The organism is Streptomyces sp. NPDC002788 (assembly GCF_053592115.1).
On sequence record NZ_JBSFVB010000005.1, the window covers coordinates 1 to 56742 of the forward strand.

The 56742-nt window shown below is 69.5% G+C and carries 50 protein-coding genes and 2 pseudogenes; 26 read left to right on the top strand and 26 right to left on the bottom strand.

What is annotated here, in order from left to right; all coding sequences use genetic code 11:
- The 4 genes and pseudogenes from ACWD1U_RS11010 to ACWD1U_RS11025 form a co-directional block, all read right to left on the bottom strand.
- Positions 1-1095: pseudogene (locus ACWD1U_RS11010) on the bottom strand (serine/threonine protein phosphatase); the annotation flags it as partial.
- Between the two features lie 298 nt (positions 1096-1393).
- Positions 1394-2086: a cytidylyl-2-hydroxypropylphosphonate hydrolase gene (fomD, locus tag ACWD1U_RS11015; protein ID WP_451106437.1), complete on the bottom strand. Its 693-nt coding sequence runs from the start codon at positions 2084-2086 to the stop codon at positions 1394-1396.
- Positions 2087-2169: 83 nt separating this feature from the next.
- The gene (locus ACWD1U_RS11020; RefSeq protein WP_451106439.1) at positions 2170-3573 is read right to left on the bottom strand and encodes a class II fumarate hydratase; all 1404 of its coding nucleotides are present in this window, start codon (positions 3571-3573) and stop codon (positions 2170-2172) included.
- A 77-nt stretch (positions 3574-3650) separates the two neighbouring features.
- The gene (locus ACWD1U_RS11025) at positions 3651-5321 is read right to left on the bottom strand and encodes a fumarate hydratase (protein ID WP_451106441.1); all 1671 of its coding nucleotides are present in this window, start codon (positions 5319-5321) and stop codon (positions 3651-3653) included.
- 166 nt (positions 5322-5487) lie between these two features.
- Between ACWD1U_RS11025 and ACWD1U_RS11030 the strand changes: the two genes are divergently transcribed.
- Together ACWD1U_RS11030 and ACWD1U_RS11035 are read left to right on the top strand one after the other, a co-directional pair.
- Positions 5488-6174, top strand: a complete 687-nt coding sequence (locus ACWD1U_RS11030; protein WP_451106443.1) for a DUF1707 SHOCT-like domain-containing protein — start codon at positions 5488-5490, stop codon at positions 6172-6174.
- Between the two features lie 114 nt (positions 6175-6288).
- Positions 6289-6666: a WhiB family transcriptional regulator gene (locus ACWD1U_RS11035; RefSeq protein ID WP_451106445.1), complete on the top strand. Its 378-nt coding sequence runs from the start codon at positions 6289-6291 to the stop codon at positions 6664-6666.
- 79 nt (positions 6667-6745) lie between these two features.
- Here ACWD1U_RS11035 and glpX read toward each other — a convergent pair whose 3' ends face one another.
- Complete coding sequence (glpX, locus tag ACWD1U_RS11040; protein ID WP_451106447.1) at positions 6746-7780, bottom strand: class II fructose-bisphosphatase; 1035 nt, start codon at positions 7778-7780, stop codon at positions 6746-6748.
- Between the two features lie 126 nt (positions 7781-7906).
- Here glpX and ACWD1U_RS11045 point away from each other — a divergent pair, with 126 nt between their 5' ends.
- Positions 7907-8431, top strand: a complete 525-nt coding sequence (locus ACWD1U_RS11045) for a DUF4245 domain-containing protein (protein WP_451106449.1) — start codon at positions 7907-7909, stop codon at positions 8429-8431.
- A gap of 62 nt (positions 8432-8493) precedes the next feature.
- Here the strand turns inward: ACWD1U_RS11045 and ACWD1U_RS11050 are convergent, their stop codons facing one another.
- The 3 genes from ACWD1U_RS11050 to xseA all read right to left on the bottom strand — a co-directional run bounded on the left by ACWD1U_RS11050 (position 8494) and on the right by xseA (position 10693).
- On the bottom strand, positions 8494-9084 hold the full coding sequence (locus tag ACWD1U_RS11050; protein WP_451106450.1) for a malonic semialdehyde reductase: 591 nt from the start codon (positions 9082-9084) through the stop codon (positions 8494-8496).
- 145 nt (positions 9085-9229) lie between these two features.
- Positions 9230-9475 (bottom strand): exodeoxyribonuclease VII small subunit, encoded by a 246-nt coding sequence (locus ACWD1U_RS11055; protein WP_451106452.1) that lies wholly within the window; start codon positions 9473-9475, stop codon positions 9230-9232.
- A 9-nt stretch (positions 9476-9484) separates the two neighbouring features.
- A complete protein-coding gene (xseA, locus tag ACWD1U_RS11060) occupies positions 9485-10693 on the bottom strand; it encodes an exodeoxyribonuclease VII large subunit (RefSeq protein WP_451106454.1) in 1209 nt (402 codons plus the stop codon).
- Positions 10694-11185: 492 nt separating this feature from the next.
- Here xseA and ACWD1U_RS11065 point away from each other — a divergent pair, with 492 nt between their 5' ends.
- Positions 11186-12211: a 4-hydroxy-3-methylbut-2-enyl diphosphate reductase gene (locus ACWD1U_RS11065; protein WP_451106456.1), complete on the top strand. Its 1026-nt coding sequence runs from the start codon at positions 11186-11188 to the stop codon at positions 12209-12211.
- Positions 12212-12279: 68 nt separating this feature from the next.
- Positions 12280-13026: a polyphosphate--glucose phosphotransferase gene (gene ppgK, locus ACWD1U_RS11070; protein ID WP_451106458.1), complete on the top strand. Its 747-nt coding sequence runs from the start codon at positions 12280-12282 to the stop codon at positions 13024-13026.
- A 25-nt stretch (positions 13027-13051) separates the two neighbouring features.
- On the opposite strand, the gene ACWD1U_RS11075 is transcribed toward ppgK, so the two are convergent.
- Positions 13052-13630, bottom strand: a complete 579-nt coding sequence (locus tag ACWD1U_RS11075; protein ID WP_451106459.1) for a DUF6542 domain-containing protein — start codon at positions 13628-13630, stop codon at positions 13052-13054.
- 169 nt (positions 13631-13799) lie between these two features.
- Between ACWD1U_RS11075 and ychF the strand changes: the two genes are divergently transcribed.
- Entirely contained in the window at positions 13800-14888 is a 1089-nt protein-coding gene (gene ychF / locus ACWD1U_RS11080) for a redox-regulated ATPase YchF (protein WP_451106461.1), read from the top strand.
- A gap of 532 nt (positions 14889-15420) precedes the next feature.
- Here ychF and ACWD1U_RS11085 read toward each other — a convergent pair.
- Positions 15421-15741 carry a mobilization protein gene (locus ACWD1U_RS11085; protein WP_451106462.1) on the bottom strand — a complete coding sequence of 107 codons (321 nt, stop codon included), beginning with the start codon at positions 15739-15741 and terminating at the stop codon, positions 15421-15423.
- Between the two features lie 1186 nt (positions 15742-16927).
- Between ACWD1U_RS11085 and ACWD1U_RS11090 the strand changes: the two genes are divergently transcribed.
- Both ACWD1U_RS11090 and ACWD1U_RS11095 read left to right on the top strand, forming a co-directional pair.
- Entirely contained in the window at positions 16928-17326 is a 399-nt protein-coding gene (locus ACWD1U_RS11090) for a hypothetical protein (RefSeq protein WP_451106464.1), read from the top strand.
- A 274-nt stretch (positions 17327-17600) separates the two neighbouring features.
- Positions 17601-17847: pseudogene (locus ACWD1U_RS11095) on the top strand (transposase family protein); the annotation flags it as partial.
- Between the two features lie 969 nt (positions 17848-18816).
- Here the strand turns inward: ACWD1U_RS11095 and ACWD1U_RS11100 are convergent.
- From ACWD1U_RS11100 to ACWD1U_RS11115, 4 genes are all read right to left on the bottom strand, one after another.
- Entirely contained in the window at positions 18817-19662 is an 846-nt protein-coding gene (locus ACWD1U_RS11100; RefSeq protein ID WP_451106465.1) for a glutaminyl-peptide cyclotransferase, read from the bottom strand.
- Between the two features lie 133 nt (positions 19663-19795).
- Positions 19796-21346, bottom strand: coding sequence for a polysaccharide biosynthesis tyrosine autokinase (locus tag ACWD1U_RS11105; RefSeq protein WP_451106467.1), 1551 nt, complete (start codon positions 21344-21346; stop codon positions 19796-19798).
- 399 nt (positions 21347-21745) lie between these two features.
- Positions 21746-23590 carry a DUF4012 domain-containing protein gene (locus ACWD1U_RS11110; protein ID WP_451106468.1) on the bottom strand — a complete coding sequence of 615 codons (1845 nt, stop codon included), beginning with the start codon at positions 23588-23590 and terminating at the stop codon, positions 21746-21748.
- Positions 23591-23778: 188 nt separating this feature from the next.
- Positions 23779-24438 carry a sugar transferase gene (locus ACWD1U_RS11115; protein WP_451106469.1) on the bottom strand — a complete coding sequence of 220 codons (660 nt, stop codon included), beginning with the start codon at positions 24436-24438 and terminating at the stop codon, positions 23779-23781.
- 192 nt (positions 24439-24630) lie between these two features.
- On the opposite strand from ACWD1U_RS11115, the gene ACWD1U_RS11120 reads away from it, so the two are divergent.
- The 8 genes from ACWD1U_RS11120 to ACWD1U_RS11155 all read left to right on the top strand — a co-directional run bounded on the left by ACWD1U_RS11120 (position 24631) and on the right by ACWD1U_RS11155 (position 32728).
- A complete protein-coding gene (locus ACWD1U_RS11120; RefSeq protein WP_451106471.1) occupies positions 24631-25632 on the top strand; it encodes a UDP-glucuronic acid decarboxylase family protein in 1002 nt (333 codons plus the stop codon).
- On the top strand, positions 25629-26579 hold the full coding sequence (locus ACWD1U_RS11125; RefSeq protein ID WP_451106472.1) for a WecB/TagA/CpsF family glycosyltransferase: 951 nt from the start codon (positions 25629-25631) through the stop codon (positions 26577-26579). Before ACWD1U_RS11120 ends, ACWD1U_RS11125 begins: the two co-directional genes overlap by 4 nt.
- Positions 26576-27781, top strand: coding sequence for a glycosyltransferase family 4 protein (locus ACWD1U_RS11130; protein WP_451106474.1), 1206 nt, complete (start codon positions 26576-26578; stop codon positions 27779-27781). Before ACWD1U_RS11125 ends, ACWD1U_RS11130 begins: the two co-directional genes overlap by 4 nt.
- Before the next feature lie 156 nt (positions 27782-27937).
- Positions 27938-28594, top strand: a complete 657-nt coding sequence (locus ACWD1U_RS11135) for a hypothetical protein (RefSeq protein WP_451106476.1) — start codon at positions 27938-27940, stop codon at positions 28592-28594.
- A gap of 17 nt (positions 28595-28611) precedes the next feature.
- Positions 28612-29511: a glycosyltransferase family 2 protein gene (locus tag ACWD1U_RS11140; protein ID WP_451106478.1), complete on the top strand. Its 900-nt coding sequence runs from the start codon at positions 28612-28614 to the stop codon at positions 29509-29511.
- Positions 29512-29656: 145 nt separating this feature from the next.
- Positions 29657-30448 (top strand): class I SAM-dependent methyltransferase, encoded by a 792-nt coding sequence (locus ACWD1U_RS11145; RefSeq protein WP_451106480.1) that lies wholly within the window; start codon positions 29657-29659, stop codon positions 30446-30448.
- Complete coding sequence (locus tag ACWD1U_RS11150) at positions 30445-31173, top strand: hypothetical protein (RefSeq protein ID WP_451106482.1); 729 nt, start codon at positions 30445-30447, stop codon at positions 31171-31173. Before ACWD1U_RS11145 ends, ACWD1U_RS11150 begins: the two co-directional genes overlap by 4 nt.
- 79 nt (positions 31174-31252) lie before the next feature.
- The gene (locus tag ACWD1U_RS11155) at positions 31253-32728 is read left to right on the top strand and encodes an oligosaccharide flippase family protein (protein ID WP_451106484.1); all 1476 of its coding nucleotides are present in this window, start codon (positions 31253-31255) and stop codon (positions 32726-32728) included.
- 40 nt (positions 32729-32768) lie between these two features.
- On the opposite strand, the gene ACWD1U_RS11160 is transcribed toward ACWD1U_RS11155, so the two are convergent.
- The 4 genes from ACWD1U_RS11160 to ACWD1U_RS11175 all read right to left on the bottom strand — a co-directional run bounded on the left by ACWD1U_RS11160 (position 32769) and on the right by ACWD1U_RS11175 (position 37399).
- A complete protein-coding gene (locus tag ACWD1U_RS11160) occupies positions 32769-33503 on the bottom strand; it encodes an FkbM family methyltransferase (protein WP_451106486.1) in 735 nt (244 codons plus the stop codon).
- A gap of 16 nt (positions 33504-33519) precedes the next feature.
- Positions 33520-34965 (bottom strand): hypothetical protein, encoded by a 1446-nt coding sequence (locus ACWD1U_RS11165; protein WP_451106488.1) that lies wholly within the window; start codon positions 34963-34965, stop codon positions 33520-33522.
- A 667-nt stretch (positions 34966-35632) separates the two neighbouring features.
- Positions 35633-36676, bottom strand: a complete 1044-nt coding sequence (gene gmd, locus ACWD1U_RS11170) for a GDP-mannose 4,6-dehydratase (RefSeq protein WP_451106489.1) — start codon at positions 36674-36676, stop codon at positions 35633-35635.
- Positions 36677-36745: 69 nt separating this feature from the next.
- A complete protein-coding gene (locus ACWD1U_RS11175; protein ID WP_451106490.1) occupies positions 36746-37399 on the bottom strand; it encodes an SAM-dependent methyltransferase in 654 nt (217 codons plus the stop codon).
- Between the two features lie 292 nt (positions 37400-37691).
- Between ACWD1U_RS11175 and ACWD1U_RS11180 the strand changes: the two genes are divergently transcribed.
- The gene (locus ACWD1U_RS11180) at positions 37692-38732 is read left to right on the top strand and encodes a GDP-L-fucose synthase family protein (protein WP_451106492.1); all 1041 of its coding nucleotides are present in this window, start codon (positions 37692-37694) and stop codon (positions 38730-38732) included.
- A 296-nt stretch (positions 38733-39028) separates the two neighbouring features.
- Here ACWD1U_RS11180 and ACWD1U_RS11185 read toward each other — a convergent pair whose 3' ends face one another.
- Positions 39029-39532 (bottom strand): LPXTG cell wall anchor domain-containing protein, encoded by a 504-nt coding sequence (locus tag ACWD1U_RS11185; RefSeq protein ID WP_451106494.1) that lies wholly within the window; start codon positions 39530-39532, stop codon positions 39029-39031.
- Positions 39533-39901: 369 nt separating this feature from the next.
- On the opposite strand from ACWD1U_RS11185, the gene ACWD1U_RS11190 reads away from it, so the two are divergent.
- On the top strand, positions 39902-40525 hold the full coding sequence (locus ACWD1U_RS11190) for an arsenate reductase/protein-tyrosine-phosphatase family protein (RefSeq protein WP_451106496.1): 624 nt from the start codon (positions 39902-39904) through the stop codon (positions 40523-40525).
- A 127-nt stretch (positions 40526-40652) separates the two neighbouring features.
- Here the strand turns inward: ACWD1U_RS11190 and ACWD1U_RS11195 are convergent, their stop codons facing one another.
- Together ACWD1U_RS11195 and ACWD1U_RS11200 are read right to left on the bottom strand one after the other, a co-directional pair.
- A complete protein-coding gene (locus ACWD1U_RS11195; protein WP_451106498.1) occupies positions 40653-42257 on the bottom strand; it encodes an SDR family oxidoreductase in 1605 nt (534 codons plus the stop codon).
- Positions 42258-42569: 312 nt separating this feature from the next.
- Positions 42570-44150: a S8 family peptidase gene (locus ACWD1U_RS11200; RefSeq protein WP_451106500.1), complete on the bottom strand. Its 1581-nt coding sequence runs from the start codon at positions 44148-44150 to the stop codon at positions 42570-42572.
- A 273-nt stretch (positions 44151-44423) separates the two neighbouring features.
- Between ACWD1U_RS11200 and ACWD1U_RS11205 the strand changes: the two genes are divergently transcribed.
- The gene (locus ACWD1U_RS11205) at positions 44424-44585 is read left to right on the top strand and encodes a hypothetical protein (RefSeq protein ID WP_451106501.1); all 162 of its coding nucleotides are present in this window, start codon (positions 44424-44426) and stop codon (positions 44583-44585) included.
- 36 nt (positions 44586-44621) lie between these two features.
- Here ACWD1U_RS11205 and ACWD1U_RS11210 read toward each other — a convergent pair whose 3' ends face one another.
- The gene (locus ACWD1U_RS11210) at positions 44622-44843 is read right to left on the bottom strand and encodes a DUF2283 domain-containing protein (RefSeq protein WP_451106503.1); all 222 of its coding nucleotides are present in this window, start codon (positions 44841-44843) and stop codon (positions 44622-44624) included.
- 62 nt (positions 44844-44905) lie between these two features.
- On the opposite strand from ACWD1U_RS11210, the gene ACWD1U_RS11215 reads away from it, so the two are divergent.
- The 6 genes from ACWD1U_RS11215 to ACWD1U_RS11240 all read left to right on the top strand — a co-directional run bounded on the left by ACWD1U_RS11215 (position 44906) and on the right by ACWD1U_RS11240 (position 50596).
- On the top strand, positions 44906-45115 hold the full coding sequence (locus tag ACWD1U_RS11215; protein WP_451106505.1) for a hypothetical protein: 210 nt from the start codon (positions 44906-44908) through the stop codon (positions 45113-45115).
- A gap of 252 nt (positions 45116-45367) precedes the next feature.
- Entirely contained in the window at positions 45368-46120 is a 753-nt protein-coding gene (locus ACWD1U_RS11220; RefSeq protein WP_451106507.1) for a GntR family transcriptional regulator, read from the top strand.
- Between the two features lie 341 nt (positions 46121-46461).
- Positions 46462-46653 carry an SPOR domain-containing protein gene (locus ACWD1U_RS11225; protein WP_451106509.1) on the top strand — a complete coding sequence of 64 codons (192 nt, stop codon included), beginning with the start codon at positions 46462-46464 and terminating at the stop codon, positions 46651-46653.
- A gap of 56 nt (positions 46654-46709) precedes the next feature.
- A complete protein-coding gene (locus ACWD1U_RS11230) occupies positions 46710-47138 on the top strand; it encodes a (deoxy)nucleoside triphosphate pyrophosphohydrolase (RefSeq protein WP_451106511.1) in 429 nt (142 codons plus the stop codon).
- Positions 47139-47299: 161 nt separating this feature from the next.
- Positions 47300-47707 carry an ATP-binding protein gene (locus ACWD1U_RS11235; protein ID WP_451106513.1) on the top strand — a complete coding sequence of 136 codons (408 nt, stop codon included), beginning with the start codon at positions 47300-47302 and terminating at the stop codon, positions 47705-47707.
- A gap of 252 nt (positions 47708-47959) precedes the next feature.
- Entirely contained in the window at positions 47960-50596 is a 2637-nt protein-coding gene (locus tag ACWD1U_RS11240) for a SpoIIE family protein phosphatase (protein WP_451106515.1), read from the top strand.
- A gap of 80 nt (positions 50597-50676) precedes the next feature.
- Here ACWD1U_RS11240 and ACWD1U_RS11245 read toward each other — a convergent pair whose 3' ends face one another.
- Entirely contained in the window at positions 50677-51423 is a 747-nt protein-coding gene (locus tag ACWD1U_RS11245; protein WP_451106517.1) for an alpha/beta hydrolase, read from the bottom strand.
- Positions 51424-51860: 437 nt separating this feature from the next.
- On the opposite strand from ACWD1U_RS11245, the gene ACWD1U_RS11250 reads away from it, so the two are divergent.
- Entirely contained in the window at positions 51861-52994 is a 1134-nt protein-coding gene (locus ACWD1U_RS11250) for a hypothetical protein (RefSeq protein WP_451106518.1), read from the top strand.
- 129 nt (positions 52995-53123) lie between these two features.
- On the opposite strand, the gene ACWD1U_RS11255 is transcribed toward ACWD1U_RS11250, so the two are convergent.
- Genes ACWD1U_RS11255 through ACWD1U_RS11265 form a run of 3 tightly spaced genes read right to left on the bottom strand, consistent with a single transcriptional unit; the run spans position 53124 to position 56694 of the window.
- The gene (locus ACWD1U_RS11255; RefSeq protein ID WP_451106520.1) at positions 53124-53900 is read right to left on the bottom strand and encodes a succinate dehydrogenase/fumarate reductase iron-sulfur subunit; all 777 of its coding nucleotides are present in this window, start codon (positions 53898-53900) and stop codon (positions 53124-53126) included.
- Positions 53897-55861, bottom strand: a complete 1965-nt coding sequence (locus ACWD1U_RS11260) for a fumarate reductase/succinate dehydrogenase flavoprotein subunit (protein ID WP_451106521.1) — start codon at positions 55859-55861, stop codon at positions 53897-53899. The genes ACWD1U_RS11255 and ACWD1U_RS11260 overlap by 4 nt, the downstream gene beginning before the upstream one ends.
- Entirely contained in the window at positions 55861-56694 is an 834-nt protein-coding gene (locus tag ACWD1U_RS11265) for a hypothetical protein (protein WP_451106523.1), read from the bottom strand. The genes ACWD1U_RS11260 and ACWD1U_RS11265 overlap by 1 nt, the downstream gene beginning before the upstream one ends.
- Positions 56695-56742: the final 48 nt, after the last annotated feature.

A 56742-nucleotide genomic window follows, 5' to 3' on the forward strand; every position in this document is an offset into this window, starting at 1 on the left:
GGGCAGCGTCTCGGGCAGCATGGTGCGCTGCAACTCGTCCGCGATGTAGGCCTCGCGTCCGTACAGCACGGCCTTGTCGATGCCGAGGGCGCTGTGCGTGGCGAGCTGGGCGGCCACCAGCAGGTCGTCCTGCTCGAAGGCGTTGCGCTCGGGCCGGCGCAGGAACAGCGCGGCACCGATCACCCGGCGCCGGCCGCGCAGCGGCGCGAGGATCGCGCGCTGCCCGTCCGGTACGGCGAACTCGCCGCCCTCACCGAGCAGCTCCGGCAGCGCGGCGCGGGCCGCGGGGGCGTCGGTGAACACCGGGCGCACGCCCCGCAGGACCTCGGCGAGCGCGCTGCCGGGCCGCACCTCGCACAGCTCGGCGCCCACGGTGTCCAGCTCGTTCGGCTCGGGCTGCGCGGCAGGCAGGAAGCCGTTCTCGGTGTCGCGCTCCGCCGGAATCCGGTCGGTGCGGCGCAGCCGCAGCACCAGCGGGCCGGTGGGCCGCTCGTCGCCGACGGGCAGCGGGTCGCGCAGATAGACCAGGATCGCGTCGGAGAAGGTGGGCACGGTGGCCCGGCACAGCCCCATCACGATTTCGTCGAGATCGATACCGCGGGCGATCCGCCGGGTGGCCGCCCCGACGAACCTGAGCCGGTCGCCGTCCCGCCGCATCGGCGTGGGGCGGCCGGGCGGCAGGCTCTGGCCGCCGCGGCGCTCCTGCGCATCGGTGTTCGGCAGTGGCCGGTCCTGTTCGTCGGCCGGCTGGACCGGGATGCCCTCGGGGGCGGGCCGCGGCCGGGGGGCCTCGCGTTCGGCGGTCTGCTCGGCACCCGACTGGGAGTGCTCGGAGGCGGGGTCGCTCACGGTGTCCTTGCCCTTGCCGAACGTCGTGGAGGTGCCCGGCTCCGACGTGCCCGGGGTGGTGTGTGCGGTCGTGACCGGAACGGTGACGTCGCCGCCGGGGCGGCCCTGTGGCGGTAACGTGCCCGCGCCGGGCGAACGCGCCGGTGTCGGGGTGTGCACGAGCGCCCCGCGTGGGTCCGCGGGGTCGACGCCCGGCTGGGGGCGTTCGAAGGAGGTCGGCTGCTCCGTCACGCGTGTCGAATCCATCCGTCCGGGGCTGCGCGCCGCGCGCGCAGTCGGTCCCGCCGAAACTCAGATACCCGGAATACATGCCCCAGGAACGGAATTCCCGCGTGGTCTGAGGTCGTTCCTGTGGCACCGGCGGGCCCGCAGCCCCCGGGGCCTGTGAACCAGGCCCAGCCGGTGTTGCCCTCGTACCCCTCGCTCACGTCCTGCCGCCCCTCGGTGACGATCGGTCAAGCTCAGCGCGTGCTCCGGTAGTTGCCGCCGCGCGCCCTTGCGGAGGACGATCCTACGTTTCTTGCCCGGGGGCGCATCAAGGGTCTCATGAGGACACTTGCGCGGGAGTGCGGTCCCAGTCCTCCGGCAGTGACGGTACCGTCCAGGACGGATCCGGGCGCCAGTGCTGCCAGCCCTCCGAGAACGGCGGCCCCCAGGCGCGGATCACCGCCACCGCGGCCCGCCCCGCCGCCCGTACCCTTTCGGCCTGCTGGTCGTCCATCAGGCCGTCCCGCCGGGCCTGCGCGAACTCGTCCTCGTCGCGCCAGTGCCAACTGCGGTCCGGGTGCACGGAGATGTCCAGAAAATGGTCCTCGGAGTCGACGCCGCCCGCCCAACGGACCAGCGGCTCCTCCAGGTTCACGTACCAGTTCTTGAACTGCCACCCCGGCTCCCAGAACAGCCACACCGACCAGGGCTCCCCGGGCCGGGCCAGTTTCAGCACACCCGTCCCGAACCACCGGTCCCGCTGCACGGTCCGGGGCTTGGTGTAGCGCGATTCCAGCGGCTCCAGGTGCACGGGGGTACCGTCGGCGAGCACAGGCTTCACGCACTCGGTGCCGGGCGCCAGCCACACGGCGAGCAGGTCCGCGTCGTCCCGGACGACGGTGACGGGACGCGCGATGTGAGGGTGTGTGCCGCCGTTCTCCCGGTACCGCCACAGGATCCCGCTCCCGGGCACCCAGAAGCCCGCCGCACCACCCGTTTCCACGCGTCTCATCGCTTCACCGTCCGCCATGCACAGATATTAGGTGCCGTAGGCATACGACGCTGCGGCGCGTGTCACGGTTCACGCGCCGGGCGTACATGTGCGGCGCATCGTCACGGGTGTGTCATCCGCAGGACATCCAGCGCCTCGTCGAGCTGCTCCTGGGTCAGGTCGCCGCGCTCCACGTACCCGCCGTCCAGGACGACCTGACGGATCGTCTTCCGCTCGGCCAGCGCCTTCTTGGCGACCTTCGCGGCCTCCTCGTAGCCGATGTACTTGTTGAGCGGCGTGACGACGGAGGGGGAGGACTCGGCGTACTCCCGCGCCCGCTCGCGGTCGGCGGTGATGCCGTCGACGGTGCGGTCGGCGAGCAGCCGCGAGACGTTCGCGAGCAGCCGGATCGACTCCAGCACGTTCTTCGCGATGACGGGCAGCATCACATTGAGCTCGAAATTCCCGGCGGCGCCCGCGGTCGCGACGGTGGCGTCGTTGCCCACGACCTGCGCGGCGACCATCAGCACGGCCTCGGGAATGACCGGATTCACCTTGCCCGGCATGATCGAGGAGCCGGGCTGGAGGTCGGGCAGGGCGATCTCGGCGAGGCCGGTGCGCGGCCCGGAGGACATCCAGCGCAGGTCGTTGGCGATCTTCGTCAGCCCGACCGCGATGGTCCGCAGCTGCCCGCTGGTCTCGACGATGCCGTCCCGGGCGCCCTGTGCCTCGAAGTGGTTCCGGGCCTCGGTCAGGGGCAGCCCGGTCGTACGGGCGACCTCCTCGATCACGGCGGCCGAGAAGCCGGGCGGGGTGTTGATGCCGGTGCCGACGGCCGTACCGCCGAGGGGCAGTTCGGCAAGGCGGGGGAGGGAGGCCTCCAGCCGCTCGATCCCGTACCGCACCTGGGCGGCGTACCCGCCGAACTCCTGCCCCAGCGTCACGGGAGTGGCGTCCATGAGGTGGGTCCGCCCCGACTTCACGACGTCGGCGAACTCCTCGGCCTTGCGCTCCAGGGAGGCGGCGAGATGGTCCAGGGCCGGGACGAGGTCGCGCGTCACGGCGGCGGTGGCGGCGATGTGGATCGAGGAGGGGAAGACGTCGTTGGACGACTGGGAGGCGTTCACGTGGTCGTTGGGGTGAACGGGCCGCCCGAGCCGCTCACTGGCCAGGGTGGCGACGACCTCGTTGGTGTTCATGTTGGACGAGGTCCCGGACCCGGTCTGGAACACGTCGACCGGGAAGTGCTCGTCCCACTGCCCCTCGGCGACCTCCCCGGCCGCCTCCTGGATCGCCCCCGCGATGTCCTTGTCCAGAACTCCCAGCTCGGCGTTGACCTTGGCCGCCGCCCCCTTGATCCGGGCCAGCGCCTCGATGTGCGCGCGCTCGATGCGCTGCCCGGAGACCGGGAAGTTCTCCACGGCACGCTGGGTCTGGGCACGCCACTTGGCGTGGGCGGGCACCCGCACCTCGCCCATGGAGTCGTGCTCGGTGCGGTACTCGGTCCTGTCCTGCTCGTCGGTCATCGACGATCACCTCCACGTGTCACAGCGTCCGCGCCGCGACCACTGTTCCCCGTGGAGGCGAATCATCACCGCCCTCGTCAGGCGAGTCCGGGACCGCGTACCGGAATGGACGTGAACGTAGGCGCCGGCGCCGGGTCCTGGAAGAAGTCGTTGCCCTTGTCGTCGACCACGATGAACGCCGGGAAGTCCTCGACCTCGATCTTCCAGACGGCCTCCATGCCGAGCTCCTCGTACTCGACGACCTCGACCTTCTTGATGCAGTCCTGGGCGAGGCGGGCGGCCGGGCCGCCGATGGAGCCGAGGTAGAAGCCGCCGTGGGCGTTGCACGCGTCCGTGACCTGCTTGCTGCGGTTGCCCTTGGCCAGCATCACCTTGGAACCGCCCGCGGCCTGGAACTGCTCCACGTAGGAGTCCATCCGGCCGGCCGTGGTCGGGCCGAAGGAGCCGGAAGCGTACCCCTCGGGCGTCTTCGCCGGGCCCGCGTAGTACACCGGGTGGTCCTTCAGGTACTGCGGCATCTCCTCGCCCGCGTCCAGCCGCTCCTTGATCTTGGCGTGCGCGATGTCACGGGCCACGACCAGCGGGCCGGTGAGCGAGAGCCGGGTCTTGACCGGGTACTTCGTCAGCTCGGCGAGGATGTCGTCCATCGGCTGGTTCAGGTCGATCTTCACGACGTCACCGGACTCGTCCAGATGCTCGTCCGTCGTCTCCGGCAGGAACCGCGCCGGGTCCCTCTCCAGCTGCTCCAGGAAGACGCCCTCGGCGGTGATCTTCGCGACGGCCTGGCGGTCGGCGGAGCAGGACACCGCGATGGCGACCGGGCAGGACGCGCCGTGCCGCGGCAACCGCACCACGCGCACGTCGTGGCAGAAGTACTTGCCGCCGAACTGCGCCCCGATCCCGATCCTCTGCGTCAGCTCGAAGACCTTCTGCTCCAGCTCCTGGTCCCGGAAGCCGTGCCCGAGCTGCGACCCCTCGGCCGGGATCTCGTCCAGGTAGTGCGCGGAGGCGTACTTCGCCGTCTTCAGCGCGTACTCGGCGCTCGTACCGCCGACCACGATCGCCAGGTGGTACGGCGGGCAGGCCGCCGTGCCCAGCGAACGGATCTTCTCCTCCAGGAACTTCATCATGGAGGCCTCGTTCAGGACGGCCTTCGTCTCCTGGTAGAGGAACGACTTGTTGGCCGAGCCGCCGCCCTTCGCCATGAACAGGAACTTGTAGGCGCCGCCGTCGGTCGCGTACAGCTCGATCTGCGCGGGGAGGTTGGAACCGGTGTTCTTCTCCTCCCACATGGTGAGCGGAGCCATCTGCGAGTAACGCAGGTTCAGGTTCTTGTACGCGTCGTAGACGCCGCGGCTCAGGGCCTCCTCGTCGCGGCCTTCCGTCAGCACGTTCTGCCCGCGCTTGCCCATCACGATCGCCGTGCCCGTGTCCTGGCACATGGGCAGGACGCCCGCCGCCGCGATGTTCGCGTTCTTCAGCAGGTCCAGCGCCACGAACTTGTCGTTGCTCGACGCTTCGGGGTCGTCGATGATGCGGCGCAGCTGCGCGAGGTGGGCCGGGCGCAGGTAGTGCTGGATGTCGTGGATGGCCTCCTCGGCGAGCCTGCGCAGCGCCTCCGGCTCCACCTGGAGGAAGGTCCGTCCGTCCGGCCCCTCGACCGTGGAGACACCCTCGGAGGTCACCAGTCGGTAGGGGGTGGTGTCCTCTCCCTGGGGGAGCAGATCGGTGTACGCGAACTCAGGCATCTCAGCCCATTCCTCACTCGACGGACGGCGGCCCGCCTCCGTCGGCGAGCGCCCACCAGCGTAGAACCTGCCGCCGACAGCGAGCTTGTGAGGTAAGGCTCAGTTCGTCACAGTCGGAGGCGACCCGGGGGTGTCGCGATCTATCGTGAGTGGGTACGCTGCTGCCGTGGACCTTCAGAAGCAGACCGCGCCCGCCGTCTTCGATCTCCGCGCCTCCGACGCCGAGCGCGACCGCATCGTCGACATCCTGCACGACGCCCTGGCCGAGGGCCGCCTCACCGCGGACGAGCACGCCGAGCGCGTCGAGGGGGTGCTGCGCGCCAAGACGGTCGGCGAACTGGAGGTCTTCATACGGGACCTGCCCGCGGCCCATCGCCGGGGCCCCGGTCACGCGCACGCCCCGGCCCCGCACCGCCCCACGGCCGGCGCCATCCCGATCGACCCCGACGACAACGTGGTCGCGGTCCTCAGCGGCGCCGTACGCAAGGGCCGCTGGCGCGCGGGCCGCCGGATCCACGCCTACGCGATCTTCGGCAGTGTCGAGATCGACCTCAGCGAGGCGCTCTTCGACCACCAGCAGGTCGTCGTCAAGTCGTTCGCGATCTTCGGCAGCGTCGACATCCGCGTCCCGGAGAACGTGTCGCTGCGCGGCATGGGCGGCGGCGTCCTCGGCAGCTTCGAGGTGGACACCCTCGACTCGGGCGATCCGGAGGCCCCCATCGTCTACGTCGACGGCTGGGCTGTCCTGGGCAGCGTCGAGGCCCGGCCCAGGCGCGGCAAACTCGTCGCGGACATCCTGGACCGGGTGCAGCGCAAGGTCGACAAGGGTTTGCGCAAACACCTGGGTCATTGACACTCGCGAATCCACCGAAACCGGCGGTTCGGAACTCAGTGCATAGGCGCGCGCACAGCGGGTAGGCCTTGCTGCATCGTCTCTCGCTCGCGAAGCCGTCGTCAGGAGTAGACCGTGCTGCAACCGCCGCATTCGTCCGTGCAGGTAGCTGCCGTTCCGGCCCCGCGGGTGCCAGCGCGAGACAGGGACCAGGACGCCCCGTGGCACACCGAGGCGGTGTGCCGGCGCGACGAGGCCGGGCTGTTCTTCGCCCCCTCCAAAGAGCCCACCGCCGCCCGGCTGTCCCGGGAGGAGGCGGCGAAGCGGGTCTGTGCCCGCTGCCCGGTCATGGTCGAATGCCGCGAGCACGCCCTGCTCCAGCCCGAGCCCTACGGCGTCTGGGGCGGCCTCACTGCAGCGGAACGCCGCGTGGTCCTGGCCCGGCGCCGCCGTCGCGACATGGAACTGAAGAAGACGGCCCGGGCGACGAACCCCATAGCGGCAGCGGGCTGACCACACGCGGCACGAAAGAGGGCGTCCCCACCGCACCGGGGACGCCCTTTCCGCGAACGGTCTTGCCCGCCGCTGTGCGCTACTTGCCCTTGTCGAAGTCGATCGCGCTGTAGGCCCGCAGCTTGCTCAGGCGGTGCTCGGAGTCGATCCTGCGCACCGTCCCCGACCGCGACCGCATCACGATCGAGTCGGTCGTCGCGGTCTCGGCCCGGTACCGGACCCCCCGCAGCAACTCCCCGTCCGTGATCCCCGTCGCCACGAAGAACACGTTCTCCCCGGTGACCAGGTCCTCGGTCGTCAGAACGCGGTCGAGATCATGCCCCGCGTCGATCGCCCGCTGCCGCTCCTCGTCGTCCTTGGGCCACAGCTTGCCCTGGATCGTGCCGCCCAGGCACTTCACCGCACAGGCCGAGATGATGCCCTCGGGCGTACCCCCGATGCCGAGCAGCAGATCGACCCCGGTGCCCTCCCGCAGGGCCAGGATCGAGCCGGCCACGTCACCGTCGGAGATCAGCTTGATGCGCGCCCCGGTGTCCCGGATCTCGTTGATGATGCCCTCGTGCCGCGGGCGGTCCAGGATCACCACGGTCACGTCCTCCGGCGTGGACCGCTTCGCCTTGGCGACCCGCCGGATGTTCACCGCCACCGGCGCGTCGATGTCGACGTAGTCGGCCGCCTCGGGCCCGGTGACCAGCTTGTCCATGTAGAAGACGGCGGACGGGTCGAACATCGACCCGCGCTCGGCGGCGGCCAGCACCGCGATGGCGTTCGTCATGCCCTTCGCGGTCAGCGTCGTGCCGTCGATCGGGTCGACGGCGATGTCGCACTCGGGCCCGGTCCCGTCGCCCACGCGCTCCCCGTTGAACAGCATCGGGGCTTCGTCCTTCTCGCCCTCGCCGATGACGACGACGCCGTTCATCGAGACGGTGGAGACGAGGGTGCGCATGGCGCGCACCGCGGCACCGTCGGCGCCGTTCTTGTCGCCGCGTCCGACCCAGCGGCCCGCGGCCATCGCCGCCGCCTCGGTCACGCGGACCAGTTCCAGGGCGAGGTTGCGGTCGGGGGCCTCGGAGGGCACATCGAGTTCGGACGGCAAGTGATGATGCTCGGTCATCGGAGCGCACCTTTCTGTACGACGACGGCCGGATGAGGGCTTTGTCGCCGACTCTATCGCCGAGCCAGCAAAATGAGCAGAGGCCCCCACGGATGAGCGCACCGGAGACCTGCGACGATAGAGGGCGTGGCAGGCACGAACGGCAAGCAGAAGACGGTGCGGGACATGATCCTCTCGATGGGGGTCATCGTCCTGGTCGCGGGCGTCATATACCTCTTCATCCCGCACGACGACAGCGCACCCGACGTCAAGCGCGTCGACTACCGGGTCGAACTGCTCACGGCGCGCCGCGCCGCCTCGTACCCCGTCGCCGCGCCCCAGGGCCTGCCCGACACGTGGAAGGCCACCTCCGTCCGCTACCAGGGCGACGACTTCGAGGCCTGGCACCTCGGCTTCCTCGATCCCGAGGGGGAGTACGTGGCGGTCGAGCAGTCCACTCAGCGGCGCCCCGTCTTCCTCGACGAGGCGACGCAGGGCGCGCGGGAGACCGGGAAGACCCAGACGATCGACGGCAAAACCTGGACCCGCTACGAGGGCGGCCGGTACGACGCGCTGGTCCTCGAGGGCACCAAGGGCTCGACGACGGTCGTGACGGGCACGGCGCCGTTCACCCAGCTCACGAAGATGGCGGAGGCGCTGCGGACGAAGTAGAGCGCCCGCGTGCACGGCGAAGGCCCCCGGCGGGTGCCGGGGGCCTTGCTCGTGCGCGGGTGTCAGACCGTCGTGACGACCTGGTCGAACTCCAGACGCGGGGAGCGCGGGTACCACGCGTCCGGGCCCGGACGGCCGATGTTGACGACCATCAGCGGGGTGTGGTCGGCGTCCAGGAATTCCTTGCGCACGCCCTCGAAGTCGAAACCGGTCATCGGGCCGGCGGCGAGACCGGCGGCGCGGACGCCGACGATGAAGTACGCGGCCTGGAGGGCGGCGTTCATGGCGGCGGCGCTCTCACGCGCGGGGCGCTCGGCGAAGAAGACGTCCTTGGCCTGCGGGAACGCCGGGAACAGGTGCGGCAACTCCTCGTGGAACTCGTTGTCCGCGGAGAGGATCGCGACCAGCGGGGCGCTCGCCGTCTTGGCCTGGTTGCCCTCGGCCATGTGCGCGACCAGGCGCTCGCGGGCCTCGGGGGAGCGGACCAGGGTGATGCGCAGGGGGGTCTGGTTGAAGGCGGTCGGGCCGTACTTGACCAGGTCGTAGATCGCCTGCACCTGCTCGTCGGTCACGGGCTCGTCGGTGAAGGCGTTGGCGGTGCGGGCCTCGCGGAAGAGCAGGTCCTGGGCGGCGGGGTCAAGAACGAGAGACATGGAGAAACCTTCTCGGGGTGTACGTCGGGTCCGGGGAGCCGGACCGGCTGACGTCTGGGACGGTACGCGAGTGAAGTTCAACGTTCAACCAAATCTGGGGTGTGGTGATTCACTTCACACCGCGTCTCTCCGCGGACCCGCCCCGCTACTCGGCGTCCTCTTCCTCCGCGGCCTCCTCCGCCAGCGCCGCGTCCAGCCGCGCCCGCGCCCCCTCCAGCCAGCGCCGGCACACCCCGGCCAGCTCCTCGCCCCGCTCCCAGAGCGCCAGGGACTCCTCCAGCGTCGTACCGCCCGCTTCCAGACGGCGGACGACCTCGATCAGCTCGTCCCGCGCCTGCTCGTACCCGAGCGTCTCGGTCACGCCCGGCGTCTCATCAACCTCGCTGGTCATCCACCCACCCTATGTGTCCACTCGTACGGAGAACTCACCCTCGGAGACCCGCGCGCGCAGGGCCTCCCCGGCCTCCACCTCACCGGGGTCGCGGACCGCGTGCCCGTCCGCCCTCTGCAACACGGCGTACCCGCGCTTCAGGGTCGCGGCGGGGGAGAGGGCCACCACGCGCGCGTGCGTGTGCGCCAGCTCCGAGTCCGCCCGGTCGAGCTGGTGCCGCAGACAGCGCCGGACACGGTCGAGCAGGTCCGCGACCTGGTCCGAGCGCTCGTCGATCATCCGGTGCGGGTCCTCCATCGACGGCCGGGCCAGCGCGTGGGCCAGCCCGCGCTCCTCACGCTCGATCAGTGCCGCCACGCACCGCCGCGCCCGGTCCCGCAGCAGGCGCACCCGCTCGTACTCCTCGCCGACGTCCGGCACGACCTTCTTGGCGGCGTCGGTCGGGGTGGAGGCGCGCAGGTCGGCGACGTGGTCCAGCAGTGGGTTGTCCGGCTCGTGGCCGATGGCCGACACCACGGGCGTCCGGCACTGCGCGACCGTCCGGATCAGCTGCTCGTCCGAGAACGGCAGCAGGTCCTCCACGCTGCCGCCGCCCCGGGCGACGATGATCACGTCCACCTCGTCGAGCGCGTCGAGCTCCTTCACGGCCTGCACGACCTGGGGCACGGCGTGCACGCCCTGCACAGGGACGTTGCGCACCTCGAAGCGCACCGCGGGCCAGCGGTGCCGGGCGTTCTCCAGCACGTCCCGCTCGGCGGCCGAGGCCCGCCCGCAGACCAGCCCGATCAGCTGCGGCAGGAAGGGCAGCGGCTTCTTGCGCTCCGGTGCGAACAGGCCCTCCCGCGCGAGGGACTTCTTCAACTGCTCCAGCCGGGCGAGCAGCTCACCGACGCCCACGGGCCGTATCTCGGCGGCCCGCAGCGACAGCTGGCCGCGCGGGGCGTACCACTCGGGCTTCGCGAGGACGACGACCCGGGCGCCCTCGCTCACCACGTCCGCCACGGCGTCGAACACCTGCCGGTAGCAGGTGACACCGACGGAGATGTCGTACGACGGGTCCCGCAGCGTCAGGAACACCACACCGGCGCCCGGCCGCCGCGACAACTGCGTGATCTGCCCCTCGACCCACACCGCCCCGAGCCGGTCGATCCACCCCCCGATGAGCCGCGACACCTCACCGACGGGCAGCGGGGATTCCGGAGTCGTGTTCACAGCCATGCCCGCGAGCGTAGTGGCCCCCACTGACATCGCCGATCAGCCGCCCGGCACACACCGGCGCGGTCATGGCGACGGCGACACGGGCCCCAGCCCCCCGCACCGACGGCACCACCGACCCGAGAGCCGGCCACACCGTCCCCCCTGCGCGGTGTCCGAGGCCTCCACGATGACCGCGACCGTGATCGCCGCTCCCACCACCGGGATCAGCATGGCGCCACCAGCTCGCGGGCCCGCCCCGGCGGCGCACCGCGAACGCGTCGCCCGGCACCGCCATCCGGCCCGCCACGAATCCGGCCCCTCGCCGAGCCCCACACGCGCGTAGGCGAACCCCGAGCCACCTTGGGGGCAACCCGGACCCTCTGGGCGTAGCCGAAGGCGGTGAACGCCGTCGTGGCTCCGTCTCCGCCTTCGTCACTCGCCGGGCCCGTTCGTCCAGTCTTCCCGGGGACTCCACACGGACGCGATCTTCGACCCGCCGAACGCGGCCTTACGATGGGACGCATGTCTGCTTCGCCTGGCCGCCGTGTCCTGCTCGCCGCCCCCCGTGGCTACTGCGCGGGTGTGGACCGCGCCGTGATCGCCGTCGAGAAAGCGCTGGAGCAGTACGGCGCTCCCGTCTACGTCCGGCACGAGATCGTCCACAACAAGTACGTCGTGCAGACCCTGGAGAAGAAGGGCGCGATCTTCGTCGAGCGGACGGAGGAGGTCCCCCCCGGCAACATCGTGATGTTCTCGGCGCACGGCGTGGCCCCCGTCGTCCACCAGGAGGCCGAGCGCGGCCGCCTCGCCACCATCGACGCCACCTGCCCGCTGGTCACCAAGGTCCACAAGGAAGCCGTCCGTTTCGCGGGCGAGGACTACGACATCCTCCTCATCGGCCACGAGGGCCACGAGGAGGTCATCGGCACCTCCGGCGAGGCCCCCGACCACATCCAGCTGGTCGACGGCCCTGGCGATGTCCAGAAGGTCGAGGTCCGCGACCCGTCCAAGGTCGTCTGGCTCTCCCAGACCACGCTGTCCGTCGACGAGACCATGGAGACCGTCGACGCCCTGAAGGAGAAGTTCCCACAGCTCATCTCCCCGCCCAGCGACGACATCTGCTACGCCACGCAGAACCGCCAGCTGGCCGTGAAGCAGATGGGCGCCGAGTCGGACCTGGTCATCGTGGTCGGCTCCCGCAACTCCTCCAACTCCAAGCGCCTCGTCGAGGTCGCCAAGATCGCCGGAGCCCGCGCGGCCTACCTCGTGGACTTCGCCGACGAGATCGACGAGGCCTGGCTGGAGGGCGTCTCCACCGTCGGAGTCACCTCGGGCGCCTCCGTGCCGGAAGTGCTGGTCGAGCAGGTCCTGGAGTGGCTCTCGCAGCGCGGCTTCGAGGACGTCGAGATCGTCAAGGCGGCCGAGGAGTCCATCACCTTCTCCTTGCCCAAGGAGCTGCGCCGCGACCTGCGCGAGGAGGCGGCCGCGCTGGTCGCCGAGCGCGGCGGCGTCGGGGCCGGTGAAAATTCCGGGGAGTGATCGGGAAGGGCCGGGCGGCGACCGCCGTCCGGCCTGTGACCGTCAGTCGTACGTCGTAACGTAGGGCCATGCAGATCTTCGGTGTGGACATCGGCGGATCCGGGATCAAGGGTGCCCCGGTGGACCTGGACAAGGGCGACCTGGCGCAGGAGCGTCACAAGGTGCTCACCCCGCACCCGGCCACGCCCGACTCAGTGGCCGACGGCGTCAAGCAGGTCGTCGACCACTTCGGCTGGAGGGGGCCGGTCGGGGTCACGTTCCCGGGCGTGGTCACCGACGGAGCGACGATCCGTACGGCGGCGAACGTCGACGACAGCTGGATCGACACCGACGCGCGTGCGCTGCTCGGCGAGCGGCTGGGCGGCCTCCCGGTGACGGTGGTGAACGACGCGGACGCGGCGGGCGTCGCCGAGATGAACTTCGGCGCCGGCCGACACCGCCGGGGCACGGTGATCCTGCTGACCCTCGGTACGGGCATCGGCAGCGCGGTGTTCGTCGACGGCGTCCTCGTGCCCAACACCGAGCTGGGCCACCTGGAGCTGGACGGGCACGACGCGGAGAAGCGGGCCTCCAGCAAGGCCCGTGAGGACCACGACATGACGTGGGAGCACTGGGCCGCGCACCGCGTGCGCAAGTACCTCGCCCATGTCGAGATGCTGTTCTCGCCGGAGCTGTTCATCATCGGCGGCGGTGTCAGCCGCAAGGCCCACAAGTTCCTGCCCCACATCGAGGGCATCAAGGCGGAGATCGTCCCGGCGCAACTGCAGAACAACGCGGGGATCGTGGGGGCGGCGATGCGGGCGGCGGGCCGCTAGGCCGACCGGGCCTGGAGGCCGGGTGTCACACCGGCGGACGGGCCCCGGCCGCCCGTCGCCGGCGCACCAGCCGGATCCGCCGGACGATCACGATCAGCCCGGCGATCAGGGTCCCGCCGTACAGCCACCCGGCCTGCGTGGCGAGAGCCGTCACCAGCCCCATCAGCTTGCCGGCGGTCCCGCCGTCGCCGTCGGCCACCGGCAGCAACCCCACGGCGAACGCGATCGGCACGACCACCGGCGCGGTCATCAGGTCCGCCCGGCGCACCCAGAGGGCGGTCAGCGCGCACACCGGCAGGAACAGCACGCCGTACGCCGTCAAGGACGTTCCGAACAGGACCGCGCAGACCATGCCGAGCAGGAACATCACCCCTGCGCAGAACAACCCGCTGCCCAGCCCGGTCAGCCGCGGGTTCGGCATCCGCCCCGGTGCCGGTGCCGGCGCGGGCCGCCGTACCGGCGCCGGACGGCGCTGTGGCCCCGGCGGCCGGGCCATGCGCGCGGGACCGGCGCCCACGCCCCGCTTCACCTGCGGCGGCAGGGGTGGCCTCGGCCGGTCACGTCGCGTTCCGTACTGGGCAGATCGCGTCCTGTATTGCTCCACTGCACCAACTTAGGTCGTTCAATATGCCGAATAGGCCGTCAGACACGCCGTGGATCGAGCTTGGCCAAGCGTTCGATACGTCGCCGGGGCGGTTCCGGGCACGCCGTAGACTGGTGGATCGGCCGGTCCCCTGGCCCCCTGGCCCTCTCCACTCACGGGAAGTCGCAACGTGTCGCTCACGATCGGAATCGTCGGTCTGCCGAATGTCGGCAAGTCGACCCTGTTCAACGCCCTGACCAAGAACGACGTGCTGGCGGCCAACTACCCGTTCGCCACGATCGAGCCCAACGTCGGCGTGGTCGGCGTCCCCGACGCCCGGCTGACGAAGCTGGCGGAGATCTTCAACTCGCAGCGGGTCCTCCCGGCGACCGTCGACTTCGTCGACATCGCGGGCATCGTGCGCGGCGCGAGCGAGGGCGAGGGCCTCGGCAACAAGTTCCTCGCGAACATCCGCGAGTCCGACGCGATCTGCCAGGTCATCCGCGCCTTCAAGGACGAGAACGTCGTGCACGTGGACGGCAAGGTCTCACCCAAGGACGACATCGAGACGATCAACACCGAGCTGATCCTCGCGGACCTCCAGACCATCGAGAAGGTCCTGCCGCGCCTGCAGAAGGAGTCGCGGATCAAGAAGGACATCGCGCCGAAGGTGAAGGCCGTCGAGGAGGCCAAGGAGATCCTCGAGAAGGGCGACACGCTCTTCGCGCACGGCATCGTCCAGGGCAGCGAGCGCGCGGAACTCCTCCACGACCTGCACCTGCTCACGACCAAGCCCTTCCTCTACGTCTTCAACGTCGACGAGGACGAGCTGACCGACGAGGACTTCAAGAACGAGCAGCGGGCCCTGGTCGCCCCCGCCGAGGCGATCTTCCTCAACGCCAAGCTGGAGGCGGACCTCGCCGAACTCGACGAGGACGAGGCCCTGGAACTCCTCCAGTCCGTCGGCCAGGAGGAGCCGGGCCTGGCCACCCTGGCCCACGTCGGCTTCCGCACCCTCGGGCTGCAGACCTACCTCACGGCAGGCCCCAAGGAATCCCGCGCCTGGACCATCAAGAAGGGCGCCACGGCCCCCGAGGCGGCCGGTGTCATCCACACGGACTTCCAGAAGGGCTTCATCAAGGCGGAGGTCATCTCCTTCGACGACCTGGTGGAGACCGGCTCGGTCGCGGAGGCCCGCGCCAAGGGCAAGGCGCGCATGGAGGGCAAGGAGTATGTGATGCAGGACGGGGATGTGGTGGAGTTCCGGTTCAATGTCTAGCGGGTGACGTAGCACCACTTCGCTGATCTGACAAACATTCAGGTCACAAGGGGTCTGACTCTTCGGGGTCAGACCCTTGATTTTTTACCGTGCTGGATGGGTGCTGGATTTTCTGACCTCTCGCCATCTGTCATCACCCCTCATATCTGTACCGTGCTGGATTCGTGCTGATGCCTGCGCATCGCTGGGCACGCAGGGGCGTGTGTGTGCGCGCCGAGGTTCGCTGACCCGGTCGCTCGGCCGGTCAGCACACATTCTTCACAGGCTTGACGGCCGTTACTGAAACAAATCTCGCCCCGCCCGACGTTGTTGATCTTCTATGAGCTGTTTCACGGCCGAGGCCCGGTAAGTAGTCTGCCACTGCCGGGTCAACTGGACATCCGTGCCTTCTTCCCGTCGTACACCGAAACGTGCCGGCGAACGGATCGGCTGCTGTTCAAGCTGCGCGACGATGCATACGTCCGACGGGCGATGAACGGATCGATCGCCGGCAAGTTCACTGCGACCGCCCTGAACGGGTTGACACTGGGGATCATGAGCCGTGGTGCTCGATCAGCTGTGTGGCGGCTTCGTGGGCGGTGTCGGCGGCACGCCGTACGGCGGCGACGGCCGCTTCGAGTTGAGGAACGTCTGCACCGGAGTTGAGCGCCTTGACTGCCTGGTTGAGATTGCTGCCGGCCCAGCCGAGCCGACGTCGGCTGTCGAACAGGGCTGTGATGACTTCGCGTTCGTCGGCGATCTCGGCGCTGGTGCGGTTGAGGTCGCGGGCGGCGGCGAGCGCGGAGCGGGCGAGGAACCCGGCGACGGACAGATCGCACTGGGCGGCCTGCCGCTCGGCCTCGGTCAGGTGCACGTCGCGTCCCTGGAACCTTCGCCCTGCTCCACCAGTCCAAACGCCTCGCCATCCGGTGGGAACGACGCCTCGAACTCCACGACGCCTTCCTCTCGTTGGCCTGCAGTCTGATCTGCTGGAGATACCTCACGAGTGGTCAGCCGAGGAAGAAGCCGCCGCAAGGCGAGCAGAGTCGTTCACCCTCCTCTTCCCAGCATGCGTTCGAAAAATACGATATATAGACCAATCGCAAACGGATTGGTGATAAACCGCATCTTTCGGGGGTTGATTCAATGCCTGTAACACCACAAATGGGCAACTTCGCTGGAAAATGAGGCGAATGCAACCAAGATACCGCACCGAAAGAACGTGACGCGCTTCACATCCCATACGGAGCGTGAGCGGAATCTCTCACTCCGTCACCCGTATTGCCCCCTTAATCCCATTCTTAGATAACCGCGAATACATCAGAGAGTCGCTGCCGGTAAGCGAGGCTTGACCGGCGAAGTGCCGAAAACGCTGGTCGAGAATGAACTCCCGGTATACAGTCCTGATCACCGCCGGGAATTGTCCATCGCATTGCATGTCTGTGCGACGACAGGATTCGCGCGCCACGAATAGGGGATTCCTGCGTATAGCGAGATCCAACGGTTTGGTGTTCCGTGAGATCCGATGACTCAATGACCCAATGGGGAGAAAAATGTTTCGCAAGCTGCGCATGCGCCATCTTGTAACTGTGGCAATTGCCATGCCCACCGCAATGATGCTCGCCTCCGGTAGTGCGCAAGCCGCCGGAAACACGACCGTTGCCTACACAGCCGATGGGGGCAGCATTATTGGAGGAAAGGCGATCTTGTATGGCAACTCGAGCCCGGAAAGACTTCGGGCCTGCGATACAGAGACGGATGGCCACAGCGTCATCGCCATAGTGACGTGGAACGATAACGGCCCTCACGGTGCGGAAATCGTAGACTCTGATGGATCGTCCGATTTCTGCGATAACAAGCCCGGGAATATAAAGGTAGTGCAGATACCGGAGCGAACCGGGTACGTGGTTACGGCGTGCCTTTACGAGTCGGGATCCAAGAAGAAGTGGGCCTGCAACTCTGAGTCAGGTTCGGCGTGATCAAAAGCCTCTCCACTGATGTTAACTCAGATGCGCCCAGCTAAAGCGCGTACTCATCACTGAAACAAGAAAGGAACGGCTATGGTCAAATCGTTCACCCGGATTGCAGTTGTCGGCGCATCCCTCGCCTTGGTCTACGCTGGATCTACGCCAGCCTGGGCCGCGGATGATGTGGAAGTTCAGTGGGACAATAAGGTGATATCCCTTTCCGCTGGGCGAGGCGACATGGCCTTCCACGACGATGGTGACGTTTTCGAGGTCTGTGACACCAAAGCGGATGGCGCGGGTGTCACTGGCTCTGTGTACGAGAGGGACCCCGTAACGATGAATGTCAAGAAGGTCCGGTCCGTCAGTGATGGCGGAGACGCTGGCTGCGGCAAGATCAGCGACTACGACGTCGGCAGATGGCAGGTTTACATGCTCCTTGACAGCCATGCTGCTGGTGTACCCTCCGTAAAATCAGAGTGGTTCACCGAGTAAGCCACAGAGTTAAGGCTATCTTCAAGTGGCCTGGCGGCTCCGCGTCCATCAGGGACATGGATGGGTCCTCGGACTTCTGTGATAACAGGCCGGAAGGCATTGAGCGACAGAATGTGCCGGAAGGCAAGAAGATCGAAATCGCCGTATTCCTGTACGAGAAGTCCATCCGGCACGAATGGGATTGCGGATACGGTTTCAGCGAATCGTAATCTCCTAAGGCTTGCCCCGTAAACGATCTCCGCCTCGGTCGGCCGCCAAGTGGAATGGTCTTGGCGTGACTGGTGTGATCACGGCGTCGGAGCCGTCCTGGACAGCCCCTTTCTCCGGGTTGAGCCCGCGCAATTTCGGGAAGTTGATGACCGCGCTGCGCCGCGAGGGTGCGGATCCGATGCGGCGGGGCCGGCCGTGGGGACTGCCCCTGGAAGACCGGGGGTTGCTGGGCGGCGTACTGGCGCACCAACCTGACACTGCGCCAGCTCGCCCCGTTCGTTGGCATCTCGAAGTCGGCGGCCTACCGGCTAGGTTTGGCGGGTTGGGACTCGGCAACTGTTCCGCAGCATACGGGGCAGGGGGAGATGTGGCTGAAGACCGGGCAGGGGGAGATGTGGCTGAAGACCCAGAGCGTCGACAGAGGTCCGAACGGGCATCGGCCATCGGATGTGTGATGGGGTTCGCAATTCTGGTGGCAGCGGTCGCATGGACGATGATCTTTGGTCGCTAGCGTGTGTTCGGTGAACTCGCTTTGATCTAAACCTGGTGCCGGGGGTGGCCCTTTCGCCCCACCCGTGGCATTCCCCAAGCCTCTGCCTCAATTCTCAAAAACCTCGATAGGTGATCCAGGGATTCCCCTGCGAATACCTGCTGACACTATGAGTCACCGCTGCCGTCGTCTGCATACAGTTGGGCGGTCATCGCCAGGACGCGGTCACCACGGGGCCGGTGCGAAACGGTCGATCAAGACGACTGTGGACATTTACGGCCACCTGGTCCCCGAGGCGTGGGATCGTCGTCGAGACGTCATGCAGAACGCCATGCGGCCGGTGGTGACAGACTTGCAGGGGTCTGCTTCCGCAGCGTGACGTGCTGGATGTGCTGGATGAGTCCCGACGGTGCTGGATCGGTGCTGGATACGGGCAGCCAGATGGACGGTTTCGCCGGTGGGGCGTTGTGCTGAACGTTCCGCTTCAACGTGTGCATTCCACACGTCGACCGCTCGGTGCTGGGTGCCACCGGTCAGCTCGGTCGAGCAGCGCACGCGAGGAGGTGCGGGCGCGAGGCGGGCGTGGCTGACCGACGCGTAAGTGAAGGCCACCGGCAGCAAGCCGGAGAGCGTGTGGGTGACCGTACAGGAGATCGCCACCGACAGCTGGCCGATCGGTGGCGAGACGCTCGCCGCCCGGGGGTCAAGCGCTGATCACCAGGGCGCCGGCAGGACCGCGGCTCGGCACCGGCCCGTCCGCGCGTCCCTGCCGACCGGACCGGGGACCGGATCACCTGGCGACGAAGACCACTCGGAACATCTTCGGCCACCATTTGCCCGTGAGCAGGAACTCATCGGTGCCGGGGACGGCGGCGATGCCGTTCAGCACCTCGGCGTGCTGCTGCTCCTTCGAGGTCAACAGACCTGAGGCATCGATCTGAGCGGTCACCGCGCCGGTGCCGGCGTCGACGCGCACGATCCGGTGGGTGGGCCAGACATTGGCGTACACACTGTCGCCCACGCATTCCAGCTCGTTGAGCCGCGGCACCGGACGGCCGTGGAGGGTGACGAGGAGTTCACCGGTCGGGGCCAGCGTCCGCGGGTCCCGGAAGGTCAGCCGGGCGGAACCGTCACTGGTGACCAGCCGCCCGCGTCCCGGCTGGTGGCATACTCCCCAGCCCTCCTGCGCGTAGGGGAGACGACGCAGCTCGGCCAGGGTTCCGGTGTCCCGTTCGATCGCGATGTGGTTCCGCCAGGTCAACTGCCACAGCGTGGGTCCGACGACGGTGATCCCCTCCCCGAACAGCGGTGCCGGCAGGTCGGCACGGACGGTGGGAGGCCGGCCGGGCGGGCCCAGACGGATCGACGACTCGCCGGCCATGCCGGTCCCCTCGTAGAGTGTCCGCCCGGCCATCTCGAGGCCCTGCGTGTAGGCCTTCGGGTCATGGGGCAGGACCTCGAGGATCCTGACCCCGAGTTGCTCGACCCGCCCCGCGGCGGACCTGGCAGTGGGCCGCGTCGGCGCCGGTGAGCGGCCGTCGGCCTCACACGAGGTCAGCAGTATCGCGCCCGCCAGGGCCGCGGCCGCGAGGGCCCGGAGCGCCAGGAGCGCACGCATCCGCGCGGACCAGGCCATCGGCCGGGAGACGCGAACCGCCGCTCCGAAACCCCGGCGCCAGTGGACGCCGGGGTGGCGGCGAGACCCCTGCCGGACGCCGACACCCGGGTCGGCCGTACGGTCCTCGGCGTCCGTGGCGTTCCCCGTTCGATCAGTGATGCTCGCCGCCGTCCTTGGCAGCCGCCGAGGCGGTGTCCTTCCCCGTCGGCGCGGTCGGCGCGGGGAAGGCACCGATCGTCGCCGGCCTGCCGCGGCGGAGCGGGAGCCGGAGCGGGAGCCGGAGTCGGAGTCGGAGTCGGAGCGGGAGCCGGAGCCAGTCTCGGCGTCCCGAGGTCCTGGGCCGGTACTCGTACCCGTAGCCGTACTGCTCGCTGTCGCGCTTGGCGGGCATCATGTTGAGGACGCTGCCGAGCAGCGTCGTGCCGATGTCTTGCAGGGTGCGCACGGCGTCGGTGAGCTGGCCCCGGGTGCTCTTCGCGTACCGGGCCACCAGCAGGTAGCCGTCGACCGCCGAGGCCATCGCCGGTGTGTCCGCCACCGGGAGTACCGGCGCGGTGTCGATCACCACGTGGTCGAACCTGTCGGCGAGCGAGCGCACCACGGTGCGGAACTGCGCTGAGCCCAGCATCTCCGCCGGGTTCGGCGGCAGCACCCCGCTGGCCATCACCGAGAAGGAGCCCGCCGACTGCATCACGTCCTCGGCGTTCGCCTGGCCGATCATCACGGTGGTCAGTCCCGCGTCCTGTACGAGGCCGAGCGTACGGGCCACGCTGGGGCGCCGCAGGTCCGCGTCGACGAGGCAGACCGAGGAGCCGAACTCGGCCAGGGCGGACGCCAGGTTGACCGAGATGCTCGTCTTCCCCTCGCCGGGCACCGCGCTGGTGACCGCAATGACCTTGGGCGGAGCGTCGATGTCGACGAACCGGAGGCTGGTGCGCAGGCGTCTGAAGTCTTCCGCCCGCCGGCCGAACGGGTCGTCGTCCGTCGCCACCGGTTGCCGGGAAACACTCTGGTCGAGGACGACGCTGCCGAGTACGGCCGGTCCACCGGTGTCGGCGAGACACCGGGTCAGGTCGCTGCGGCTGCGCACCGAGGTGTCCAGCGACTCCCGCGCGACCGCCAGGCCGGTGCCGAGGGTCAGGCCGGCCACGAGCCCGAGCGCGAGGTTGAGCACCGGGTTCGGGGAAGCCGGCGCGTTCGGTCTGTTGGCGGGCTCGGTGATGCTCAGCCGGACGGGAGAGAGCCGGGCGCCGTCCGGTCGCTCGATCTCGGCGATGATCTCGGCGAAGCGGTGGGCGATCGCGTTGCTGATCCGGGCCGCCCGGGACGGATGTGTGTCCGTGACGGTGATCTTGAGAAGTACCGTTTCGAGGGGTACCTCCGTAGTGATCTTTCGGGCCAGTTCTGAGGGCGTCATGTCCAGGCGCAGAACCTTGGTGACCGACTTGGTCACGTAGGGGCTGGTGACCACTTCCGCGTAGGAGCGGACGCGCGCCTGGGCGAAGGAGTTGCCCTGATTGAGCTTGACCGTGTCGTCCCAGTCCTGAAGAGACACGAAGAGCGTCGAGGTGGCCCGGTACTGCGGTGTGGTGGCGTTGGTGACGAAAGCGCCGACCGCTGTTCCCAGCAGGCCCAGCGCCGCGATGGTGCGCCAACGCCTGACCAGGAATCGAAGGTAGTCGGACAGATCCAAGGTATCCATCCCAGGTGTGCAAGTAGGCAGCTATATAGGGCATTCACTAACTTAGTGATCATATCCGCGATATCTGGTAAAAACGTGCAGGAGTGATGGCCTTCCGCTGAGGTGGCCGGAGCCGTGTGCAGCCATCCTTCGCATGCGCGTTCGGTGACCGCTCACCCGTCACCGAACGCACGGGGTTCCGTCGGTCACGTTGTGGCGTGCCGACGGCGACGGGGGGTCGGGCCGGTCCGCACGGGGACGGTCGTACGTCCGCCTCGCGGTGTTCGGTGTTGCTCCCAGTACCGGATGGAGGCGGTCGCGGCCGCCATCGGTCGGCTCCCGTCCGGCCGATTTCACGAAGCGGTACGGGAGCCTGGATGTCCGGCACAGCGTCGGCATCCATGCCGCCGGGGAGGGAGATCAGCCGACGCACGGACCGTTCGGGAGCACCGTGGCCCGCAGGGGATGCACCAGCGGCTGACGCAGCACGAAGGGAGGCCGGTCCCAGGGCCGCTCCAGCAAGTGGAGTACGAGGGTGCGCGTGCCGCGAGCGGGCAGCTCGACATCGAGGGTGAAGACCGGATGCCCCCGCTCGGCGCCGTGGCCGACTTGAGTGGGGCGGCCGTCCAGGGTGGCACCGGACAGGGTGGCCTCCGCACTGGCGTAGTAGGACACCAACAGGCGGTTGTCACCCGGCCGGGTGTCATAGCGGGGGGCGTCCACCCGCTGGACGACGTACGGCGGGAGTCCCCGCACCGGAGCCCGGTTGGTCAGGCGGACGGTCACGGTGACCTCGCGTCGGCCGCCGACGCACCGGCCCGGTGCCCACACGAGTCGGCGGTCGAGGTAGTAGTCGAGCTTCGTACCCGCCGCATTGTTGACGACCAGTCCGGCCAGCGGAGCGGATCCTTCGGGCAGCGCCCCGCCGAACGACCGCGCCAGGAGTTCGCGCTGCTCCGCGGGATGGGCACTCCACACCTTGATCCGTCCCTCGCCCAGCTGCCGGTGCAGTGCCGAGAAGAGGTCGGCTCGGCGCGCGGGGTCGGCCGAGGCGCCGAGCAGCCGGATGGCCACAGCACGCGCCACGTCGAGGAAGTACGCCTTGCGCTGCCTGAAGTTCGGGTGGAGCGCGTAGCTGGAGCGCTCGCTGAGATCCACGACGTTGTGGGCGGCGACGACGCTCCCGTCGGGCAGTCGGGCGGGGCCGGAGGCGGCGAGGAGCCCGGAGACCGCACCGGGGTCCAGGCCGAAGGCACCGTCCACGGTCTGGCCACTGTGCCGCTGCCACGCCGCGGTCCAGATCCGCGCCGCGTACGGGAAGTGCGGGCTCATGTTGGAGTTCACCCAGGTGCGCGTCGGGGCGTTGGGGCCGTAGAGCCCTTCGTACTCCGCCCCCAGGTCGATGTCCGCATACGCCTCGCTCAGCTCCGTGTCGTTCCCGAAGTGCTCGAAGCTCAGTCGGCCCCGGTCCGCCCTGAGCACCGCGAAGGCTCCGGGGAGCCCGCCCGTGCCACGAGCTTCGGCGGTGTTCTCGAACACCGCCAGATACCGCCGCGGTCCGTCCGCTCCGAGCATCGAGGGCATCAACCGGGCGGCCGCGGCGGCATCGTGGGTGAGAGGGGCGATCCGATCGAGCTGTCGGGCGAGTTCGGTGCGCGCCCGGTCGGCGGCCGGCAGCCAGGTGCCGTGCGGGAGGTCGTCGACATCGGCGCGGGCCTGTGACGCGCTGCGCGAGGCCTGTGCGAGAAGGGGAGCCACACGGCGCAGCGCGGCGAGATCCAGGTGTCGGCCGTCGTCCGTCCCGCTGGAACCGAGTTCCGGGACGGTGCGCGCGATCGGGGAGAGCACGTCGTGGGTCAGCCGGTCGGAGGCCTCCGCGATACCGCGTACGGTACGAAAGGGGCCCCCGACAACGGGCAGATGGGCCGCCGGGAACCAGGCGGGTCCGGTCGTGAGCCGATGCGCCCGGGCGGCGTGGCCGGCGGCGCTGCGCACCGCGTCCTGCGCTGTCGCGGCCCGCGTCGTCGGCGGGCCGGCCGCGGTGGCCGGGGCCGCCGCGGGCTGCGCGAGGTGCTGCCGCCGCAGCGTCTCCAGACTGCGCTGGGCGGCCAGCAGCTCATTGCGGGCGAGCACTCCGGTGACCGCGATCCAGACGGCACCGGCCAGGAGCAGTCCGGTCGCGGCGTACAGCGGCATCCTGACACGACGGTCGCGCAGCCGGCGGACGATGGCGACGGGCAGGACCCGCTGCTTCCACCGACGCAAGATCCGTCGCGCCCTCTCCGCACCGGGCGGAGATTCCTGCACACGCGACGCACCCCGACGAGGTTCGGACATCTGGTGTCACTCCCTGGCTGATCTCGGTCGTGGGTCTTGTGGCCCGCCCTTGGGCAACGCCCTCCGGGCGCCGGATGTGGACGTGCGACCCCTGTGTACGACGCGCGGGCCCCGGCTCAGTAGGCGCCGTCACCGCGCAGCACGGCGGGGAGGGTCCGCCAGAGGATCGCCAGGTCCAGCCTGATCGACCAGGTGTCGACGTACTCCAGATCCAGGCGCAGGGCGTCGTCCCAGGCGAGGTCGGACCGTCCGCTCACCTGCCACAGTCCGGTGATGCCGGGTCGGACCAGCAGGCGGCGGCGGGCCTCCCCGGTGAACGCCGAGTCCACGACCGGGAGCGGGCGCGGGCCTACCAGGGACATCTGTCCCCGCAGCACATTGACCAGCTGCGGCAGCTCGTCCAGGGAGTAACGGCGCAACCACCGCCCGACCGCGGTCACCCGCGGGTCCTCGCGGATCTTGAAGAGGTGGCCGTCCGCCTCGTTGCGCACCTCCATGGCCGCGCGCAACCGCTCCGAACCCACGCGCATGGTCCGCAACTTGAGGACGTGGAACTCCTTGCCCCGCCAGCCGGTACGGCGCTGGCGGAACAGCAGCGGGCCCGGAGTGTCGAGCTTCACCGCGACGGCGGCGGCCAGGAGCACCGGAGCCACCAACAGAAGCAGGACGGCGGCGCCCACACAGTCGATGGACCGCTTGGCCGCCCGGACTCCCCAGTGCGCCCGCTCACGCGGAGCCGGCTGGCGATGAGCCGTCTTCGCGGTGGATACCGGCATTCCGCACCCCTTCGCTTCCTGCGGCAGAACGGGTGAAACGTGCCCTGGCTAGGGGAATTTCGACCCGCACGACGTCTCATTCGGTCGATTCCTGACCAATGAATAGAAACACGACATCAATCCGAGCTTCGGCAATGACACCGAAGCTTGCCCTCGTCCACCAGGCTGGGCGGGGCGGCCGAGAGGACCTGCATGCGTGCAGTAGTGACGGGCGGGGCCGGGTTCATCGGCTCCCATCTGTGCGAGCGGCTGCTCCAGGCGGACCACGAAGTGGTCTGCGTGGACAACTTCCTGACTTCCAGCCCCGAGAACATCGAGCACCTGATGGGCGACCGGCACTTCCAGTTCCGCCACTGGGACATCACCCAGGGCATGGACGAGCCGGGGCCGGTGGACGCCGTCTTCCACATGGCTTCACCAGCCTCGCCCGCGGACTACCTGAGACTGCCTCTGGAGACACTCCGAGTGGGCTCGGCCGGTACCTGGCACGCCTTGGACCTGGCCGCCGCCAAGGGCGCCCGCTTCCTGCTGACGTCCACCTCGGAGACGTACGGCGACCCCCTGATCCATCCTCAGCCGGAGAGCTACTGGGGACATGTGAACCCCGTGGGCCCGCGTTCGGTGTACGACGAGGCGAAGCGATTTGCCGAGGCACTGACGATGGCGTACCGCAGGAGCCGCGGTGTGGACGCCAAGATCGTGCGCATCTTCAACACCTTCGGGCCGCGGATGCGCCCGGACGACGGACGGGCGATCCCCACCTTCATCCGCCAGGCGCTGCTCGGGGAGCCGATCACGGTCACCGGCGACGGCAGCCAGACCAGGTCCCTGTGCTACGTCGACGACGTGGTCGAAGGCCTGCTGCGCATGCTGGCCGGCGACCACTGCGGACCCGTCAACCTGGGCAATCCCCACGAGGTCTCCATGCTGGAGCTGGCGCAGTGGATCGGCAAGCTCACCCGGTCCCGCTCCGAGATCACGCTCGCCCCCCGTCCCCAGGACGACCCCGAGCGACGGCGTCCGGACATCACCCTGGCCCGCGAGCTGCTGAACTGGGAGCCCACGACTCCCGTGGAGCGCGGCCTGTGCGACACCATCACCGACTTCCGCCGGCGTCTGGCCCTCGGGGAGTCCGCCGGGAGCGGCGCGCGGCCCGCCGGATCCACGCCGAGCCGTGAAGCAGCCCGCTCATGACCGCCCCTGCGAGCAGCCGGACGACATCGGTGACGGCGGCTCCCGTGGTCGAGTGCCTCGGTGTGCCCATCACCGCGCACACCCGCGACAGCGCGGCCCGCCACGTCGTGCACCTGGCCGGCCGGATGCGCGAGGCACGCCATGGGCTCACCGACGGACCCGACGCCTCCGGTATCCGGCGCGGCAGTGACGTACACCTGTCCAACGCCTACACGCTCGCCCTCGCCGACCGGGACCCCGAACTGCTCGGCATCCTCCGCTCGGCCTGCCTCAACCTCCCCGACGGGCAGCCGGTCGTGTGGGCCAACCGGCTGCTGTACCCGAGCGCCACACTCCCGGGCACACGGGTCTACGGCCCCGACCTCCTCACGGACGTCTTCGCCCTGACTCAGCACACGGACCTGAACCACTACCTTCTCGGCTCCACGCCCCAGGTGCTCGACGCGCTGCACCGGGAGCTGCGGCGGCGCTATCCCGGGGCGCGGATCGTCGGCACCTGCTCCCCGCCCTTCAGGCCCCTGACCGTCCACGAACGGCGGCAGCAGGTGGAGGAAATCCGTACCGCCGCGGCGGACATCGTCTGGGTCGGACTCGGCACGCCCAAGCAGGACCGCTGGGCGGCCGAACTGTGCGACGCACTGCCCGTGGTGGCCGTGGCCGTGGGCGCGGCCTTCGACTTCGTCGCCGGTAACAAACCGCAGGCACCCCACTGGATGCGGCACAACGGGCTGGAATGGCTGTTCCGTCTCGGCTGCGAACCCCGCCGCCTGTGGCGCCGGTACCTGTTCGGCAACGCGCGCTTCGTCCAAGGGGTGGTGCGTCAGGCGGCTCGCCCCGTGCGAGCGGACGGCGGTGCGGTGCACGCGGCTTCCGATCGCCTGAATTCGGGCCGACTCGTCGGCCAGGGCCGGGAGATTCCCGACATCGTTCCTGAGGTACGGCCATGACGATCACTCCGGTGAGACCCCGAGAGACTGCCCGGCGGCGTGTCGTCGTGGTACAGCCCTACGTCCCCGGCTATCGGACGTCGTTCTTCAATCACCTGCAGGACCGGCTGAACTCCAGGGGTGTTGCCCTGGAAGTCCTGTACGGGCTCGTGCCACCGCAGCAGGCGGCCCGACGCGATGCCGCTCCCTGCGCCTGCGCGGTACAGGTGCCTTCGCGACGGCTGCCCGCCCCTGGCGGCCGGTCCCTTCTCTGGCGTCAGGTGACGGACCGTGCCGCTTCCGCAGATGCGGTGGTGCTCGAACAGGCACTGCGAAATCTGGAGGCCTACCCGCTGTTGCTGCGTCAGCTGATCCGACGGGCCGGTGGCCGCCCTCCGCGGGTCGCGTTCTGGGGCCACGGCCGCACCTACACCAAGAAGACGAGTCAGCTCCAAGCAGCCGCCAAGGACGCCCTCACGCGGCAGGCCGCCTGGTTCTTCGCCTACACCGAGGGGGGAGCCTCACACGTCGCCTCGCGGGGCTTCCCCCGCGACAGGATCACCGTCCTGCGCAACTCCGTGGACACCACGGAGCTGACCGTCACGCGTGACCGCGCGGATATCCAGGGCACGCCCGAACATGCCGCAGCCGCCGCGCTGCGCGAACGCCACCACCTCGAAGCAGGACGAACAGCCCTGTACGTGGGGGGCCTTGACGCCCCGAAGCGGATCCCCTTCCTGCTCCAATGCGCGCGACGTATCGCGACCGGCCTGCCGGGCTTCAAACTGCTGGTGGCCGGAGACGGTGTCGACCGGCCCCTGGTGGAAGCCGTGGCCTCCGCCCCGGACAGCCCGGTGGTGGCTCTCGGCCACCGCGCCGGACAGGACGTCGCGCTGCTCGGAGCCGTATCGGACGTCATGCTGATGCCCGGACGTGTGGGACTGTGCGCGGTGGACTCGTTCGCCCTCCGGACACCCATCGTCACCACCGACTGGCCGTGGCACGCGCCCGAGTTCGAATACCTGGAGCACGGGCGAAACGCAGTGGTCAGCCGAGACGATCCGGAGGCCTATGCGGTGGCGGTGCAGCAAGTACTGAGCGACCGCTCCCGCCTGGAATCCCTACGTGAAGCGTGCCGCGAGGACGCCGCCGACTATACGGCGGACGGCATGGCGGAGCGTTTCTGTGACGGTTTGCTGCATATGCTCGGGAGGAGCGTGTGAGCCGACTTGAGCAATTTCGCAGACCGGCGAGCCGATTCCATGAAGGGTGTCAGTGAAATGACTGTTCCAAGGCCGGCAGACCGACGTACGAATCCGCGTGCATACGGCGTCCTGCCCGTTCGACTCCGGCGCTCGGTCACCAAGCCCATCCGCACCATGCGGCCATGGCTCTACGGCCCATGGCCCGCCGCCATGAACGGGCAGCGATTCCGGCAGAACCTGTTCCGTTCCCTGGTCCGCGAGCTCCAGCCTCGGGCGATCTTCGAATCCGGTACCTACTGCGGAGGGTCGACGCAGTTCCTGTGGCACCTGTCCGGCGCTCCGGTGTTCACCGTCGAAAAGAATCGCGGATTCGCGCGCTGCGCCGAGAGACGATTCCGTGGAAATCCAGAGGTCCGGGTACTCAACGAGGATTCCCGGGACGCTCTGCGGACGCTGCGTGACGACGCCCGGTTCCCTCGATCGCGGGTCCTGTTCTACCTGGACGCCCACTGGGAAAAGGATCTTCCCCTCCGGGAGGAAGTCGACATCATCACGAAGGCGTGGACGGACTCGGTCATCGTCATCGACGACTTCAAGGTTCCCGACGACGACGGTTACGAATTCGACACCTACGGCGACCTGCAGCTGTCGATGGAGTATCTGGGAGAGACGGTCGCGCCCTACGACACGTTCTGGCCGAACTGCCCGTCCAGCATGGAGAGCGGGCGCCGCCGCGGTTGCGTGGTGCTGACCGCCCCGGGCGTCGCACAGCAGGTGTCCGAGCTCCCTGAAGTGCGTCGCGCCGAAACTCTCGCAGTGCCCAGACGGTGAGCCGTGGACCAGGAGAGATGGCCCTGGCGTGGTCGACGGCACCAACCACCCGGGTGGTGGTGCTGATCGCCTGTCACAACCGTCGCGAGACCACGGTCCGGTGCCTGCGGTCGCTGATCGGGCAGGGCGGACCCGAGGTCTCCGTGCGTGTCGTGCTCACCGATGACGGCAGCACCGACGGCACCGCGCACGCTGCCCGCGAGGTATGGCCGGACATCCATGTGCTCCAGGGCAGCGGCGAGCTGTTCTGGGCGAAGGCGATGGCCCTCGCGGCGTCGGCCGCGGGCGACTACGACTTCCTCCTCTGGCTCAACGACGACGTGACCTTGGACCCCGGGGCGCTGCCGGGCTTGCTCCGGACCTACGCATCGCTGTCCGGTCCGGACAAGGGTGACCTGATCGTCGTGGGCGGTCTGCGTGATCCGCACACCGGCGCGGTGACGTACTCGGGTGTTCACCGGCGCAGCCGTCTGCGCCCGGTGCACTTCACCACGGTCGCTCCCGCCGAAAGACCGGTTCGGGCTGAGACCATGAACGGGAACCTGGTGCTGATTCCCCGTGCCGTGGTCCAGCGTGTCGGGCAGATCGACGCGGGCTTCAGCCACGGGTTGGCCGACTTCGACTACGGCCTGCGCGCCGGGCGCCACGGATGTGCCGTCTGGGTCGCCCCAGGAACACTGGGCACCTGTGCGCGCAACCCCACAGCGGGGAACTGGACCGACCCCGCGCTGCCCGTCCGGGAGAGGATGCGTCTGGCGCGCGCCCCCAAGGGCCTTCCACCGGGCAGTTGGTTGCGGTTCACGCGGCGGCACGCCGGTTTCGTGTGGCCGGTGTACTGGCTCTCGCCCTACGCGCGACTCCTGGCCGGTGCGGCTCTCGTCCGAATGCGCGGTGGAGCGCGGGTCCGTGTCAGGTAGTTCCGAAGCAGTCTGGAAAAACTCCGATCGCCCGGCGGCCGGCCATCCCGACTCCATGTTCATGCGGCGCGTGAGACGGGGGCATTGCGTACAACCATGACAAACTGATGCGGCGTGGGCGACCACGCGCTGCGGAGGAGGAACCGTGAGAAGCGGAATTGATATGCAGCGTGCCGCGACAGCGGAAATCTGCAGCAACCGGGACAACTGGTCCTTCCACGTCACCAGCGATCCGTTGACCCGTTTTCTGCGCGATCGGCGCATGCACATCGCTCTGCGCATGCTGCGCGAGAGGGGACTGCTCGATCCAGCAGGACAGAGCGTTCTGGTCGTATGTGGCGGTGTGGGCGGAGAAGGCGTCTTCCTCAGCCGCAGCGGGTTCACTGACGTCACGGTCAGCGATCTGTCCGAAGAGGCACTCGAAGTCTGCCGCACCCTGGAACCGAAGATTCGGACCATGCCTCTGAACGCGGAGAACATGGCCGAGATTCCCGACTCCAGTTACGACCTGGTCCTGGTCCAAGATGGTCTGCACCACTTGCCGCGCCCGGTCCTGGGTTTCACGGAGATGCTACGGGTGGCCCGGAAAGCCGTCATCGTGATCGAGCCGCACGACGGTCTGGTGGGCAGACTCATCGGCACCGAATGGGAGCGGCAAGGAGAATTCGTCAACTATGTCTTCCGGTGGAATCGCTCGCTCGTGAACCAGGCCACCCGAAGCTACCTCCTGTGCCCGCAGGCCGTCGTGCTGCTCCGCAGGCTATGGGATCACGGCCTCGCCGTCGGCAAGGTAGCGGGCCGCTTCCCGGAACGTTGGCGTCTGACAGTGGGCAAAGCCATCTATCAAGTGCTGCGGCCAGTCAACCGGTTCGGGAACATGATGGTCGCGGTGGTGGTGAAGCCGGCCGGCGACCCGACACATCGGAGCGGACGGTGAACCTTTCACAGCGGGCCTACATCAAGGTCAGCGCCGCCTTGCCCGCAGCGATCTCCTTCCGGACGGATCTGCTGTTTCCACGCCTGAGCCTGCCTGAACTGGGGCCGCTCAACGGGCAGCTCAAGCGCCAGGAGATCGTCCGCGAACTGCTGGCGGCGATCAGCTTCGATGAGATCGTCGAGACCGGCTCCTTCCGCGGCACCACGACGAGGTTCCTGAGTGACATCTCCGGACTGCCCGTCCACTCCGCCGAGATCGAGGAGAGGTTCTACAGATACGCCACGGTGAAATGCCGCGGCCTTCCGGGGATCCGACTGCATCACGCAGACTCACGGAAGATGCTGCACATCCTCTCGAAGCGGCCCGGAAACCCCACGCTGCTCCTCTATCTCGATGCTCACTGGCAGGAGGACGTGCCTCGCTACCAGGAACTGGAGATCATCGAGGCGCGCTGGAGCAGAGCGATCGTGATGATCGACGACTTCCGCGTACCGGGCGACCCCGGTTATCAGTTCACCTCGTACCACGGAATCCCGTTGGACGTGAACTACCTCCCCGCGCTCCCTGGCTGGAAGGCCTTCTACCCCAAGTGCGATTCGGCCGACGAGACCGGCGCGAAGCGGGGATGCATCGTCCTGGCGAGCCCTGAGATGGCCCCGGAAGTGGACGCGCTCTCCAGCCTGCGGGCGGGCGAACTCACCCGGCAGAGCATCGTGAACGGCTGAACTCCCGGACATGTCGTGGGCTCACCGTGCGACCGCCTCCGCCCAGCACCGATCTTCGGAAACCGCCTCTCGGTCAGCCGTGATCAACCTGCGCTGGAACATTGCCGGTTCCGTGGTGGTCGTGCTGCTCCAACTCGGCTACACGGCCTACACCGCCCGCGCCGTGGATGCCCATGCCTACGGCGTTTACGCCATCACGCTGACCGTGGTGCCGTTCTTCGGCTACTTCGCCAACGCCGGACTGTCCGCCTGCGTGCTCCGGTCGGAGCGCCTGACCCTGCCCTTCGTGCGCGCCGCCCGGCGTCTGGGAATGGTCTCCGGCGCCGTGTGCTTCCTTGTGGTGCAAGCGGTGGCCCCGGTCTTCGGCTCCTTCTTCCACATGCCGGACCTCACCGTCATGGCGCGCCTGCTGGCATGCGTGTTCCTCGTGCAGCCGAGCGCCAATGTGACCGTCACGGCCATGCGTCGTGCGGGTGCGGCCCGGATGGCGGTGCTGGCCGAGGCGCTGGGCCATGCGGTGGGTGTGGCAACGGCGGCAGGTCTCCTCGTATGCGGCTGGAGCCCCTACGGACTGGCTCTCGCACAGCCGGTCGCGGCGGCCGTGGCCCTGTCCGTGGGCACGGCCTGGATCGCTCGTCGCCATCTGCCTCCCGGACCACCGGTCAGGGCTCGCGATCTCCTCGCCCCTTCGGGATTCATGACGAGCCACAGCCTGGGGCAGTTCATCACCAACAACATCCCGCTGTGGGTCTCGGGCCGACTGCTCGGCCCGGGTGCCGCGGGACTGTACTCCCGAGCGTCCCTGTTCACGGGACTGCTTCTGACGTTCTTGTACCAAGGGATCAACTGGGCCGTGACTCCGCTGCTCGCCGAGCGGCGCGCCGAGGGTCTCCGTTTCGGCCAGGACGTGGAGCGAACGCTGTGTGCGGCGTCGGCCGTGGCGTTCATCGGATTCGGCGTCACGGCAGGCATCGGGCCGACGGTCCTCGGCGTGCTGCTGGGACCGGGCTGGAAGCCCGCCCTGGCGCTGGTGCCTGTCCTGTCCGCGGCGGCGGCCATGACCTTGCTGTGTTACTGCGGAGGGTTGGTCGACCAGGTACGGAACGCACCACGGGTCATGCTCGGCACGCTGACGGCCACGGTCGTCGCGACCGTGGCAGGGGTTGCCGCGGCCGCGTTCGCGCGGGACCTTCTGCTGGTGGCGGGTGCGGCCGCCGTGGGACAAGTGGTGGGCCATCTCGTGCAGCTGGCGGCCTGGCACCGGTCCGGCCTGATGCGGGCCGGCGCCGCCCTGCGCATGCACGGGGTGCACCTGGTCGTGGGTGCTGCACTCGGCGGCGCTGCCGCGATCGGTTCCGCGGACCGTCCCGCGGCAGCGGCCTTGGGATACGGCCTGGTCGCCATGCTGCCGGTCGTCCTGGTGTGCGTGCTTCTGCGTGGCTGGATTCCCGTGTTCACGGTTGCTGTCGCCACAGGCCTGCTGCGGAACCGGAGAGGGTTCACTTCCCCGCCTCCGCCGTCCTCGGCCACGGACCCGTCCGACCGACCGTGTTGATCACGGGCGGCCGAGTTGCACCGCCGTCGTGATGCTGCGGTCATGCCCGCGCGACATCACGAAGGAACACCGCGTCGCACTGCAGCATCTGCCCCGTCCGGCTGTCGCTGAAGCCGGGCACCAGTGCGGCCAGGGTCATCCCGTACCGGCGCTGCGCGATGCGCAGCGCGTCTTCCAGGAGCAGGCCTCCCTCGTACAGCGGGACGCACGAGACTTCCATCTGCAGTCCGGCGCACTGACCGACGCGGCCCGCGGCCCCTTCCAGGACGGCTCCCTCATATCCCTGGACGTCGAGTTTCAGGAACACGCGCTCCTCGGGCTCGGCCACTTGCGGCCAGATGTCATCGAGGCGAAACTGCTCGGTTTCTTGGACGTCCACGTAGCGGGATTCCGGGCAGGCCTCAGCGTGCCTGGGCAACATGGGCAGTACCGAACTGCTGGCACATCCGTTACCGGCTACGTTGACGTCGACGTTGCGATTCCTGTCACCGAGGGCATACGGAAACACCTTCCACAGCGGGTCCGCCGCGGCACGGCGGCGCAGCGTCCGCAAGGGCTCGTGGAGCGGCTCGAACGAGACGATTCTTCCCCGGTACCCGAGCCGCCTCAGCATCGTTCCGTACTGACCACGGTTCGCCCCCACGTCGAGCACCACATCGACGCGGCTGCGGAGAATCAGCTGCACGACGCGGTAATCGGGTGAGCACTGCGGAAACCGATTCACATCAAGGCCGACGCGCTGAGCGGCTGCACGGACGCGATGAAGGAGAGTCATGGCCCCATTGTCGGGGTTACTTCGGTTCCTTCACGGTATTCACCGTATTCCCGATCCGCTCCTTTTCCGTGTCACCTCTCTGCTGGGTGACGAACGGTTTCCTCCGCACGTCGTTGAACCGGCCTGCCGCGTCGGCACGCAGCCGCCACAGACACAGCCCGAGGAGGACCCCTTGCTCGGGGAACGGAGCGTACGAGACGAAGAGCACGAGTTGGGAGACCACCACCAGACGCAGTGCCAGCGTGCCCTTCCCGCCGCGACCGAGCTGCCGCCACAAGAGAACGTACAAGGTCAGCAGCGTGAGCAGTCCGACCACGCCCAGGCGAAGCACGACGTGCAGGTAGTAGTCGTGCGGGGAGACGGAGATCACCACGCCTCCGACCCACCGGTCGTAGCCGGAGCCGAACGGACTGCCCAGCAGCCATTCGGTCAGGGTCTTGGGCCCGTCCATCAGCTCCTGCCAGCCAAGAACCCGCCAGGAGAAGGTGCTGTTCGCGTCCTGGGTCTCCGCGAAGGAGTCGGCGAGGACGCTGCCGACTCCGCGGAACACGCTGGTGGCGAACGTCAATGCGACCACGCACGACGACAGCACGGCGACTGCGGCGTAGGCCAGACGTTGACCTGCGCGGACCGGAACCAGCGCCCACCACACGACCGCCATCACGATCGTGGTCGCCCAGACGGTCCGGTGCTGCAGCAGCACCACGAAGACCAGACAGAGCAGCGCCGGCAGGATCTTGCCGCGGCCGCCGTTCGGCGGGCCTTTCCGCCCCAGCCGGTCTGGCCCCGGGCTGCTCTCCGCGGTCGTGGCCGGAGCGGACGAGCCCCCGCCCAACGGGCACAGCAAGAGCACCGCGCTCTGCGCGAGGACCAGAGCAGACCTGGCCGGCACCGGCCTGGGGTCGTGCATCTCCCCTCCCACGGTGGCGGCGTCGACGACCGAATGCAGTCCCGTGTCCAGCCATCCGAACAGGCTCAGCGCGGCGTACGCGGCGGCTGAGGCCAGCCACAGCCGCACGACGGCCCGGGCCCTGCCCGCATGCAGGGGCGCGGTCGCGACGTACAGGGCCGAGGCGAAGACATGCCAGAAGTAGACGCGGGCGTCGTTGGCGGCGGTCTGCAGACCCCATGCGCCGACTCCCCGCTGGATCGACCATGCGATGAGGCACATCACCGCCAGTACGAGCAGCAACTCGGCCCGGGGCGGCACCGACCGCCGCAGCAGCCGGGCGCCGCCCACCAGCATGGCGCAGGCGGCCAGCACATCACTTGGCTGGATGTTCGCGCCGACATCGAGGACCGGGATCTTTCCATCCGCGACGATCATCCACACCTGTACGCCCAGGAGGAGACCGATGGCGGCGTTGCAGTGCTGTGTGAAGATCCACAACAGGACGCCGAAGAGCACCAGTCCCACGAAGAGGGTCTGAGTGATGTCCGAGGCGACGGCCAGGTCGTGCACCGTTGGTCCCTCCTGGGGGGTGGTGAGCCGGAGGCGGAAGCACGCGGCAGCAGGCCGTGGCTGTGAGGGAGCGCTTCACCAGGGGCAGGTGATTGTTCGTCACCGGCTGTGGGGATGGCGGCGCGGGTGCGCCGCCGGCCGGAGATCGTCTCGTCCGCACTGCGGGGACCGGTGTCTTCGCATACGGGGAACAGAAGAGGAGCGGCGACCGGACCTCGAGCGCCACCATGGCCTGGGGTCCCGCACCGATGGCGCCCGAGGAGGCGCCGTGCGGACCGTGATCCCGGTGGCCCGCGAAGTGCCGGAGGCGAACGGCGGTTGGACGTCACGGACACCCGTGCCCCGGAGCCGGCAGAACCGGGACGCCGGCCTTCCGTGCCCGCGGTCCGGCGCCGGGGTCCGCTCGTGCCGCCGCCATGGCCGTGCCCGTACCCCGGGACACACCGGGATCCGCCCTGACCACCCATCGGTGCCCGGAAAGGCGGCGCGCACGGCGGCGCCGGTTCCGTCGGTGCTTCCGGCGTCGACGAGGTGCACGGTCAGGGCTGTCCTGGGCGGCAGTCCGAGCTGCCCGTCCAACGACGCCAGGGTTGCCGGAGTGCTGTCCCGGCGGTTGGGACAGGCGTCAGGACGGCCACCTTCGGTGGAGCAGGGCACCCGGCAGGCGTCACGGCCCGACCAACTCCAGCGCTGTCGGAGCGGCGGACGCACCGACCGGAGCGGCAGGCGCCGGGGACAGGACCGCGATCTCCGCGTCGACCATGAGGCGGGCCAGTTCCGGGGCCCGCACCTTCGGGCGCCATCCCAGGATCCGCTCGGCCTTTGAGGCGTCTCCGACGAGGTCGTCCACCTCGGTCGGCCTCAGGTATCGCTCGTCGAACCGCACATGGTCGCGCCAGTCGAGGCCGACATGGGCGAAACACTGCTCGACGAAGTCGCGCACGCTGTAGCTGATGCCGGTGGCGACCACGTAGTCGTCCGGCTCGTCCTGTTGCAGCATCCGCCACATCGCCTCGACGTATTCCGCCGCGTATCCCCAGTCCCGTCGGGCGTCGAGATTGCCCAGGTAGACGACTTCCTCCAGGCCGGCCTTGATGCGTGCCGCCGCGGTGGCCACCTTGCGGGTGACGAAGGTCGGGCCACGGCGAGGAGACTCGTGGTTGAACAGGATGCCGTTGACCGCGTACATGCCGTACGCCTCCCGGTAGTTGCGCGTCGCCCAGTACGCGTACACCTTCGCGACCCCGTACGGGGAGCGCGGGTGGAACGGGGTGTCCTCGCGCTGAGGCGGCGGGGAGGCGCCGAACATCTCGGAGCTCGACGCCTGGTAGAACCGGCAGGGCAGGCCCGTCGTCCTGATCGCCTCGAGCAGCCGCGTGGTGCCCAGCCCGGTGGCGTCCCCGGTGAACTCCGGCTCGTCGAACGACACCCGTACATGGGACTGGGCGGCCAGGTGGTAGACCTCGTCGGGCCGCAGCCGTTCGAGCAGCCCCGCGATCCGGGTTCCGTCGGTCAGGTCGCCGTAGTGCAGGAAGAGGCGCGCCTCGGGGTCGTGCGGATCCCGGTAGAGATGCTCGATGCGCTGCGTGTTGAAGGTCGAGGCGCGGCGGACGATTCCGTGCACCACGTACCCCTTCTGCAGCAGCAACTCTGCGAGATAGGAGCCGTCCTGGCCGGTGATGCCGGTGATGAGGGCGGTCTTTTCCGTCATTCGGACTCCTTCTGTGGGGCCGTGGGGGCTGGAAAGCGCACTCGAGCGGGGAAGGTCGGCTGGCATGGCTCACTTCCTCGCGACCAGTGATTTGGGAAGTCCGGCGAAGCGTTCGAACCAGAGGGTGGAAGCAGGGAAGTAGGACCGCATCTCGGCCGCGGTCAGTAGCTCGACCTCCTGGACGTCGCGGGTTGCCTGCGCACGACCCGCGCGTGGGACGTGTCCGTGCGGCCAGTGCCGGGACACGGCGACGCGAGCCCGGAACGGGAGCCATTGCAGCCCTGGGAACAGCCAGTGGGGTTCGACGGGGAAGTAGCGGTAGGGGGTCTGTACCCAGTGGTGGTCCGCGTGGTTGTGCACCGTGTCGGCGAACTGCTTGCGCCGGTAGTGCCCTCCCACGTGCTCCAGGACGGAGTTCGAGTACACGAGGTCGAATCGCCGGGTGACCATGTGCGTCGGCAGCGAGAGGCCGCACGCGTCCGCGACGACCGGCGTGATCTGGGACTCGGCATGCCGGGCAGTGCGCGGGTCGAGATTGACGGTCACGACGTGCGCCGGCCGGACAGGTGCGTTACGCCAGGCGGTCGGTGTGCCGCCGAGGTCGAGAACGTGCATCTCGGCCAGGTCGGGAAAGCATCGCAGCAGTTCGTCCCAGCGCTTGGCGCGAGCCGCGTGCGCAAGGGACCCAGGCCTCGTGGGATCGGCGATCTTCGTCTTCAACATGCTGCTTCCTCTTGGCCGGTGTCGTGCGGCGATCCCGTCTCTACGGTCACGCGCCTTCTCTTTCGGCAGAGCCGTCAGGACGGACAGATACGCCCCCGGACTCAGGCGTCTCCGGCACTTCCGGCACCCGGCAAGAATACGGAAATCAGGGCTATCATCCGCATCATGGTGTTGTGTCGCGTTTTCAGGTACTACATGTTGGTTCCATTTAGCTCACAGGCGTTCCGTTCCCAAGGCCGTGCGGAGGTGGCGGCTCCTGCCGCACCGTCCGTGAAGGAGGGCATCGAGGCTCATGACCGCCTGTACTGATACCGGTGCCACAGTCCCGTTCACCTCGGCGGTGAACGACCGTGCCGCGCCGCGGGACGAAAGGGTGCACCGTCCCCTCGACCGCTCGGCGCGCGTGTTCGTGACCGGGGGTTCGGGGCTGGTCGGTTCGGCGGTGCGCAGGGAGCTTGGGCGTGCGGGGTTCCTCGATGTGGTCGCGCCCGGCTCGGCGGAGCTGGACCTGAGGGAGCGCCAGGCGGTGTTCGACTGGTTCGCGGCCATGCGCCCGGAGGTGGTCGTCATGGCCGCGGCGCGAGTGGGCGGGATCAAGGCGAATGCCACCCGGCCCGCCGAGTTCCTCTCCGACAACCTGCGCATCCAGGTGAACACGCTGGACGCGGCCCTGGAGCACGGCGTGCAGCGGCTGCTGTTCCTGGGGTCCAGTTGCATCTATCCGAAGTTCGCCGAGCAGCCCATCCGCGAGGAGGCGCTGCTGACGGGTCCTCTGGAGCCGACCAACGACGCCTACGCCATCGCCAAGATCGCCGGTATTCTTCAGGTGCAGGCGGTACGACGCCAGTACGGTCTGCCCTGGATCTCCGCCATGCCGACCAATCTGTACGGGCCGGGTGACAACTTCCACGCGGAGCACTCTCATGTGCTGCCGTCCCTGATGCGGCGCTTCCACGAGGCGCGGGAGTCGGGTGCGCGACGGGTGGTGAACTGGGGCAGTGGCACGCCTCGCCGGGAGTTCCTCCATGCGGACGATCTGGCACGGGCGTGCCTGCACCTGATCGAGCACTACGACGCGGACAGTCCGGTCAACGTCGGCACCGGTACGGACCTGACCATCCGGGAACTGGCGGAGCTCGTCGCGGACGCCGTCGGATACCGGGGGAGCGTCGAGTGGGACACGAAGCAGCCGGACGGTACCCCGCGCAAGCTCCTCGACGTATCCCGGCTCACCGCGCTCGGCTGGGCTCCTCGTATCGGCCTGCGAGAAGGAATCGCCCGGACGTACGCCTGGTATGCGGAGAACCTCGGGTCCGGCACGCTGCGGCACTGACTCCTGGCCGGTGCGGCACGTCGGCCGGCTCAGCCCACCGGGCTTCCCGTCGAAGTGTGCGAGGGCGCCTCCCTCTGGAAGGCGGGATCCCGGGTCACTACGGGGGGTTGCTCGCTGTGCCGCACCGGGCTCCGGCCGCCTCGGCTTCGACCGCCTCCCGGGGGCTGCTTCAGGAGGTCAAAGCGGCAGCGGCCGATGGCGGATACCCCGACGGCGACGTGAGGTCACGCGTCGGAGGTCCGCTGTCGGCCGCCGGTGGCGCTACGGGCTTCGCAGCTGCCCGATGGAGTGGGTGGTCAGTTCTGCTTCCGTCGTCGGACGATCATCATCGTGCCGGCTCCGAGCGCCAGCAGCCCTGCGGCTCCGCCAAGCAGAACGGACGTGTTGTCCTCACCGGTGTCGGCGAGGTGAGGCTTGTGCGGCTTCACGATGATCTTGGCCGAGAGCTTGAGTTTCGATTCCTCTCCCTTGAGGCGGAAGATGTGCTTACCCGGATCGGTCCACTTGGGGATGGTGACGGTGCCCTCCACCGTGCCGTTTGCGTCGGCTGTGAAGTGGCCCAGCTTGACCGGCTTCGAGAAGAGGAATGCGTCCACCCCCTCGTTCGGATCGAACCCGGTCCCGGTGAAGCCGAGGTCACCCCCCGCGTCCACGGTGGTGGCGGTGAGGGTCAGGCTCGGGGCATCTGGGGGATACGGCTGGGAATGGGCAGGTTGAGCCCCTACGACTGGGACTGCGGCCAGGACAGCGGCGGCTGCCGTGGTCGCGAAGGCGGCACGACACTTCGATGAGGCCGTCATCGCATTCACGCTCCTCAAATGGAATCGGGCGACGGCATGGTCCGACCCGCGAGTACGGTATGTACATGGATAGCGCCGAATAGCAGCTGCTAAGCCTGTTCAGGCGGCAAAGCACTGTATGGCGGATTCAGATCACCGGATTGGCCGCCAGTCGCCGGGCACGGGGAGCGAAGGCGCCTGATATGTGCCATGCGGTCCACCGAGGGTCCGGGTTCCCCGTCTGGCGTGAGCCGCGGCGGCACCCGATCGGCCAAGGGCCGGTCATCGCTGGTGGTGCAGGGGCGAACGCGGTGATGCGGCACGTTGCGGCCCGAACACCACAGTCGGGGAGAAACGCTCTTCGAAGTCCTCACCCGGCGGAGATGCCGGATGAATACTGACATCGCGCCGTACGTCTTGGTCTCCTCTTCTTCCCCTCCTGGAGGGTGTGTGCCCCCGTTCCGCGTACTTGTGGTGTGCACCGGCAACGTCTATCGGTCTCCGCTCGCCGAGTTCCTGCTCAGGCACCGACTGCTCGATCATCGGCAGGTGCTCCATCTGAGCAGTGCCGGCACCCGGGCCGTCGCGGGTACGCCGATGGCGGCTGCTGTCGCCTCCTTCCTCCTCGGGCGTGGCGTGCAGCCCTGCGGGATGGGTTCCCGCCGACTGACCAAGGAGATGGTCGAGAACGCGGACCTGGTGCTGGGCGCTGCGACGGAGCATCGTGAGGCCGCTGTGCGGCTGTCCCCTGTGCGTGCGTTGTCCCGTGCGTTCACCTTCCGTGAGTTCGCCCGGCTGGTGCGTTCGGAGGACGCCGCAGGCGTGGTGGATCCGGCCGCACGGTTGGCGACCCTCGTCCGGGGCGCGGCCGCTCGCCGTGGTGCCGCGTCGACTCGCGCGGGTGACGTAGACGTGAACGACCCTCTTGGCGTACCTCCACCACAGGTGCACGAGTGTCTGGTTCAGATCGAGGAGATCGTCGAGCGGATCGCCGCCGCCATGCGGACCGGATAGGCCGGGAAGACGCACCGGATCGAAGTGCTCTTCGCTCCCGTCGGCCGCGTTCGGCGCGGCGCGCAGGGGCGGATGGTCGTGCAGACGCAGGTCCGGGGTGAACAGGACGACCGCGACGGTCATGGTGTCACTCGTGGTGCGGTGGTTCGGGTTCCGTCGGCCGCTGCCCGGCTCTTCCTCTGACGCGGCCCCCTCGGACGCGCGGGGCGTGCCAGGCGTGGCGGCGTCCGCTCCCGCCGTCGGCGGCGGCCCGGGCGATGTTGCGCGCCATGCCGCCGAACACGACGGAGTGGAACGGGGCGACGCCCCACCAGTAGGCGTGGCCCAGCAGGCCGCGCGGATGGAACAGGGCGCGTTGCCGATAGCGCGTGCGGCCCGTGTCGTCGGTCTCGGCGTACATCTCCAGCCAGGCGAGGCCGGGCAGGCGCATCTCGGCGCGCAGCCGCAGCAGACGACCCGGTTCGATCTCCTCGACGCGCCAGAAGTCCAGCGAGTCACCGACCCTGAGGCGTTCGGTGTCACGCCGTCCGCGGCGCAGTCCGACCCCGCCGGCGAACCGGTCCAGCACGCCCCGGACGGACCAGGCCAGGGGGAAGGAGTACCAGCCGTTGTCGCCTCCGATGCCCTCGATCACCCTCCACAGCGCCTCCCGCGAGGCGTCGACCGGCCGGTGCCGCTCGTCCTCGTAGAGGCTGCCGCCCGCCCAGTCCGGGTCCGTGGGCAACGGGTCGCTGGGCGCCCCGGGCACCGAGGCCGAGGACCAGCGCGTGGCGACCTGCGCCTCCCGCACCCTGCGCAGCGCCAGGGACAGCGCCTCGTCGAACGGCAGCGGCAGGCCGGGAGCGTCCGGCACATGGCGGGCGATGTCGTGCTCCCGGCAGACGACCTCGTGCCGCAGCGACTCGGTCAGCGGCCGGGCGAGGGAGGCGGGCACCGGGGTGACCAGTCCGACCCAGTGGCTGGACAGGCCCGGGGTGAGGACGGGGACCGGCACGATGAGCCGTCGCGGCAGTCCGGCCACGGCGGCGTACCGCAGCATCATGTCCCGGTAGGTGAGGATGTCCGGACCGCCGATGTCGAAAGCCCGGTTGACGTCGTCCGGCATGGTGGCCGATTCGACGAGGTAGCGCAGTACGTCGCGTACGCCGATGGGCTGGGTGCGGGTGTGCACCCAGCGGGGGGTGACCATGACGGGGAGGCGTTCGGTGAGGTAGCGCAACATCTCGAACGACGCCGACCCCGAGCCGATGACGACGGCCGCCCGCAGCACCGTCGCCGGCACGGGTGAGGCGAGGAAGATGCCGCCCACCTCGGCCCGGGAGCGCAGATGCGGGGAGAGCGACCGGTCGGGGACGTTGCGGGGTGTGAGCCCGCCGAGGTAGACGATCCGCCGCACGCCGGCGATCCGCGCCTGCTCGGCGAAGACCCGGGCGGCCTCCCGGTCGGTGTCCTCGAAGCCGGAGCCGGACCCGAGGGCGTGCACGAGGTAGTAGGCGACATCGACACCGCGCATCGCGGCGGCGACCGACTCCGGGTCCGTGACGTCTCCCCGGACGGTCTCGGCATGTGCCGCCCAGGGGTGGTCGCGGAGTTTGCCGGGTGAGCGGGCGAGGCACCGGACGCGGTGACCGGCCTCCAGCAGCTCCGGCACCAGGCGCCCCCCGATGTACCCGGACGCCCCGGTGACGAGGCAGTGCGACTGCTGCCCGGCCCGCTGTCCGTCCGCCGTCATGTCCTGCCTCCCGTGGTCCGCCACCGCCGTACTGCCGGATCACGGCCGGCCCCGGTGCGAACACTCCCCCCTCGGCACCCGCGGCGGATGCACGACACCGGGCGCAGCCGGCTGTTCAGCCGGGCGGAGCATCGGCACCGGTCGTCCGAGGGGTTCGAGCGGGGCCGTGGGGTCCGGGGGCGAGGAGGGACTCAGGTGCGCGACGGCACGCCGTGCGTCCCACCTTGACGGTTGCTCCCGCGGCGAAGACAGCCGTCGGGACGCGGAAGGGGGCCGGGCTGTCACCAGCCCGGCCCCCTGGTCGCGGAGCGGTCAGAACTGGAGCGCCCAGCCGTCGATCCGCCCGGTGTCGTTGCGGGCGTTGTCACTCACGCGGAGCTTCCACGTGCCGTTCGCGGTCTCCGAGGAGGCGTTCACGGTGTACGTGGTGTCGATGTTGTCCGCACTGCCGCCGGTGCCGTACGACTTCAGGGTGTACGCCGTGCCGTCGGGGGCGATCAGCTGGACCTGGAGGTCGCCGATGTAGGTGTGGACGATGTGCACCTCGACGGCCAGGGCCGAGGGCGCGTTGCCCGGGACGCCGGAGACGGTCACCGGGGACTCGGCGGTGGCGTTGTCGGTGATGGCCTGGTCGGCGGTGTTCTCGAAGCGCGGGCCGGGCGGTGTGGTCGTACCGCCGCCGACGTTGAGGAGCCGGTTGGGCGAGCCGGTGCCGGGGCTGGTGACGACGCCCGTGGTGGCGGCGGCCGTCAGCGCCGCGGAGACCTGCGCCGGCGTGGCCGCGGGGTTGTCGGCCAGGTGCAGGGCGGCGGCGCCGGCGACGTGCGGGCTCGCCATCGACGTACCGGAGATGTTGTTGGTCGCCGAGTCGCTCGAGTTCCAGGCCGAGGTGATGGACGAGCCCGGCGCGAACAGGTCCAGGACCGAACCGTAGTTGGAGTAGCTCGCCTTGGCGTCGCTCGACGTCGTGGCGCCGACGGTGACGGCCTCGGCGACGCGGGCCGGGGAGCGGGTGGAGGCGTTGGTCGACTCGTTGCCGGCCGCGACGACGAAGGTGACGCCGGCGGTGATGGCGTTGCGTACGGCCGTGTCGATGGCGGTGTCACCGGGGCCGCCGAGGGACATGTTGGCGACGGCCGGCTTGACCGCGTTCCGGGCGACCCAGTCGATACCGGCGACGACCTGGGCGGTGGTGCCCTGACCGGAGTTGTTCAGCACACGGACGCCGACGACCTTGGCCTTCTTGGCGACGCCGTAGGCGCTTCCGGCGACGGTGCCGGCGACGTGCGTGCCGTGGCCGTGCCCGTCCTGGGCGGTGTTGTCGTTGTCGACGGCGTCGTAGCCGTTGGAGGCGCGGCCGCCGAAGTCGCCGTGCGAGATGCGGACGCCCGTGTCGATGACGTACGCCGTGACGCCCTCACCCGCCTTGTCCGGGTAGGTGTAGGAGCGGTTCAGCGGCAGGTTCTTCTGGTCGATGCGGTCCAGGCCCCAGGAGGGCGGGCTGGGCTGCGTCCCGGTGATGCTGAACGTCCGGTTCTGCACCACCGAGGCGACGGCCGGGTCGGCGGCGAGACGTTTCGCCTCGGACTCGGAGGCCTCGACCTCGTAGCCGTTCAGGGCCTTGGTGTAGGTGCGCTCGATGTCGGCGCCGTACTTGCGCGCGAGCGCACGGCCCTCGGCGGAGCCGGCCTTCTCGGTCTTCAGGGTGACGATGTAGCTGTCGGCGACGGCGTTCGCGGCGCCCTCGTACTGGATGCGTCCTTCGGCGGCGGCCGGGACCGCGGCGGCGGGGAGGGCGGAGACGAGGCTCGCGACGAGCGCCGCGGTGGCCGTCGCGCCGAGCGCGGCCAGTCTTCGCCGGGAGGATCGGTGGGGAGTACGCATCACTGCCATCTGAGGGGTCCTCCTCAATCGGTGGTGCGCTGTGGGGTGTGGTGCACGCCCGTCGGTCGCTGCCGGTCGCCACTTCCGTTAGGTCGTGGTCATGACAACCTCACGACAACTACCGTGCGTCAGCGAAAGATTGATGCCTTGCCGGGAATTGCACAAGGGCCCTGCACGGCCAGGCAGGACCCTCGTGACCCTTGTGATGGGCCGTCAGTCTTCGAAAGCGGTGTCCCGGCTGCGCTTCTCCCACGCCAGGACCTCGTCCCGCACCTGGTCGAGATGGCCGAGAACCGCACTGACACCGTCGTCGCCGAGGCGCAGGCGCAGCGGCGTGGGGTCGGCCTCCAGCGCGGCCGGGACGAGGGCGGCGGGGAGGACGGCCGGCGGCCCCTGGTGCGGGCGTACGCGGAGGCGGGCCGGCGGGTGACGGAGCGGGCGTAGCGCGGCCCGTTCCGCCGGCGACCGCCTCGGTGACGGTCAGCGCGCGGAGGGCCGCTCCAGCACTTCGGCCGGCAACGCACCGCCGGCGCCGATGACCTCGATGCCGAGCAGCCGCCCCGACGCGTCCACGTCGAGGAACACCTCGGCGTCCGCCCCGACCCCGTCGACGGGGATATGCCGGACGGCGGCGCCGTCCCCGACGCGCTCGACGAGGGAGACGTACGCGGTGTCGTTCTCGCGGTCGTACTCGATGTGCATGCCTCGCCTCTCGGGAACGGGATCGGGCTCGTTCGCGGCCGGCGGACACGATGTCGCCGGCCTTGTCGATCACGACCCAGATCCTGCCGGTGGTGTACTTCCACGTGCCGGGCGACGTGCCCTGGGTCTTCTCGGTCTTCACGGTACGCGCGACCATCACAGCCCCGGGGCGGATGACGGACCGTCGTCTCCGCCGGCACCGCGAGCGATTCCCGCACCGCCATGCCCACACGGTCCGTCGGCAGCCCGAGTGCCTCCGACAGATCATCTAGGGTCGACGGGCTGACGACCGTCACGGCGCGCGAGGCACTCGCTCCGGCCGCGACCCCGCCGTCGTCCGAGGAGGGTGAGCGCGCGGACTCCGGGCAACAGGTGTGACGGCGGCCATAGCGGGGAGAAAGTGCCTGCGTAAGCCTCCAGGGCCGTCATGTCATCACATCGAGTGATTCTCTGGCCTTTGCTTGCACCGCACAACCTACGGTTGCCACGCTGTTGCTGTCTGTACAACCCGATGGGAGCGGCCAGTGACATTCGGTGAGCAGCCGGCGTACCTGCGCGTCGCGGGTGATCTCCGCAAGAAGATCGTCGACGGACAGCTGCCACCGCACACCCGCCTCCCCTCCCAGGCGAGGATCCGCCAGGAGTACGGCGTCTCGGACACCGTCGCACTGGAGGCCCGCAAGGTGCTCATGGCGGAGGGCCTGGTGGAGGGCCGCTCCGGCTCGGGGACATATGTGCGCGCGCGGCCCGTGCCCCGGCGTATCTCCCGCTCCGGCTACCGCCCGACCGGCGGGGCCACGCCGTTCCGCCAGGAGCAGGCCGACGGCGAGGGGCGCGGCACCTGGGAGTCCAGCAGCGAGCAGACCGAGGCGTGTGTCGCGGTCGCCGAGCGGCTCGGCATCGAGCCGGGGGACCGCGTGATGTGCACCAAGTACCTGTTTCGCGAGGGCGGTGAGGCGATGATGCTCTCCACCTCCTGGGAGCCGCTCGCCGTCACGGGGCGTACGCCCGTGATGCTGCCGGAGGAGGGGCCGGTCGGCGGCATGGGAGTGGTCGAGCGCATGCGTGCCATCGACGTGATCGTGGACAACGTCACGGAGGAGGTCGGCGCCCGGCCCGGCCTCGCCGAGGAACTGCTCGTCCTGGGCGGTGTCCCCGGGCATGTGGTCCTGGTCATCCAGCGCACGTTCTACGCCTCGGGCCGCGCCGTCGAGACGGCCGACGTGGTCATCCCGGCCGATCGGTACCGGGTCGCCTACCACCTTCCGGTCAAGTAGCGAACGCTCACATCAGTCCCGGGGCGCGCTCCCCGCGCGCCCCGCTCATCCGATCGCCGTGCCGGCCGTCCGCGGCCGGGTCGGTCCGTTCCCCGTGTCAGGCCGTCGTTTCCACAGGTCGGGAGCGGCGCCTGCGCTGTGCCTGCGACACGGGGCATCGGGGTACGCGGGCGGCGCGTTCGTCGGCGTGCGCCCCCTGTGTACTGGCTGGTTGCGTACCTCTTTGTGAAAAGCCGTATTCGCTCCGTGAAGGTTAGGCGTAGGCTCGGGCATATGCGCATTGCGGTTTCCTTAGCGAGTGGGGCACGGCACAGGCCGCGGGTGGGAAGTGGAGGGGCGCGATGAACGACAGCACGGTCACTCTCCCCTGGCTCGTGATACGAGAGGACGACAACGGCAACCGGTACCGAGTGGGCCGGTACGCGACGAGGGCCGAGGCCCAGAGGATCGCGGACAGCCTCGACGGCCGCGGCCACAAGCAGCTCTACTGGGTCGAGCGGCTGGGCCAGAACGGACCGGCCGTGCACGACTGACCCGGGGCGCCTCAGGGCTGACCCGGCGTCGGGTGGCCCTCCCGTAGGCTCCCCGCATGAGTGAGCGGATCGTCGTCGTGGGTGCCGCGCTGATCGACCGGGGGCGGCTGCTGGCCGCCCGGCGCAGCGCGCCCGTCGAGCTGGCCGGGCGCTGGGAGTTGCCCGGCGGCAAGGTCGAGTCGGGGGAGACGCCCGAGGCGGCGCTCGAGCGTGAGTTGCGCGAGGAACTCGGCGTCGACGCCGAGGCCGGCGCGCGCATCCCGGGGGAGTGGCCCCTGAAGCCGCCGTACGTCCTGCGGGTGTGGACCGCCCGCCTGCGCCCCGGCTCCGCTGCGCCCAAGCCCCTCCAGGACCACGACGAGCTGCGCTGGCTCGACCCCGACGGCATCTGGGACGTGCACTGGCTCGACCAGGACGTGCCGGCCGTACGGCAGGCCCTCGCCCACCTGCGAGGCCCCGGCGCCCGGGAAGTGCCCGGCGCCTGAGGTCGACCAGGGGCGTGCCCTGCCCCGCGACGGCCGTACGAGCGCGCTCCCTACGCCTTTCGCGACACAGTGCGCCGCCGCGCACGGTACTCCGCCCCCGATATCGGGTATGTGCCCATTAACCCCATGAAACCGGACATGGGTGGGCCTCCTGTCTGGGAGTGATCGGCGTGATGGACACCGAAGGTGACTGCGCCGAGTGGACCTTTCCCGCCGAGCCGGATGCCGTGCGCACCGCCCGTCAGGTCGTCCGCGGCAAGCTGCGCAACTGGGGCCTCGACAACCTCGCCGACCTCGCGGCGCTGCTGGTCAGCGAGTTGGTAACCAACGCCCTGCGGCACGCCACGGGCCCCATCGGCGTCCGCCTGGTCCGCCCCTCCGGCCTGGGCGGCGTCCTCCTGGTGGAGGTCTCCGACCCGCTCCCCGACCCGCCCCGCGAGCGCGCCGCCCGCCCCGAGGACGAGAGCGGCCGCGGACTGCAGCTGGTGGCCTTCTCCTCCCGTCGCTGGGGCACCCGGCCCGGCGACCTGGGCAAGACCGTATGGTTCGAACTCCCGATGCCGGAGTGAAAGAACGGTGTACGTACGTCTTACCGCTGAAGAGCGATTGGTTCAGGCCGGTGGCGGTTGCCGCCGGACGGGATTCGACGACGTGTCCCCTGGTTAGAAGACTGGAAGTGTTGTCACGGTCCGGACCGAAAACCATCGGGACCGTGCTGTGATCGTGAACACCGTGTTGTGCGGCACCGTAGTGCTGGATACTGCGGGCAGCCGCCCCCGGTGACCGGTGCCGGGCGCGGTGAGCTGGAGGGGACGGTTCGCGTGAGCGAGATACCAGCGAAGGCCACGGAGTCCGAGGACCCGTCGGAGGGCGCGAGGGCGAGGGCCGCGGACGGCCTGGCCTCCGCGGTCGGAGGTGCGCTCGCGGCCGATGGCGTGCCGCCCGGGGACGCCATGTGGCAGAGCAGTCCCCCCGGATCCATCTACGACTACATCAAGGTCGCGTCCTTCTCCATCGGCCCCGACGGGCTGGTCGACCAGTGGAGCCTGCGCGCCGAGCACCTCTTCGGCATCCCCGCCGGCCGCGCCGTCGGCATGGACCCCATCGAAACGTTCATCGACCCGCGCCATCGCGAGCGGGGCATGCGCAAGATGGCCGAGATCCTCGACGGTCGTGAATGGACCGGCGTGGTGCCGTTCCGGATGCCGAAGGGCGTCGCGGGGGAGTGCGGACACGAGGGTCTCGCCGAGGTGTACGTCATGCCGACGCGCACCGAGGACGGCGAGAAGGCCGCCGTCTGCATCGTCGTCGACGTGCGCACCCTGCGCAGCATCGAGACCGACCTTGCCGCCTCGCAGGCCATTTTCAGTCAATCCCCGTTCGGTTTCCTGCTGATCGACCCCGATCTGCGGGTCCGCCGCGCCAACCAGCGGTTCGCGTCCATCTTCGGCGGCTCGCCCGACGACCACCGCGGCAAGGGCGTCCACGACTACCTCCAGCGCGGTGAGGCCGAGAGGGTCGCCGCGACACTGCGCCGCGTACTGGAGACCGGCAACTCCATCACGGACATGCACGTCACGGGTTTCGTGCCGGGCTCCGACGAGCGCCGCCACTGGTCCGTCAACCTCTACCGCGTGCACAGCGGTTCGGGCCGGCCCATCGGCGTCGCCTGGCTCGGCACCGACATCACCGCCCGCCGCGCGGCCGCCCGCGAGGCCGCCGCCGCCCGCCGCAACCTCGCCCTGCTGAACGAGGCCGGCGCCCGCATCGGCAACTCCCTCGACCTGGAGACCACGGCCCGGCAGCTCCTCGACGTCGTCGTCCCCGGCTTCTGCGACCTGGCCACCGTCGACCTCTACCAGGGCCTGCTCGTAGGCGACGAGACCCCGCCCGGGCTCGCCGACGGCAGCGCCGAACTGCGCCGCGTGGCCTTCGCCAGTGCCGTCTCCGACGCGCCCTTCGCCGGCACCGGTGTGCCCGTCGCGGTCGGCGCCGTCCACCACTACCCGTTCAACTCGCCCTGCGCCGACGCCCTGCGCACGGCCCGCCCGCAGACCGTCGCCGGTGAGGACGGCGGCCTCGTGCAGTCCACGCTGGCCGTGCCGATGGTCGCTCACGACACCGTCGTCGGGCTCGTGCAGTTCGCCCGGACGAAGGGCAGCGAGCCGTTCGGCGACCGGGACCGGGACCTGGCCGTCGAACTCGCCGCCCGCGCCGCCGTCTGCATCGACAACGCCCGCCTCTACCGCCGCGAGCACGAACGCGCGTTGATACTGCAACGGTCCCTGCTCCCGCCCGGCGACCCGGAGGCCTCCGGCCTCGACATCGCCTGCCGTTACCTGCCCGGCAACGCCAACACCGGCCGGCCCAGCGAGGTCGGCGGCGACTGGTTCGACGTCATCGAACTCCCCGGGCACCGCACCGCACTGGTCGTCGGCGACGTCATGGGCCGCGGTCTGCGCGCCGCGGTCGCCATGGGTGAACTCCGCACGGCGGTCAGAACCCTGGCGCAGCTCGACATAGAACCGGCCGAGGTGCTCTCCCAGTTGGACGAGATCGCCCGCGGCCTCGGCGCCCCCGGAGGCGTCCAGCAGGCGACCCGGGCGGCCCGCCGGCCCCGCGAGGCGGACCTGTCGGAGGTCTACCTCGCCACCTGCGTCTACGCCGTCTACGACTCCGTCACCCGGCGCTGCACGTTCGCCAACGCGGGCCATCTGCCGCCCGTCCTGGTCGAACCGGGCGGCCCTGCCCTGATGCTCGACGTGCCGCCGGGCATGCCGCTCGGCGTCGGCGGCGAGCCCTTCGAGGAGGTCGAGGTCGAACTGCCCGAAGGCGCCCTGCTCGCGCTCTACACGGATGGACTGGTCGAAAGCCGCGACCACCCCCTCGACGAGGGCCTCCAGGCCTTCGTCAGCGCACTCGCCGACCCCACCCAGCCGCTGGAGGACGTCTGCGACCACGTCCTCAACACCCTCGACACCCATCACGGCGAGGACGACATCGCGCTGCTGATGGCACGTGTACAAGGCCTGCCCACCGAATCCGTCGGCGACTGGACCCTGCCGCGCGAGCCGCGCAGCGTGGGCCGGGCCCGCGAGTACGCCCGCGCCCAGCTGCTCAGCTGGGACATGGAGCCCCTGGTCGACACCACGGAACTGCTCGTCAGCGAACTGGTCACCAACGCCCTGCGCTACGGCGAGGGCGAGATCCGCCTGCGCCTCCTCCTCGACCGCACCCTGGTCTGCGAGGTCTGGGACTCGGGCCTGGTCCAGCCGCGCCGCCGCCGCGCCCGGGACACCGACGAGGGTGGCCGCGGCCTCCAACTGGTCGGCCTGCTCAGCGCGGCGTGGGGCTCGCGCCGCACGCCCCGGGGCAAGACGGTCTGGTTCGAACTGCCCCTCCCGGGCGGCGAAACGGGCCTGACGGACCCGGCGGAGGCGTTGCTGAGTCTGTTCTAGCCGGGTCCGCCGGCCCACTCCTCGACCAGGGCGCCGCCCTCTCACCGCAGCCGGCGCCAGGTTGGATGAGCAGGTATCGATCAATCTTCGTCGGGCCGCCACAGCCAGCGCAGAGCGTCCGGCAGCAGGACGCCGCCGTGGTTGAGGCTGTGTCCGCCGTCTCCCAGGACAAGGCGGAAGTCGTAACCCGCTTCGGCGAGAGCGGCTGCCACACGCAGGTTTTCGGCGAGCCAGTTCCACTGTGGCTCATTCCAGCGCAGGTCGCGGTGGCCGCCTTGCATGAAGATGCGCAGCGGCTTGCGGGGCACGCGGGAGATGAGGTCCGGGTAGGGGTTGCCGTCCGGCATCTGCGCAAAGCTGGACAGGTATCCGATGACGCGGCGGAACTTGTCCGGTCGCAGCCACGCGGCGGTAAACGCGCAGTTGCCGCCGCAGATGCCCCACCTTTCGGGCGACTGGGCGATCGTATAGCGCTCCGCGACCTGCGGGATGATCTCGGTGAGGAGGAAGGTGACGTACCGGTCGTCGAAGGCGTCGTACTCGTTGTTGCGGTTCTTCGGGTTCTCCGCATCGGGGAAGACGCCGGGATCGACGAACACACCGATGGTGACGGGGATGTCGCCGCGGTGAACGAGGTTGTCCAGGACGATCGCGCCGCGTACCTCCCCTGCGGGGTCGAGGTACCACCATCCGTCCTGGAACACCATCAAGGATGCCGGTTCCGCCGGGTCGTATCGTGCAGGCACGTGTATCCAGAACTTCCGGAAGGTTCCCGGGTAGACCTCGCTGTCCCGCCAGCCGAACGCGACCGTCTCGCCGGCGGGCACGCCCGGCTGTGGAGCGGAATCGGGTCCGTGGACGTAGCGCACGTCCGACTGGTCGATCGGAAGTGGCCGGTAGGGCATCTCGATGGTCACGTGGAGCAACCGTGGCGATCATCACCCTCGACTGCAAGGGATTTTCGTCCAGACGCTCCGCCCCGCAGCTCCAGTGCGACATTGGAAAGGGCTCAGTGACCGGATCCACGTGCAGCTGAACCGTTGCGAAGCCGCTTTCATCGGCGATCTTCGTGTCGTTGCGACGACCGCCAGAGTGGTGATGGTCGCCGAAGATGAGGCCGGCACCGCTGCCGACCGCAACCGAACCGCCGGTCGTCGGCGTCCTCCCCGGCAACACCCGTCACAAGTACCCGAACGACGGCGCTTCTTGACTCCGGAGTGTCCGTGGCGCGGTGCGCAGGGCGGGTGCATCTGAGGGGAGTTGGATGGAGACGACGGGGCGTACCGGGCCGACGTCCGACGGCGAGGTGGCGGAGGGGGGCGAAGGCGCGGGTGCCGGGGGCGCGCAAGGCGTGTCGCAGGACCCGCGGACGGCTGGACGCTCCCGCCGCTCACGCCTGTTCCGCCGAGCGCGACGCATCGCACTGGGACTCGTCCTCGCCCTCCTCATCCCCCTGCTCGTGGCCGAGGCGGCCCTCTACGTCAACCACACCGGCGATCCCGCGCAGGGCACCCGCAGCCGCGACCGCGACGCCCTCTGGCTGGGCCACGCCTGGGTCGACGGCCGCAAGAAGGACGCCGACGTCAGCGCCCTGGCCGGCCGCCTCCGGGACACCGGCATCCGGGACCTGTACATCCACACGGGGCCGCTGGAACACGACGGGACTCTGCCGAAGTCCGTCTACCCAAGGGCCCGTTGGTTCATCGACGCCGTGCACGAGGAGATGCCCGGCGTCCGGGTCCAGGCCTTCCTGGGCGACATCCTCGCGACCGAGAGCCCGGAGGGCATGCGGCTGGAGAAGCCCGGGACCCGGGCCGCGGTGCTCGACTCCGCCCGCCAGGTCCTGGACACCGGCTACGAAGGCATCCACCTCGACCTCGAACCCCTGCACTCCGGCGACCGGAACTACCTCACCCTCCTCGACGCCCTGCGCCGCGAGACCCGCTCGCGCGACGCGCAACTCTCCGTCGCCGCCCACCAGATCGACCCGCTCCCCGCCTTCCACACCGTCTGGGGCCGCCTCACCGGACATCCCAAGTGGTGGTCGCAGGAGTTCTTCGGCCAGGTCGCCCGCCGCGTCGACCAGATCGCCATGATGTCGTACGACACCATGCAGCCGCTGGAGAGCACCTACAGCGGCTACGTCGCCCAGCAGACCTCCCTCGCGCTGGAGGTCACGCCGCCCTCCACGGACCTGCTGATGGGCCTGCCGTTCTTCCACGAGAACCGCTTCGGCCACTGGAACCACGCCGAGACCGTGCCCGCCGCCGTGCGGGGCGTCCGCCTGGGCCTGTCCCGCACGGACGCCGACCGGGCACGCTTCGGTGTCGCGCTGTACATCGACTTCGCCGCGACCGAGGCGGACTGGCGTGCGTACGAGGAGGACTGGGTGCGGTGACCGACCGCCGAAGAACGCCCGCCCGACGCCCGCTCACCCGCACCGATCTCGCCCCCCACCCGCGCCGCTCCGGGTCCGGGCACCCTCACCGGCGTGGAACGATCGCCGAGTACAACCTTCACCCGGCGCTCAGCCTGCTGAAGAGCGCCTCCTGATCTTCGAGCCCAGCCACACCAGCGGGTCGTACTTGCGGTCGATCGCCCGTTCCTTGAGGGGGATCAGCGCGTTGTCCGTGATCTTGATGCCCTCGGGACAGACCTCGGTGCAGCACTTGGTGATGTTGCAGTACCCCAGGCCGTGTTCGTCCTGGGCGGTGGTCTTGCGGTCCAGGCCCGCCTCCGCCGCCGCGTCCAGCGGGTGCATGTCCAGCTCCGCGACCCGCATCAGGAAACGGGGCCCGGCGAACGCCTGCTTGTTCTCCTCGTGGTCGCGGACCACATGGCAGGTGTCCTGGCACAGGAAGCACTCGATGCACTTGCGGAACTCCTGCGGGCGGTCTACGTCCTCCTGCATCATCCGGTACTCGCCGGGCGCGACACCTGCCGGCGGCACGAAGGCCGGGACCTCCCTGGCCTTCGCGTAGTTGAAGCCGACGTCGGTGACCAGGTCGCGGACGACCGGGAACGCCCGCAGCGGTGTCACCGTGATCGTCTCCTCCTGGCCGAACACCGACATGCGGGTCATGCACAGCAGCCGCGGCCGGCCGTTGATCTCCGCGGAGCAGGAACCGCACTTGCCGGCCTTGCAGTTCCAGCGGACGGCGAGATCGGGGGCCTGGGTGGCCTGGAGGCGGTGGATGATGTCGAGCACCACCTCGCCGTCGTTGACCTCGACCTTGAAGTCCTCCAGGCCGCCGCCCTCCACGTCCCCGCGCCACACCTTGAAGTGGGCCGTGTAGCCGCTCATTCGTACAGCTCCTCTTCGGCGAGGTACTTGACCAGCTCCTCCTTGTCGAACAGGGCGAGCAGGTCGGCACGGATGGGTTCGGTGGTCTCGCGGGTGAGGGTGATCTGGCCTCGGACCGGGTCCGTCGCCGCCAGGCCGCCCGTCGGGTCGGTGAGCGCGCACAGCAGGTTGATCCGGCGCCACTTGCGGTCCATCCCCGGATGGTCCTCACGCGTGTGCCCGCCGCGTGACTCGGTGCGCTCCAGCGCGGCCCGCGCCACGCACTCGCTGACCAGCAGCATGTTCCTGAGGTCCAGGGCGAGGTGCCAGCCCGGATTGAACTGCCGGTGCCCCTCCACCCCGGCCCGGCGCGCCCGCAGCCGCAGCTCGGCCAGCTTCTCCAGGGCCTGCTTCATCTCCGTCTCGCGGCGGATGATGCCGACCAGGTCGTTCATGGTCTGCTGGAGTTCCTGGTGCAAGGTGTACGGGTTCTCCGGTGGACCGCCCGACGGTTCCTCGATCTCCGCCTCGGCCGAGAAGGGCCGCAGGGCCTCGGCGGCGGCGGAGTCGATCTGGACCTCGTCCACGACGGACCGCGCACCGGCCGGCCCCGCCGCGTACTCGGCCGCGTGCCAGCCCGCCCGGCGGCCGAACACCAGCAGGTCGGACAGGGAGTTGCCGCCCAGCCGGTTGGAGCCGTGCATGCCGCCGGCCACCTCACCGGCCGCGTACAGTCCGGGCACTCCGCGGGCCGCCGCCGTGGCGGAGTCGACCGCGATGCCGCCCATCACGTAGTGGCAGGTGGGCCCGACCTCCATCGCCTCGGCCGTGATGTCGACGTCCGCCAGCTCCTTGAACTGGTGGTACATCGACGGCAGCCGCCGCTTGATGACCTCCGCGGGCATCCGGGTCGACACGTCGAGGAACACGCCCCCGTGCGGGGAGCCGCGGCCCTCCTTCACCTCGGCGTTGATCGCCCGCGCGACCTCGTCCCGGGGGAGCAGCTCGGGGGGACGGCGGTTGTGGTCCGGGTCCTCGTACCAGCGGTCGGCCTCCTCCTCCGTCTCGGCGTACTTGTCCTTGAAGACGTCGGGGATGTAGTCGAACATGAACCGCTTGCCGTCGGAGTTGCGCAGCACCCCGCCGTCGCCGCGCACCGACTCGGTGACGAGGATGCCCTTCACCGAGGGCGGCCAGACCATGCCGGTCGGGTGGAACTGCACGAACTCCATGTTCAGCAGGGGAGCCCCGGCGAGGAGGGCCAGGGCGTGGCCGTCGCCGGTGTACTCCCACGAGTTCGACGTCACCTTGAAGGACTTGCCGATACCGCCCGTCGCGATCACCACGGCCGGTGCCTCCAGGACGAAGAAGCGGCCCGACTCGCGTTCGTAGCCGAAGACCCCGCAGACGCGCCCGCCCGCGGCGGAGTCGCTCTCGGGCACCGTCGTGAGGACGCGGGTGACCGTGCACTCCTGGAACACCTTCAGCCGGGACTCGTAGTCGCCGGTCTCCTTGAAGTCCTCCTGCTGGAGAGCGACGATCTTCTGCTGCAGGGTGCGGATCAGCTCCAGGCCCGTGCGGTCGCCGACGTGGGCGAGGCGCGGGTACTCGTGGCCGCCGAAGTTGCGCTGGGAGATCCGGCCGTCCTTGGTGCGGTCGAACAGCGCCCCCCAGGTCTCCAGCTCCCACACCCGCTGCGGCGCCTCCTGCGCGTGCAGCTCGGCCATCCGCCACTGGTTGAGGAACTTGCCGCCGCGCATGGTGTCGCGGAAGTGGACCCGCCAGTTGTCGTTCTCGTTGGCGTTGGCCATCGCCGCCGCGATACCGCCCTCGGCCATCACCGTGTGTGCCTTGCCGAACAGGGACTTGCAGATCACGGCCGTACGGGCGCCCCGCTCGCGGGCCTCGATGGCGGCGCGCAGCCCGGCACCGCCCGCGCCCACCACGACGACGTCCCACTCCTGCCGGTCGACCACGGACATCAGAACAACCTCGGATCGTCGAAGGCACCGGACGCGACCAGGTAGACGTAGAAGTCGGCGAGCGCCACGCTCACCAGCGACGCCCAGGCGAGCTGCATGTGCCGGGCGTTGAGCTTCCCCACCCACTGCCACATCCGGTAGCGCACGGGATGCTTGGAGAAGTGCTTGAGCTTGCCGCCGACGATGTGCCGGCAGGAGTGGCAGGAGATCGTGTACGCCCAGATCAGCACGATGTTGACCAGGAACACGAGCGTGCCGAGGCCCATGTGACCCCACGCGTAGTTCTCGTCGCGGAAGGCGAGCACGGTGTCGTACGTGAGGATTCCGGCGACGAGGAGCGCGGCGTAGAAGAAGTACCGGTGGATGTTCTGCAGGATCAGCGGGAAGCGGGTCTCACCGGTGTACTTCCCGTGCGGCTCGGCCACCGCGCAGGCCGGCGGGGACGCCCAGAAGCCCCGGTAGTAGGCCTTGCGGTAGTAGTAACAGGTCAGGCGGAAGCCGAGCGGGAAGATCAGGATGATGACCGCGGGCGAGATGCCCCACCAGCTGCCGAAGATCTCCCAGTTCGGGCCTGCCTTCATCGGCTCGCAGCGCTCCGCCAGGCACGGCGAGTAGAAGGGCGAGACGTACGGCGCCGCGTAGTAGTGGGCGTCGGCGAAGGCCCGCCAGGTCGAGTAGACGATGAAGGCCAGCAGGCCGGCGACCGTGCCGGCCGGGGCCAGCCACCAGCGGTCGGTGCGCAGGTGCGGGGCGGTGATCGCGGCGCGCGTACCCGCCCGTACGCCGCCTCTCGGACGGGGATCTGTGGCGGGAGGTTCCGTACCAGTGGCCACGTGACGACTCCGGTCGGTTCGGGGGAGGTGCCGGTCGCTCGACGCCCT

Excerpts from the sequence above, each read along its gene's own strand:
- ACWD1U_RS11055 (WP_451106452.1), bottom strand. The coding sequence starts at position 9,475 with ATGACCAGCGAGGTTGATGAGACGCCGGGCGTGACCGAGACGCTCGGG.
- ACWD1U_RS11105 (WP_451106467.1), bottom strand. The coding sequence starts at position 21,346 with ATGGATACCTTGGATCTGTCCGACTACCTTCGATTCCTGGTCAGGCGT.
- ACWD1U_RS11065 (WP_451106456.1), top strand. The coding sequence starts at position 11,186 with ATGGGACGCATGTCTGCTTCGCCTGGCCGCCGTGTCCTGCTCGCCGCC.
- ACWD1U_RS11190 (WP_451106496.1), top strand. The coding sequence starts at position 39,902 with ATGAATACTGACATCGCGCCGTACGTCTTGGTCTCCTCTTCTTCCCCT.
- ACWD1U_RS11230 (WP_451106511.1), top strand. The coding sequence starts at position 46,710 with ATGAGTGAGCGGATCGTCGTCGTGGGTGCCGCGCTGATCGACCGGGGG.
- ACWD1U_RS11115 (WP_451106469.1), bottom strand. The coding sequence starts at position 24,438 with ATGCCGGTATCCACCGCGAAGACGGCTCATCGCCAGCCGGCTCCGCGT.
- ACWD1U_RS11255 (WP_451106520.1), bottom strand. The coding sequence starts at position 53,900 with ATGAGCGGCTACACGGCCCACTTCAAGGTGTGGCGCGGGGACGTGGAG.
- glpX (WP_451106447.1), bottom strand. The coding sequence starts at position 7,780 with ATGACCGAGCATCATCACTTGCCGTCCGAACTCGATGTGCCCTCCGAG.
- gmd (WP_451106489.1), bottom strand. The coding sequence starts at position 36,676 with ATGACGGAAAAGACCGCCCTCATCACCGGCATCACCGGCCAGGACGGC.
- ACWD1U_RS11175 (WP_451106490.1), bottom strand. The coding sequence starts at position 37,399 with ATGTTGAAGACGAAGATCGCCGATCCCACGAGGCCTGGGTCCCTTGCG.
- ACWD1U_RS11125 (WP_451106472.1), top strand. The coding sequence starts at position 25,629 with ATGACCGCCCCTGCGAGCAGCCGGACGACATCGGTGACGGCGGCTCCC.
- ACWD1U_RS11120 (WP_451106471.1), top strand. The coding sequence starts at position 24,631 with ATGCGTGCAGTAGTGACGGGCGGGGCCGGGTTCATCGGCTCCCATCTG.
- ACWD1U_RS11140 (WP_451106478.1), top strand. The coding sequence starts at position 28,612 with ATGGCCCTGGCGTGGTCGACGGCACCAACCACCCGGGTGGTGGTGCTG.
- xseA (WP_451106454.1), bottom strand. The coding sequence starts at position 10,693 with ATGGCTGTGAACACGACTCCGGAATCCCCGCTGCCCGTCGGTGAGGTG.
- ACWD1U_RS11260 (WP_451106521.1), bottom strand. The coding sequence starts at position 55,861 with ATGTCCGTGGTCGACCGGCAGGAGTGGGACGTCGTCGTGGTGGGCGCG.
- ACWD1U_RS11210 (WP_451106503.1), bottom strand. The coding sequence starts at position 44,843 with ATGCACATCGAGTACGACCGCGAGAACGACACCGCGTACGTCTCCCTC.
- ACWD1U_RS11250 (WP_451106518.1), top strand. The coding sequence starts at position 51,861 with ATGGAGACGACGGGGCGTACCGGGCCGACGTCCGACGGCGAGGTGGCG.
- ACWD1U_RS11200 (WP_451106500.1), bottom strand. The coding sequence starts at position 44,150 with ATGGCAGTGATGCGTACTCCCCACCGATCCTCCCGGCGAAGACTGGCC.
- ACWD1U_RS11160 (WP_451106486.1), bottom strand. The coding sequence starts at position 33,503 with ATGACTCTCCTTCATCGCGTCCGTGCAGCCGCTCAGCGCGTCGGCCTT.
- ACWD1U_RS11205 (WP_451106501.1), top strand. The coding sequence starts at position 44,424 with ATGGCCGAGAACCGCACTGACACCGTCGTCGCCGAGGCGCAGGCGCAG.
- ACWD1U_RS11100 (WP_451106465.1), bottom strand. The coding sequence starts at position 19,662 with ATGGCCTGGTCCGCGCGGATGCGTGCGCTCCTGGCGCTCCGGGCCCTC.
- ACWD1U_RS11135 (WP_451106476.1), top strand. The coding sequence starts at position 27,938 with ATGCGGCCATGGCTCTACGGCCCATGGCCCGCCGCCATGAACGGGCAG.
- ACWD1U_RS11020 (WP_451106439.1), bottom strand. The coding sequence starts at position 3,573 with ATGACCGACGAGCAGGACAGGACCGAGTACCGCACCGAGCACGACTCC.
- fomD (WP_451106437.1), bottom strand. The coding sequence starts at position 2,086 with ATGGCGGACGGTGAAGCGATGAGACGCGTGGAAACGGGTGGTGCGGCG.
- ACWD1U_RS11130 (WP_451106474.1), top strand. The coding sequence starts at position 26,576 with ATGACGATCACTCCGGTGAGACCCCGAGAGACTGCCCGGCGGCGTGTC.
- ACWD1U_RS11225 (WP_451106509.1), top strand. The coding sequence starts at position 46,462 with ATGAACGACAGCACGGTCACTCTCCCCTGGCTCGTGATACGAGAGGAC.
- ACWD1U_RS11090 (WP_451106464.1), top strand. The coding sequence starts at position 16,928 with ATGGTCAAATCGTTCACCCGGATTGCAGTTGTCGGCGCATCCCTCGCC.
- ACWD1U_RS11195 (WP_451106498.1), bottom strand. The coding sequence starts at position 42,257 with ATGACGGCGGACGGACAGCGGGCCGGGCAGCAGTCGCACTGCCTCGTC.
- ACWD1U_RS11185 (WP_451106494.1), bottom strand. The coding sequence starts at position 39,532 with ATGACGGCCTCATCGAAGTGTCGTGCCGCCTTCGCGACCACGGCAGCC.
- ACWD1U_RS11180 (WP_451106492.1), top strand. The coding sequence starts at position 37,692 with ATGACCGCCTGTACTGATACCGGTGCCACAGTCCCGTTCACCTCGGCG.
- ppgK (WP_451106458.1), top strand. The coding sequence starts at position 12,280 with ATGCAGATCTTCGGTGTGGACATCGGCGGATCCGGGATCAAGGGTGCC.
- ACWD1U_RS11025 (WP_451106441.1), bottom strand. The coding sequence starts at position 5,321 with ATGCCTGAGTTCGCGTACACCGATCTGCTCCCCCAGGGAGAGGACACC.
- ACWD1U_RS11050 (WP_451106450.1), bottom strand. The coding sequence starts at position 9,084 with ATGTCTCTCGTTCTTGACCCCGCCGCCCAGGACCTGCTCTTCCGCGAG.